The following is a 57671-nucleotide window of genomic DNA, read 5'->3' as shown; positions in this document are numbered from 1 at the left end:
TTTTAGTTTTTGTTGCGGGGGCCTCCATAAGTGTCGTAGATAATTTGGAAGTCTTTTCCAAAATTCTATGTTCCAGTTCATATATACTGGTGGATGTTAAATTGGTGATAGCAATGGCTCGAAGAGAACTATTAAGGCCAGCGAGATATAACATTACCATAAGCAAACTTACTAATAACAAGATATGTTGGTAGGTGTTAGGATTGAAGTTCTGAATGAGGTCAACCACATATTTCGTTGTGAATAATTCTGCAAAAAGGATTGGGGCACTCAGTAAGTTAGTGATAAAATATAAAAGTGAGTTTCTTCTGTCTTTCACATATAATAGTTTTACAACATAGAGAAAGTCAGGCAGGCAGCATCTCTCCTTATAAGTGTATTCCATTCTGTAAACACTTTCATTGTTTAGACGTGGAAACCGATTATAACGTTTAATGTTTATAATTGGAAGAGATATTTTCGAAATGACCAAACGAACAGGAGTGTACATTCATGAAACTTCAATTTAACTTATTCCCGGGCGGATTGCCCAAGGCGCTCACCATGAGCTATGATGACGGACAGAAACACGATATTCGCTTGGCGGAGATTTTTGATCAACATGGGATTAAAGGTACTTTCCATTTAAATAGCGCAATGATAAACGCACCGGGATTCTTATCATCTGCTGATGTTAAACATTCGCTCAGAAACCATGAGGTATCTGCCCATTCCGTTACCCATCCACATCTAGAGCGTCTACCTTTACCTATGGTGATTGATGAGCTGTTCGAAGACCGTAAGCGACTGGAGAAACTAGTGGATTATCCGGTACGAGGCATGTCCTATCCATACGGTACATACTCTCAAGAAATCATTGCTCCTCTACAGTCTGTTGGGATTGAATATAGCCGGACTGTCCATTCTACCAAACAGTTTGATATGCCTTTGAATTTCATGGAGTGGCATCCAACATGTCATCATATAGAAGATCTGCATCACGTATGGGAGCGATTTACAACGGAAGGGCCATCCCAAAAACTGAGACTCTGTTATGTTTGGGGTCATAGTTATGAATTTGCACAGCAGAACAATTGGGAGCTTATCGAATCCTTTTGCCAACAAGCAGGTGGACATTCGGATATTTGGTACGCTACCAATATAGAGATTTATGATTATGTTGCTGCGCTATATTCACTGAAGATGAGTGCTGACAAAACGGTCATCCGTAACAACTCAGCTATTGATGTTTGGGTATCCGTAAATGATCAACCTGTTCATATTAAAGGTGGAAGTACGATGATGATGAAATAATCCAAAATGCAAAAAAGAGCGATTTTAAACATCGCTCTCTTTTTGCATTTTACATAAAAGTGATTGAAATTACTTTTTTTGAAGTGTAAATGTCACTGTTTTTGCTTTTTCCTCAAGGATTGGAGTATAGGTGAATGTCATTACATTCCCTTTGCGACTCTTCAATACTATCATTCTGGTCAATACATATGGATCTCTGCCATCATTTACTCTATCCCATTCCTTACGATCCTCACTAGTAATTAGTTTTTCATAGAGATTAATGATTTCACCGGTGTTGCTATAAACTAAATATAAGTGTGTCGTATCTAATAAACGAACGAGCACAACGTCTTCCGCAGCATACTCCACTATGAAATCTCCGGTTGCTCCGGTTAACTTTTCCATCTCAAATAACTTGCCCAAACCGCCATCCTTAGTAATATATTGAACGTTCTTCCCATCGGTCATATACACCTGAGTGGAAGACACTTGTGGTGCATGGATATAAGCTGAGTTATTGTAATGATAGTCCATTTGCTTGAGAATAGTGCCCGCTTTGACCAATACTGATAGCTGCTATTGAAATCGGTGAACATGGCATAATGATTGTCCGTTAACTGGAGTAAGTCCGTACCATTGCCCACTTTTTCAATCTCAAAAGCGTAGTTGTACGCAGATTCCTTAAAAGGTAGTCGACCAAAAATTACTGGTTTCCCAGTTTCCGTTGCACGGTAATACAAATCGCCGTTTTTTTGAGATATCCAATAGGATCTTCCATCTACAGAAGCAGAAACCAATCTAGCTTCATCTATAATTTGGATAACCCCATCCGTTTTATTAAGCCCCGCTTTACCTCCAAGTACACTGACCGCTGAGACCAATGGAACGTACACCGAGCCTTTTATAATACGTGGGGACTTTGTTAAGGTCACCACTGCCTCATTCACTTTTGACTTTACAGTACCAGCCGTGAAGTTAACCTCACGCTCAGGACGAACCAGTTTGGCCGTTTTGGACGGTTGATCCCAAGATAATGTATACCCCATAGCATCTGCGAGTGATTTCAGGGGTACAAAAGTTGTATTCTCCGTGATCACCTGTTTACTGCTGATTCCGATTTCTTTATAGTTGAATTGAATTTGGTTTTCTGCTTGGGCTGATACCGATCCATACCCCGTACTTAAAATCAAAACAGTCAAGATTCCTAGCGTTACCTTCCATTTGTTCATTTCTTTTCGTCTCCCTTGACTCTATAGTCATATGTAATTAGACGACAGAATTTGGAAAAAGTTTCTTGTTTCCGTTTTACGTATAAAAAAGGCCTGATCCACGGTAGACTACCGCAGTCAGGTCTTCTGTCTTTTATAAAGTAATCTTAACTTCTAGCAAACTCATAAAACGCCAAGGCATCTCCCCATGTCTGGAATCCTGCTTGCGCTAGTTTATCACTGCCTCCGCCTTTTCCATTGTAAGTACTAAGATGCTCTTTGAAAAAAGCTCCACAGGAGATCTCCGCGCTGCCATTCTGTGCAAATACAACCTTATTTTCAGCAGAACTAGCCAATAAAACCGGAACATCGCATTTCGCGGTAAGCTTGTTAGCTAAACTTTGTAAATCTTTCAGCGATTTATCCTCGAACACTTTTGAGATCAGCTTTCCTTCTTGCTGTGCTAAAAGCTCCTGTACGACATAATCATCATTCTTCTCTTTAAGTAGGGTAATTTCAGCTTGCAGCTGCTTTTGTTCATTCTCCCATTTTTCAATGCGATCGATAATTTCATCTTTTCCCGTATTGAATTTGGAAGATAGTGCTCCAACAATTTGCAGACTGCTATTAAACTCCTCCAAAGCACGGTATCCACATTTAAAATAGATCCGCGTATTGCCTTTTTGTTTCTCCGCTTTCAGAAGCTTTATTATACCAATCTCACCTGTTGAAGATACATGCGTACCACCGCAAGCGTTATATTCAACATCTTTAATTTCTACAATCCGGATGTTTTCCGTCACTTTAGGTTGTTTGACCAATTTAAGCTGTGAAGCCTCTTCCCCTGTTACAAAATAGCTCAGGATACTATGGTTCTGGTAAATCTGCCGATTAACCTCCCACTCTATGGAATGAAGTTGTTTAGGCGACAGTTCTGACGCTTCTATATCAATGGTGCAATAATCCTCACCCAAATGAAAGCTTAGAGTCATAAACTGGTACAAATTGAGACAGATGGCTGAGAGCAAGTGTTGTCCACTATGCTGCTGCATATGATCAAATCTTCTCTTCCAATCGATCTGACAAGTGACGGATAAATCATTAGGCAGACGTTCAAGCTTATGCAAGACAAGATCTTCCTCACTGATTACATCAAGTACCGGAATATCCCCAATAGTCCCTAAATCACAAGGTTGCCCACCGCCATGCGGATAAAAAGCGGTCTCCTCCAAAATAACATAGCGTCCATCTTCTCGTTCTATGGTTTCAGTAATACAGGTCTCCCAATCAGTAAGGTATGTAGAATTGTAGTATAGTTTGTTGGTCATGTATGTATCCCTCTCTTTTATACGTTTATGGCACATTAAGCTTATAGTATCATAACGGATTTCAAAGACAAACTGCACAATGAAAAACGCCTTGCGGCGCTTTTGGAAGGAATTCACTTTGTTGTTCTACTTTCAGTTGTCTTCTACCTTGTTCATCAGTAATCCTGTACTCTCATCCAAGAATTCCGCTGTCATACTCTAGAACCTTTACCCCTGTTCAAGGAAAATAACGCCCTAGCCGAGCAAGCGCTTCACAGTGTCATTTGGACTTTCTGGCACCACCGTAGACATGGTTTGATTTTCCACAACGTGGTTCGCGAGCCAAGGACCCACCTGTGGGGGTATGGTTGGTTTAGTGCGAATGATATTGAACTGCTCTTATTAATCAGGACGAGTGGGATCAATTATGGAATAGTGATGATTATCTATGTAAGCATCAAAAGCATCTATGCCTTCTTGTAAAATTATACGCGATTCTTTGGGGGTAATTGGTACTACCCACAAGACATTAATTATTTCTTCACCTATTTTTATTTGTTCTAAATCCTCACTTTCTCCTCTTAGTTCATCAATCAAAAGGGCTTTTGTAGTCCAGTTTTCTGGTGCGAGTGCGCTCTCAGTCATTACTCGTGGTACTTCCGAAGATTGGATATGTTCAATATTATGGGCAATTATGTCACAGAAATATGAGAATATGCGATCAATGTTTTCTTGTCCCAAATCGGGTTTTAAAGCTATCATCCATTCATTCTCAATAGGTTTTCCAGTTTTCCGAATGGAATTAGATAGGCCGACTGTTGCGAATCTTGCAGGATTATTAACGTCAATTGATGGAAAATAATATAACTCAATATATACGCCAATCTCCGGTTTTGTCATTATGACTCTATATTCTGGCATAGACCATTCTTTAATATATAAATTGAGAATAATTGTTCTCCTAATGTCGAATTCCAGAATGATCCCTCGGCATGACTCTTTATTGATTTGCACATCCATCACCTTTTTTCAATATTGGTTTTTTGGTTTAGAATTTGGGCTGGTATCATTGTCCTCCTTCATCGTTCGCGGCCTGCCATTTCAGTAATTGAAAGGGCAAATCTCTCCAATTAAGAAGTTATTAATCTCTTTTCGATGAATGGTGCTTCATGACTGCTTCTTGAGCTTTAAGGACAATATCATCTACTTCGGAAAGCTGACGCTCAATAGAGGCTAGAGCCTTTAGTAAAAATAAGCCAAGACTTTCATCCCCTAAGGATAATTCCAATTCGGCGAAACATTCGATGTCTTGGAGTTTTTCTATATTTTTTTTGCTATTGATTTTTTTAGGGTATTCGATGTATTTATAGAGGGTTAAGACTGCTTCTTCCCCCTTTGTTTTAAAGTTGTGAACAGTTCCTTTGAATAGGGTGTCTTTGAATCCTTCCTTAAGCCTACCTTGTTCATTCAAGGCATCCAGATGAAAGGTTGCTAAATATTTTTCGTTTCTTACGGCATGATCATTAATGCTGTAGGATATATTCTCTTCGTCAAGAATCTTTATTATTTCATCAATTGACTTGAACTTCAGTCTTGCAAATCTCGCCGGAGAAAATTGCTTGCGCAAAGAATCTTCATTATTTGAAAGGTATGCCTTAAAAGAAATTTCAGCATTTCCTTCCAGGAGTTCTTTGAAATAAACAAGATGCCTTTCATCTACCATATCTGCCTCCTGCAACTCTTGAGCTTTTGGGTATATTATGTTTACGAGTTTTTTTTCGACTCAGGATTGGAGATCATATTGAAAAATGTGGCCCAGAGATAGTGTATGATGCCGGAGAACTGATATTTTGAAGCGATTAATCCAGATCTCTAGCCCAGCTGACTAACTCTTCATCGTCGAAGTTATATGGATATTCGTAAATATTAGAGTAATAGTACTCCGATTCTAATAAATCTCTAATTATATTGAAAACCTTATTGGTGGCATGAAATCCATTCCTGATGGGCGCGGTGAAGGCAAGCGAGCCATTATGAAATCCATCTAAAGAACCGGAAAGCTCTCGTTTGACTATAGATTCAGCTGTCTCTATCTTTTCTTTAACAAGCTCCTCTTTGTAAATTTGAATGCAGAAATTTCCACCATGTTTTATTAATTCAAACTCTCCATTGGGATGGAGTTTTATTGTATCTCCTTTCGCAAGCCCTAGAGCCAGCCCAGGAGATGCACATAATTTGAATATTTTATCGCTTATGCATTCTGCAGGAAGCTCTTCAAAGACTGCTTCCTCTGAATTTATGCCGGCAAAAACATTAATTAAGGTTAATTTATGTTCCATACGAATACTCCTCAATACTGTTTCTTTTAATGTATGAGATTTGAGATTACATCCTACATGTATCCGCTATCGCTTGTAATTCAACGGGTCGATAATAAAGGAGGTTCCTCTTTTTTTTGATAAGGGTTACTTCAAGATGCTTTCAAGGCGGCAATGTCATGTACCTTGTTAATAATTGGGGCGTTGCTGGCCCTGCTTTCTCAAATCTAGGAAAGATATTCAAGAAATCATAGCAGGTACTAAAACGCCTCGTCAAGTGCTAGAAGCGGTAGACAAGTCTTCGACGCCGGATGTACTCGGATAACGAGATTCCGGTAATGAACGGAAACCCAACAAATCCGATGTATAGTAACATTAAGCTTACTGTCAGTATATAGATTGTGAATCACCAAGGATTGTGCAAGTAATTCAAAAAAAGAAAAGTTCAAGTGGTATCTCTGCTTGAACTTTAAATGGTTATATTGAGGTGAATCTGGCGTTAAATCAATTCTTTCTCACTATTTCGTAACTCTACTTTCCGCTGTACCAAACCAAATACGCTATACGCATTTTACCAATAAAGCGAACGAACAAAATGCTTATTTTCTGAGCGAGGCATTATATCTATGAGTGTATACAAACCATGTAATGCTTGCTGTTAATAATGCCGACGAAATCAAAGCTGTAAGAATACTATATGTTTGCCAAATAAGTATCGTTGGCCAATCTAATGCACAGCACATTATACACAGGGCAATCGTAGCAATCAGCAAAATAGCTGTTACGATTATTCGCTTTTTTGTAATTGGCTGCCGCTCATTCGTTTTCCTTCTGCGTAATCCTAAGATAAAGAACAGAACAGCCAATAGGCAAAGAATAATTGTGATAGACGATAAAATGATGTCCAAAAGCTGTGTGCCGCTTATTTCATATGACTGCGTTAGATTGCCGTCTAATATATCTTTAACTTTTAGTACCATGCTTCTATTGATATTTGCGCCGTTGGTCAGCAAGCAGACGGCTGTTCGTTCATTTGGCAGTATGGCAACTTCGGTTCCGAAATTGGGATTGCCCCCTGGGTGTTCTATAATCGTTTGGTTGGCGTTTACCGACCAGCCCGCTGCATAATACATTTCGTTGACTGCCGGAACAGACATATCGCCCTGATGTGACTTTTCGATAACCGTATGGAATATTTCGGGTATGTCCTGCACAATACCCATCTGTATGCCCATCCAACGCGCCATATCTTTTGTACAAGAAATGATGTAGCCTGCGGGTTTATTCCCGGAATAATCCGGTGCGTTATATGGAGTTGTCATAAAAAAGGAAGAACGGTAGCCCTGTGCCAACTGTCCGGTGTCTTGAGCATCTTCTTTATAAACATACGTCTGGTGAAGACCTAACGGCTGAAATACCTGTTCCCTCATAAAGTCTTCATAGCTTTGTCCCGACACAATCTCAATAACCAAACCCAATACGTCATAATTAACGGTTCCATAGCTATACTTTTCACCGGTAGGGAACGCCAACTCAGCATCTACCAGCATTTCCACAGTCTTTTGCAGCAAATCTGGTGTATTGCCTTGTGGAATATTTTGAGAATGCCTACTATTTGTTAGGCCGCTAGTATGGTGAAGAAAGTTATTGAGTGTAAGGCTTTGCATATCAACAGGTTTGCCTTGATATTTTAACGTAAACCAAGGTAAATATTTTTGGACAGTGTCAGTCATTGACAGCAGCCCTTGCTCCTCCAACAGCAGAATACCCATGCCGGTAAAAGCTTTACTGACCGAGGCCAACTCATATAGTGTATTTTCACTTGCAGACAACCCACTTTCACGGTCTGCATACCCGGAAGAAAAGTAGAACACTTCATCATCAGCAAGTATTGAGATCGACATTCCCGGCACACCTGATATACGACGGGCATCATCCAGCAACGCCTGTATTGCCGCAGATTGCGTATCTGACAACGACGCATAACTTTGTGTTGCGAATCCTGAGAATAATATAAGTATTGATAATACAAAAACAATAGTCTTTTTCATAAACTCTCCATTCCGAAAAAATATAAACAACGGAGACTAACCAAAATGGCTAGTCTCCTTTCTTTTTTAAAAATTTCGCCCTATTATGATAAAGCTCAGTGTAGGCAAGTTTCATTAATCTTTCCATGTTACCTGCCATCCATATGAATGAAGTTTAAAGTATTTATTAAACTCCGCGACTACGGACTTTGCGTTCTCCTTCGATATTGCATGAAATATAGTTATATCGACTATATTACAGTTTGAAATTTCCTCCAACCCTTTAAGTCTTGATGCATCTACTCCAATCTGCTTTAGACTCATACAATTTTTGAGTATTGTTAAATCTCCAACCGGATAAGTGAATTGCTTTAATTTCTTCAATTCTCCTATAACCTCTATATGTGATTCATCTATTGCACAGCTATCCGTCTCAAAAAACGTTAGATTCTTTAAACCTTTTAAGAATGATAAATGTGGTATAGTCACTTGTTTGAGCTCTAGTTTTATTAACTTACTAAGGTTTGAAATATAAAGCAGGTCGCCAATCTCCATTTCTTCTAAACTTAGTTCCTTCAAATTTTTTATAGTTCCTATTAATTCCATATCAATTGAGTTCATTCTATATAGTCTCAAACTCTTTAATTTCTTTATATCTTTCAGTTTATGTATATCTTTTAATGGAAGTCCTATTAATGTTAGCTGCCTTAGCCCATCTAAAGAAACTAAGTACTCCAAATCAGACTCTTTAAAGGCTTCTGATCCTATCACAAGTTCTGCTAAAGAAGGCAACCGTTTAAGTACATCGAAATTAGTAATTTCATCCGCATGTATGATAAGTTCTTTAAGATTAACCATATGGGTTAAAATATCCAAAGATATTGCTCCGTATTTTTGAGCTTGATCAGCTCTAATAAATACCATTCTCTTTTTTTTCAATGTTTTTGAAGATACAAAACCACTCTCAACATCGTCTTTAAAATACTCTTCCCAAAATCCGCTTACAGGGATAAGGCTGTTCTCTTCGATATCCATTTTAGTCAAAGCCAAAATATCATCCAACAAACTTCCACTTTCACGGGATAATATGATTACATCATCTTCTTCACGAATACCAATACTACTATTTCTGAGGCTCGAATCGATAAATTCAAAGAAATGCCCCAAACTTTCCGCAATAACATATGAAAAACTAGAATTGTGATCTATCGTTATAATTTGCCCATAAACGCCCTTTTCTCCGGGGTCTAAATCAATTGCCAAATATGAGCCTCCACCATCTTCGGCAAAAGGAATCCAGCCTTCTCTGTAGTTCCCATCTTTTATTATATCTGGTTTGCTGGATATAATATCGTATGCTGATTCCAAAAGGGACTTCCAGTTGCTTACTATCGATTCAATGTTCATCCAACCAAGACCAGCCATAACGCCAAAAATCTGCTCTCCTTCTCCATTAGAATTCATGTATAACTTTCTAAAATCTTCTGGAAATTTGCATTTCATCATGCTCTCAAAAAGGTTTATTTCTGATTCCTCAACTGCTGGATTCAGTAATTCCTCTACATTTGGTATATGCGATTTTAATGTCTCGATCAGTAAACACTCTTCTTTTTCATTAACTAATGACATATAGTGGCCCCCATTCTACAGAATTATAATAGTTTCAGTAAACGTCCTTGGTTGATCATCAATCATTTTGTTATGAATCATCTTCAACAGTTCCATCAATAATTAATTCTATCTTACATATGGAGCATCTATTTCCTGATTTAGCAATATCGTATCATGAATTTGTAAATATTGTTGTATTAAGCCATATAAAAAAACTAAGAGTCATCTAAGGGGTTAAACCCTATTTATGATACGTTTTCCCGCGTTTAACTTCAACTATCCTGCCCGTTTGCTGAATAAAGGCAGCCGATCACATTGACTGACCGGCTGCCTTATCGTGTTTATTGAGCTATCGTTACCCGTCAGATCAATAAGAAAGAAAAACAGTATCCTCCTAATGTGATAGGAAAAAGCTTTACTTTGATCGTTGATACAAGGATCAGAAGGTTCAGAAGGTCAACGAATTAACAAGCACAAGTAACGTCTTTTAAATTTCGTATAGCAATAGCATTGAGTCGGAGCGCTTCTACGATTGAATCTCTTACTGCTAACAATTCAAATCTTTCACGACTGCCAATAGGCAATCTGCAAAGCAATGCTTCAATTCTTTTAAGGCTTTCCTTCAGAACCACTCTTTGCTTACGCAAAGCATTCAAAGCTCTTTGAATTCTTCTCTTCTCTGCAGCAGTCATAAACTACCACCTCTTTTCGATTGTGATAGTATATGAAATGCGACAGAGCTCCTATCTGCTTGTACAATACGGAAGGTAAATGATTGATTTTACTGCTTTTTGCTAGCTTCCATGATAGGAACGGACCAATCTACATTGGTGTACAATCGGTTAACTATCGTGCGTATTAATTGAAGCTGATCAGGGATTATAGTAAGACCAGCGGCACGGAACTGAAAAAAATACTTTTTGTTATCTGATTGTGATTCAACAATTTCAATATATCCATCTTTCCATCCAGATCCTCGGGGAGAATAAGCACCTCTTCCTGTAAGAGGCCACTCTTTGCCAGCGACATCCTTAAATATCCACTCACTGTTCATAAACTCATTTCTGAATTTTCCACTAAAGTGTAATGAACCCTCCTTCTCATTGCTATTGGTATTTGGTGGCGATTCCACTGTAAAGTCAAATAACTTCAGCTCATCTCCATCAAAATCAAAGTGAATCGGATGCTCCTTCAACTTCGAAGGCTCAAATTGCACGCTCGAACCATCCTTCTCAGGAACAAAATATCCATCGAACACGAAAGTATATGGTGTATCCTGTGGTAAAGTTGGAAACGTATAGCTCCAATGCATTTGTCCAGGCTTATCACCTGGAATCGAAGAACTTGACATTACGAAACTCTTACTCGGAGATTTTCTAGGATTGACACTCTGAATCTCTTCACCCGCGCTATCCTCAAAATGGAACTTCACCCCTTGCTGCTTCCATAATTCACCTGGAGAACGGTTTAGCGCCTCATCACTCAACTCCGTATCAAATTCAAAACGAACACCTTGTACCATATGAGTTAATTTTTTCAAGGTGACTGTTAAACCATCCGGAGAAGTGTAGCTACCCGTTAGGGGAGTTGAGGTTGTTTGTTCATTCGCTTTTGTCATATCCATCGAAAAACTAAAGTTCCAATCGCCTTGAAGTGCAGGAATATTTCTGTCCTTGCTTCCCAACTCAGTAATATGACCTTCGACTGTAATTTGATCGGTTTGCAGTGGCTCCGAGAAATTAGCGATCATATAGTAAAAATCGTTGGTAAATCCAATATCGTATAATTCTCCTACGATCTTTCCTTGATCATCTTTAACTTCAATCTTATTTCCTTCACCAAAACCCAAGCGATGTCTGTCATGCTTTCCATCCGGTCCGAACAACTTTAGAGCGACAATCACACGAGTAGGATCCGCTACAGCTTCATCTATTTTTATCGTATAGCCTTTATCCTTCACCTTAATATTAGGATGTTCTACTAACCCAAATTCTTGTGCACGTAGAAGGCCAATGTCCACATTATCTTTTACAAAAAGAGAACGTAAAGTCTCTGCCAATGTGGGCACAGAATATAAAATCACGGCACTCAGAACAACAAGTAACAAAGCCGCTCCCATGGCTATTCTTAGTGACTTAAGTATCTTCGGATTCTTTCGCTTCCTGTCAGGTACCGTTACTTTCTCTAGTTCTACGAATTCTATTGAAGCCATAACTTGAGCAGTAAAAGAATCTGGCAGCTTCTCTTCAAACAACGCTTGCGACCACTCCTCTTGTTCTTCTAATAGTGTATGATAGATTAAATTGCAATGGGCACAAGCAGCGATATGATCAACATTTTCAAATGGTCGGGAGGTGGGTGTACTTAGGATGTATTGCTCGATCTCAAATGGACTTAAACACTTCATCGCTCTTCACCTCCTGGTGTGTCATGATATGTTTCAATCGTTGTTTTGCACGATAAAGGTCATTTTGGATCTTACTTAAAGGGACCTCTAAGAGCGTACACATTTCTTCATAGCTTAAATCATTGGTATAACGAAGCAGCAAAGTCGTACGATAATTAGGCGGTAGCTTCTGCATTAACTGATGCAGCTCTGTGCGATGCTCCGATCGAATGAATTCTTCTTCTGGATTATCTGAAAGAGATAGTTCAGCAAGATCATCTGGTAAGCACGCTATAGGACGAGTTTTTTTCCACAAATCCTTCAGTAAATTAGTCGCGATCGTATACAGCCAAGCCGCAAAGTTTTTATCCAAATCATGTGAGGCTAGCTTACGATAAGCTTTTATAAAAGTCTCCTGAGTGATGTCTTGTGCGTCTTGATGATCGGCCCCCATTCCTCTCAAAAGGCCATAGATTTTATTCTTATATCGATTCACAAGATACGAATAGTCTCCCTTATGACCATCCAGAACGCTTAGGATCCATTGCCTTTCTTCCTCTTTTTCAACTCTCGGTATATGTCCCTTCACCCTTAAGCCTCCTTGAAGCACGATACTGTATAGACGATCCCTAACAGAAAAACTCTCACTTCATACAAAAAAAGTAGATCTTCAATTGTATTGAAGACCCACTCTGTTATCTAACCTCGAACATGCCCCATCTGTAGCCCAAATAGGCTCACCCAAGTGCTAGTGATACAAGCCTACTCCAATATATAAGCTCTTCATCCTGCCCGTAAGCCCCAATACATTGAAATCCTAAAGGCATGTTATGAATAGTGGCTGAAGGAATGCTAACAGTTGGCGCTCCTGCGTATGACCAAATAGCCGTCATTCCAGCCCATCCTGTCCGTGTTCCCCACAATGGAGCAGTTCCTGCTTGAGCGGGCGAGACCCAAATATCAATCCCCTCTGTCTTTTGAACATAAAGTAGATCATATCTCAATTTGATTTGTCCTCTACGATATCGCTCCAGTTCTTCCTCTTTGATGGTTTGACCTGATTCAATACCAGCACGCATCGCCGAACCATAGTAATCTTTATATTTTTCAAATCGTACGGCATGCACTTGAGCCATTTCCCCTTGTACTAATCTCAACATTGCATCCCCATAGATGAAACTATCTTCCCATGGCATCTTAACCGTTTTTATGATGAAGCCCGCCTCTTCCAACTTCTTAATCTGGCTCCAAAAAGTATGTTTAGCGTCCTCTTCCAATAAAGTCATGAATACCCCTTCTGGAATACCAAGCACGGGTTTACGGTTAGATTCGAAAGGCCTCCATTCCGAGATGAGTTCTGAAGAGATCCGCTCCATGCTAACCATATCCTGTGTAAAAAATCCCATCGTATCAATTGAAGGGGACATCAACTGAACACCATCCAAAGGGATACGTCCATAGCTTGGCTTAAATCCAACAACACCACAGAAAGAAGCAGGTGCCATAACAGAACGTAAACTTTGTGTGCCTATCGCAAATGGACACATCCCCGTGGCAACTGCCGCTGCAGACCCTGCACTAGAGCCGCCTGGTGTATGATCCAAATGATGAGGATTACGAGTTGGGAGATGCCCGGCATATGCGAACTCTTCGGTCACCGTTTTGCCTGTGAACCATACTCCTTTTTGCCGCAGCTTTTTAATAAAACTACCTTCTGAACGTGTTAATTCCTGTGGAGGAAGATTTGAACCGGCACGAGTGGGCAAGCCGTCTATATGAATTAGATCCTTAACTCCTACTGGAACTCCGTATAATGATGGTTTTGGGAGCTCATGATAGGTTTGTCTTAGCAGCGCTACTTCACTCATGATTCTATCTGTTCTTTTCTCTTCCGATACAAAAGCATGGATGTGAGGCTCCAACTTATCATAACGATCTAAATGCTGATTAAGGAATAGCTCGAGGGATGAGTCAATTGGCTCTAATCCTTGGAACTGTGTTAAAGAAGATATATGGATATACATACCTAACCCCCTCCACAATTTACCGATCTAAGATCACCTGGGCTATGATTGTATTTATTTGGAATAACTTCATGTTAATCGTAGTCCTTTGCTAAGGCAAGAAGTTTAATCACTGCATACAAGGCGCACATAATCACTACAATCCCTGCGAAAATAAGAATTGTCTCCACTTGGACACTATCAGCTAGCGGACCGGTGCGATTCTTTTTGTTCGTCGCATGTGCCGAATGAAGCATGAAAACAGGTTTCTTAGATCGTTCCTTAGATTCTTAAGATCGTTCACCGGTCAATAATAGGATCTTGCAATTATCGAATTGACGAACCCAATACGCATAAACGTCTCTTTTCATATACGAAGTGCAGAAACAGCAGCTAGAGTCTGGAAACATTTTACGGTTCCTAATTCTCTCTTCTAAACTTAATTAACCCCATATAACAATTAAGGGAAGATCAAGTTTTTCGCTTAAGTACTGAAGATATACATCAGTCTGCGGCCAAAAAAATTGTCTATTAGTCGTACCTTCTAAATCTCTATCGACACGCATATGGACAAGCTTGATTTTTCCTTTGGGAGTATGATAATCGTGAAGGCTACAAGCACCGTCGCGTCAATATCTACCCTACCCGATACATTGATATGAACTTCATCATATTCATGTAACGGGAGCATTTCTGAATGCAACACAGCAAGTACTTACTCAGCTGCTCGACTAATATCAACCATATCCACTTTATCTCCTCCAATAGGTACAAAAAAGCCATGGAGACGATAGACAGCAAACAGGTGTCTATCGTCTCCATGACAAAATAAGCCCTATGTTTATGAACTGGGTGTGTCCCAGTACAAATCCAACTCTGTCGTATCACTAACGACAATAGAAAATTTGATTAATCATAACATAATATATTTACCACATTTACAGTTTTTCATCAACAAACTGCAATTTACAACATAAAAATTAATTTTTTAGATTGAGTTTCTAAACTATAATCTTTAAGATCTTTTTAGAATGTCTCAAATATTATTCTCACTTTTCTTTACTTAAAAGATCAGCTAGCTCTACCGCATTCTTATCTTTTAAATTCAGCATCTTTTCGCTATTGCTATTTTTAATCAGAAAGCCATTTTTAGCTTTAAGATCTATATAAAGGCTAAAATCAACAACCTCAGAATCAGCGTAAGTAACAGTCATTCGATAGGATGGTGGCCCCACATCGACAGCCCCGCGTACTTTTTTAACAGTTCTTATAGCATCTTCGAAGATTCGAATGCTTTCACTGTCAGTGTAAGTGATTTCCGTTGTTTCCGATACAAGGCTAACGCTAAGGATCTCTTGCGTTGGTCTGATTAATACAAATATTAAAATCAATAAAATTATCAGTGAAATTGAAATGATGCTAATTTTTTTCATAACTACCTCCTTACTGAAGAAAGATGGAGACTGATCATTCAGTCTCCATAATAAATTTATAACTCATTTGAGTATGCGTTGGCAATTTCATTAAGTAAATTATCCCTAACATTATTATCTCGTGTTATAAAAGTTCCCGGTTTATTTGTAGTTGCAGAATTTACCTCATCCAGAGTAAAGGTTCCTTGTTATAACCCATCAAAAACATCACGGCGAGGATAAGTGTAGCGATCCCAATCACGTCATCCGCTAGCATTATCATTTTTTCACGACTATAACGGTCCAAATAAAGATATGGTTTGAGCCGTTAGAAATAGGGTTATTTTTCTTTTCCAATGATCATTCATGGTTTGCATTAGTATTTAACTCCTTTATTTCTGGTTTCATCTCCTATGTTAAGCACACGATCAACCCATCCCTTATAAAATTGTTCTTCATGAGAAACAAGAATCACAGTTCCGCCAAATTGGATTAGAGCTTTCTGTAAAGCATCTTTCGTTTCAGCATCTAAGTGATTGGTCGGCTCATCCATAATTAAAAAGTTATATTCTGACAGCAGTAATAGGCACAGCTTAACTTTAGATTGCTCTCCGCCGCTGAGTGTACGTATTGACTGTGTTACAAGGTTATCTTTAACAACACACTGCGCTAGATAGCGACGTATTTCCTTTACAGTCAGTTTGGGATCATAAGCTGAAATCACCTGAATAGGTGTCATTGTATCGTCTTCCCAAGTTAAATCTTGCTCGAAATAACCCACTTTAACTTGTTCTGCGAACTGGAACCTACCGGTAATCCCTTGGATCTCTCCAACCAACGTCTTTAGTAAAGTTGATTTCCCGATTCCGTTGAACCCCGTAATCACGAGCTTTTGTCCACCGCGAATGGAGAACTTCAATTTAGGCAACAAAGGCTTATCGTAACCTACTACTAAGTGATCCACTTTAAGCGCTACTTGTGACATGCACGGAAGCTCCTTAAAGCGAATAGACGCTTTGGAGACAAATGTCGGAGCAGCGATTCGTTCCATTCTATCCAGCTGTTTCTGGCGACCACGGGCAATTTTGGAATTAACACCTGCACCGTTTTTTCGAATGAATTGCTCAGTGGTTTCGATTTTTTTCTGCTGTGCAATATATTGCCGGATATGACTCTCTCGTAAATGTTCCTTCTGCTTCACAAAATCTGAGTATTTCCCGTGGTATTTTTTAATCGTTTCGCCCTCAATATCGCAAATACTAGTGGATATTTTATCGAGAAAGGCATAGTTGTGAGACACTACAATGAACGCTTGATTGAATGCAATCAGATACTCAGCGAGCCAGTTAACATGTTCCTTATCCAGATAATTGGTTGGTTCATCGAGTAATAACACATCAGGTTGTTCAAGTAAAAGCTTGGCCAGAATGACTTTCGTCCGTTGCCCCCCGCTTAACTGCTCGATGGGACGGTCGATTCCAATCGCGTTGATCCCTAGACCGGTAACCATCTTACTGATGTTGCTCTCCATTGAATAATAGTCTAGCGCTTCTAATCGTTCCTGGTAGTCTGCTGCCTTTTGTAATAACGTTTCGTTGCCAGTTACAGCGCACTCTTCATAGAGCTCATTTATTTTTCGTTCTAGTTCATATAATTCTGAGAAAGCCTGTCTTAAATAATTATGAACCGTACGGTTTCCATCCATGACAGCATATTGATCGAGATGACCGATTGTAATATTGGGCTGCCACTTTATCATTCCATCATCCGGGATCACTTCGCCTGTCAAAATGCTAATAAACGTACTTTTCCCCGTTCCATTCTGGCCAACCACACCGACATGCTCACCCTTGTACAATTCCATAGAAACATTTTTGTATAGAACCTTATCGCCAAAAGCATGTGATAAATTAGAAACCTCAAGTAAACTCATTTCCTATTCCTCTTTTCTAAAATTAATTAAGAACGCAAAAAAAGCAGAAGACACTGCACCCTTAGGTGCAAGCCTTCTGCTTGTCAGTACACGAATGAACGGCACAAACATATAAATGTCAGTGTAGAAACTGAGCAATATAACACAAAAGGCTGTAGACGAAAATTGTCTACAGCCTCTTAATCATTAACATCGGAAGATAGCGCAATCAAATAAGCATGAATAATCACACTAAAATGACCTAGCTATCTTTCGATGATATAAAAAGCGATTCGCTTTTCGATTAAGCTCCGGACAACGTTTCATCGTTTGTATCCGATTGTTCGGAGCAGCCTCTGGTATATAACTTTACAGTTTCTACATGAATCATGTTAAACCATCCCTTCGTTTGGTAACAGTTTAAAACGCATGCCGTTACTTGTCAACTTAGAACGGGAAATGTTGTTATTTTTTGCGAGGTCGTTTAACATTACTTATTCTAGTCCCTTGAGGAATTGAAATGAACTGGCTCTTCGATACACCAATAAGCTGTGAAGTATAAATACTACTATGTCCGGAGAATAAATAACTCACTACACAAGCGATGAACATGTATACAGCCCCCTCTGACCCGAACAGCTCAATCCCCATTAAAAAGCAAGCGATAGGCGTACTGGTAGCTCCACAGAAGACAGCAATGAATCCGAGAGCTGCCAGAAACGGTCCATATACATGTAAAATTCCAGCCAAAGCATTACCTAATGTGGCTCCAATCGCAAATAGCGGAGTAACCTCACCACCCTGAAATCCTGTTCCTAAGGTAAAGGCGGTAAAGATCAGCTTCCATAAAAAAGCGAAAGGAGAGACATCTCCCTCAAAAGAATCCTTGATTAATGGAATTCCGAGGCCTAAGTAATCACGGGACCCTACAAGGAATACTAACGCTATGATAATCAAACCACCCACTGCACCTTTTATCATAGGATTGCTTATCATGGCGGTGAAGATTCTTTTTAGTAAATGAGTCAGTTCACTGAAAAGCATACTCACGAGACCAAAAATTACAGAGGCCAATACCACTTTTAGAATAATCATTAAACTTAAGGCTGGAAATTCATTCACGACATAGTGAGTATGATGAACGCCCCACAATCGAGTGGTGACCAGATCACCAACAAAGCTAGCCACAAAACATGGAAGTAATGCCTGTTGGCTAATAAGTCCAATGGTTACTACCTCTAGACCAAATAAGGTTCCAGCCAGCGGTGTTCCGAAAATAGAACCGAAGCCCCCGCTAATCCCGCACATTAACAGTATTTTGCGATCTAACGGGCTGATTTTGATTAATTTCCCAAACCACTCCGCGAGGCTTCCTCCCATTTGTACAGCTGTTCCCTCCCGTCCGGCAGATCCACCAAACAAGTGAGTGACCAGTGTTCCTAACAATACTAAGGGTGCCATGCGTAATGGAATGGTCTCTGTACCATCCTGAATTTGTTCTATAATAAGGTTATTTCCTTTAGCGCTGTTTTTTCCGTAACGCATATATAAGAAACTAACAAATACTCCCCCAAGAGGCAGCAAATAAAGTAGCCATGGATGCTCTAAACGTACATCTGTTACATAGTCTAAGCTTTTCAGAAAGAAAGCCGAGGCAGTTCCCGATAAGAGTCCAACCACACTTCCGAGTACAATCCATTTGATAAATGTACTCCAAAGTGCAAAATGACTTCTTTTCTTCACGAATTCATGCCATCGTGCAGACCATTGATTCATAACAGCAACTCCCAAAGTCAGTATAAATTAGTCTCTAGCAACAAAACAGACTCCTACCAGTGAAGCTCACTCTGGTAGGAGTCATTAGTCTGAAGAGACGGTTGTGGCGAACTCCATCGCCTTGTTATATGTTATTCTTAGTCCTCAGAATCTACGTTATGATACACTTGTTGAACATCTTCTAAATCTTCTAAGGCATCAATCAATTTTTCGAATTGAGCTTGTGCATCTTCAGGAAGTGTTACATAGTTCTGTGGCAGCATGTTCAGCTCAGCAACCGTAAACTCAGTGATTCCTGCATTCCTGAACACTTCTTGTACAGCATGGAACTGATCAGGTTCAGCGTACACGATAACCGCTTCATCCTCTTCTAGAACATCACGTACATCAAGTTCTGCATCGAACATCATCTCAATCACTTCATCGGCAGTTTTACCTTCTACACCGATAACAGCCGTTGAGTCAAACATGTAGGCTACAGATCCGCTGACACCCATATTCCCGCCATTCTTACTGAATGTAGAACGGATCAAAGGCGCTGTACGGTTAACGTTATTCGTAAGTGCATCGACGATGATCATCGAACCGTTAGGTCCAAATCCTTCGTAACGAAGCTCTTCATAATTCTCATCACCGCTGCCTTTGGCTTTATCCATTGCGCGGTCAATAATGGCTTTTGGTACATTGTAAGTTTTTGCACGTTCTAATACAACCTTCAAGGCCCGGTTTGCTTCTGGATCGGGTTCACCTTTCTTGGCTGCTACATAAATCTCAACACCAAACTTTGCATAGACGCGACTTGTGTTGGCGTCTTTGGAGGCTTTCTTTTCCTTAATATTATTCCACTTACGACCCATATTGTTCCCGCTCTCTTTCAACATGAATTAAAAACAATTGTTACTTATTATACCCTTGATTAATAGCTCTAGTAAAGTGCGCTGGTAGGTTAATCCTCTAAGCTGTCACAATACACGCATAAAAAAGGCCCCTAAATCAGACAGGAGCCTTCTAAAAACTTATTTTATTTATACCCAAACCTCTTGGGCTGTTTCAATTACGAGACGTATTTTATCCCACTGCTCTTCTTCGGTTAGGATATTTCCTTCCTCGGTGGAAGCAAACCCACATTGAGGACTTAAGCAAAGCTTCTCAATATCTACATATTGTGCCGCTTCTTCAATACTTGCTTTGAGCTGCTCTTTGCTCTCAAGACCACCATGTTTCGTAGTTACTAGTCCCAATACCACAAATTGATCTTTAATAAATCGTAAGGGCTCAAAATCGCCCGCCCGCTCATTATCATACTCCAAGAAAAAAGCATCCACTTTAGTATTCGAAAAAAGTTCTTCGGCCACAGGCTCATAACCACCAGCTGCGAACCATGTGGAACGGAAATTACCTCGGCATACGTGAAGCGCAATCGTCATATCATCTGGACGACTGGCAATGCTCTCGTTAATCAGCCTAACGTAATCCCTAGCCAATTGATCTGGATCTGTACCTCTGCTTCGTAAATGCGCCCGATGTCTACCACTACACAGCGTTCCCCAAGTTGTATCGTCTAATTGGAGGTAACGGCAGCCTGCATCATAGAACGCTTGGATTGCAGTTCGGTAAACAGCAATAATATCTTGGAATAGGGTTTCTTGATCCGGGTAAACTTCATTCCCGTTAAAATCCTCCACAAAGTGAAATAAAGCGGGTGAAGGGATCGTCATTTTCGGAATTCGGTCTCCAGCCATTTGTTTCAAAGCGATAAATTGGTCGATCATTGGATGATCTTCAAAGGCAATCCGGTCCACGATTCGAAAAGATTCCGCGCGCTGAGCCGCTTCCGCTCTTCCTTGATTTAAGTTAATCTTCTCAGTTCCTTTAATCCCTACAAAGAAATCGAGATGCCACCAGGAACGGCGAAATTCTCCGTCTGTGACCGCCAATAAGCCCACTTCTTTTTGCAGATCCAGTAGTTTGGCGATTTCAATATTCTCAATTTCATGAAGCTGACTGCCCGTGATTTCACCATTGTCATATTGGAGGCGGGCTGCTTTTATCTCATCCGTTCGTAAGAAGCTGCCAACGATATCGTAGCGAAAGGGTGGAGCATTTCTCTGGGTGCCAATTACGGGTCTAATCATACCGATCCTCCTACTGCTATAGTAAAAAATGATTTAGATCAAAATAACTTCCTGAAACCAGGTCATTCAAAATCTCGATATACTTAGATGCCATTACACTCGGTCTGCGATCTTTATGCGCTATCCAGCCAACCGTAAATACTTCATTGCTCTCAAAAGGAATCGTCTTCAGTCCATCACCATTTAGATCAGACGCCAGAATTCCTGTGCCTACCGTATAGCAATCCGTACCCATTAATAAATTGGTCAGTGTCGCTCGGTCATTCACCTTAATATTCTTCTCAATTTGTGAAAAGCTTAACATTTCCTCTGAGAAGTGCAGTGAATTGTTCTCCCCCTGTTCAAAAGTAATATAGGGGAATGGCACAATATCATCCTGTGTAATGACGTCCTTATGAGCCAGCGGGTGCCCGGTTCGAACATAAAGATGCGGATCGGTATTAAAAAGTGGTGTGAATTTCAGATTGCCATCACTAAACAGTTTATTCATATGCTTATAGTTACTCTCGTTAATATAAAGAATTCCTAAATCACTGCGCAAGGTACGTACATCTTCGATAATCTCGTAGGTTTGCGTCTCTCTCAAGCTAAAGTTGTATTCTGAGACATCATTGTGCTTCATGAGATTTACAAAGGCGTCAACCACAAAGGCGTAGTGCTGCGTAGAGATGGAAAAATAGATCGGACTACGCTTTTTCCCCGTATAACGATTCTCCATAAGCTCTGTCTGTTCAATAATTTGGCGGGCATAACCCAGGAATTCCATTCCCTCAACGGAAATACTGATTCCACGGTTGGTCCGCTCAAAAATCGTAATCCCCAGTTCACTTTCTAACTCTTTAATGGCATTGGACAGGCTCGGTTGAGAAACAAAGAGCTTCTTTGCCGCCTCATTCATGGAGCCACTATTTGCAATTTCGATAGCGTAGCGGAGTTGTTGCAACGTCACTCCTATTCCCCCTGTTCCAGACCTGTTAGTTCTGTATTCTGTTTCATGCTAGGTGATATCGTAGCATATTTTCATATGGCAATCCAAGATAATCCTTATCTTATTTACGTATTAAGAGTGCTTTAGCGTGTACGCTTCTTAGCAGCATCAATTTTGGAGGGGTCAAGTCCCTTCCAAATATTCGGCATATCGACTTGCTCAGGGTGCTCAAACACAAGAAAAGCCGTAGGTAAATATCGTTCCCCATATTGAGAAGATGGCTTGTTCATAATCTCGTTGTCTTTTACCAGTACGGTAGAAGAACCCCCATCCAAATTGGCAGCAATCACTGCTCCATGCTTAAGAAGGATTTGCTGCACATCGTATAGATTTGCACCAATACTATAAGTAGGTTGTCTTCCATCAATAACAACAAATATAATCGCTCCGTCAGCTCGCTGGCCCATCGCTGTTCTTGGTGCAATTCCCCAACCTTCAGCCGCGTTCTTAATTAATCCTTTTCCATTGACGATTAAACGAGGGCTAAAAGTTACTGCCTCCTGAACACCCATTCTACTAATCTCGTCTAAAGAATAATTTCCAGCAACCATCTTCCCTTGTTTATCAAGACCTACGATTTGCGTGGATTTCTTGCCACCGAGACCGTTGTAATATAACTTACCTTGTGAGATCACAATACCGATAGGTTTAAATCCGTTACCTTTCCAGTTGGGGTCAGCGAATCCACCACCGTTGACTCCAGCGATAGCACCTGTGCGCTTCACCATACTAGTTACTTTCTCACCTGATCCTACCTTATCCGGAATTCCCAAACGAACTTTAGTAGGATCATTAACGATCATGACATATCCGGAATATCCAGTACCTGAGACATTTTCTATCTCGACCAGTGGTTTCTCTTTTACTTCAGGTTCAGGAGTGATGGTATGTGTGTCCTTTTCGACCCCCATCTCTTCAAATTGGGCGCTATATTCAGTCACTCTGTTCTTTAATCCGTCCTCACCAATAATATATTTAGCCATGTAGCGGTGCTGTGTTGTAATCAGTGTATCAGCGATTGAATAGCGCAGATTTTTAGCCGAAGGTGCAAAGTAAAACCAACCGCCTCCAGCAATCAACAAAATTAAGCAGAATAAAAACACTTTGGATAGTGTTCGGAAAAAGCTCCGTTTCTTACGTTTTTTTGTTGGCTTCTTTTTACGTACGGTGGAACGTTGAGGTAATGATGAAGTGCTCACTTCTTTTTCCTCCCTGACTATTACGGAATTTGAAAATAAATGTCTAACTTTATCATAGACGATAAATTCCATGAAAAGTTTCTGTTAAGGGAATTACTAGTTATACGTAAGTTTCTGAGCATACACAAAAATATCGCCGTACGATCCTCATCATACGACGATTGTTAGTTCTCTTTTATAATTTCGCCATTATTTGTGGTCTCTTTATTCGCTGCAATACATAACAAATGAAGAATAGATTTATTCCCAGCAAAATAATCATAATCCCTGCTGACCATTCTAATGGATGCTTTACACCAAATGTAACCAGTAAAGAAGGTACCATCGTCAAGAAGCTTAGTGCTGAAGCAATATGTAATCCTTGTCGTGGCTTTTGCATTACCATGGATAATATTCCAGTTATAAAGATCATGAATATGCAAATCAGAAGATTATCAAAGATTAATATACTTTGTGCTGTTGAGAACCAAATGAGGCTGGTTTCATGCATGAAAACATATTGGATGAAGTTTGCGCTCAGCCAAGTAAACAATGACGACACTACCAGCATTACTAATGAAATCAGGATTGCAATCATACTCTTCCCAATGAACATTGACTCTGTTCGTATTGGCGTTGACAATAAAGATTCAAAGGTCTTATATACTTTTTCTCCTCCAATCGAATATGAGATCATATTTACTGTTATTCGAGGCACACCTAGAGCCATAATGATGATTGGATAATAAAAGTTCAATTTGCCAAAATAAATATAGGCTAGCATCGTAAAGATGGCTGGTGCAACGATTAAGAAAAGCATGCTAAACCGAAATCGCTTTAAAGCTACGAAATATTTCCATTCATGATGAAGAACACTAGACATTTGTGATTTCATCAAAAACACCTACCTTCTTATATGACTCTGCAAGAAAATACGAACGATCCATTTTCTTAACTTTTATAAAGATAAAATAAGAGTTAACCCCTACCAAAACGACTAAAAATACTGCTGATAGTAAATAAGTAGCCACCATCAAATGCTGAGTAAATGAATTAAAAAGAATAACAATATAAATATAAATCGGATAAAAAACTACGCTTAGCTTACTATTCGCCTTCAGGATATCATCAGAAGTAATGGATCGATCTACTCCTATTAAAGTGACGGCTAATAAAATATGAAAAAATAGAATCAACATACCTACCCATTCCCTAAAATTGATTTGAAAAGGCTCATATGTGAAACTCTTCACTAATAGCATTAAAATGAATATGGATAAATAACAAACTCCACTGCTAACGATGCAAAACATACATTTTCCATAAAATAGGCTTCTGCTCTTAATTGGTGAGGATAATAATGTTTCTATCGTTTTCATTTCTTTCTCACCCGCAAAGCTATTGGCTGTCCATTGCTTTAACAGAGTAAGTGGAAATAAGATTGATCCGCTCAACAAAACAGTATCGTTCATTTGAAACACAGGAGCTACGATCCCTATGAGAACTACAGCACATAAATGAAAGATCAGAGCGCCTTTATCTTTAAAATACTCTTTTATCTGCATCCTAAAGACGGTTTCTATTTCATTCATTTGGTTTCTCACCATTTTCTACCTGCATATACAGCTCTTCGAGGTCAAATTCCTTAGTTTCAATATTCTTCACATCTATCTCTAATGTGGCTAACACTTTGATCAACTTCGAAATCGCAATATTTTCTGTTAGTTCAACGATAAGGGTGTTTTGCTGTACCTCGTATTCAATATTTATTTCAAGACTAGACAACGCCTTATGAAGACGTTCCAAATCAGCGGACAAATCTTGGTTGCAGATAATACGGACTTTACTATTGGCTTGCTCTTTTAATGCTGCCATTGTGTTAGTATATACGTTTTTCCCATGTCGCATTATTGTGATCTTATTACAGATCTTTTTTACTTCTTCTAAATTGTGTGTGGTCAAAATAATGGTGGTCCCGTACTTTTGTGCTAAATCATGCAGCATTACTCTTAAATGATCGATGCTTACTGGATCTAGTCCATTCGTGGGCTCATCTAATAAAAGGATTTTAGGTTTGTGAAGTAAGGCTCTAGTTAAAGCAACCTTCTTCTTCATCCCTGTAGAAAAGCCCTTAACAGGCAAATGCTTCTTATCTAGTATTTCAAAATCACTCAATAGCTCGTCTATTCGTTTGTCGTAATCACTACGTTTCATACCATATATTTGAGCAAAATAACTTAAGTTATCATATACACTCAAAGGCTCATATAACCCAACGTCTTCTGATAAAACACCACACATTTTACGAACAGTGTCACCCTCTAGATTAGGATTACAACCAAATACAGATACCTCTCCCTCATCAGGCTCTAAAAGTCCTAATAAGAAACGAAGAGTAGTTGTTTTCCCAGCTCCATTATGTCCCAATAAGGCGTAAACATCTCCCGCCTGAATGGAAAGGCTCAATCCATTAATAGCATTTACACGCCCGAATGTCTTTTTTACATCTTTCAGTTCAATTTTCCGCATCGCACATTCCTCCCTATGAAACACAAAATAAGTATAGCAGACTATACATTGATTGTATAGTTAACTATACTTATTTTGATTGTGATAAATTTTTTTATTGATATAATAAGAAAGTACGACGTAGTCGTTTTAAGTTTTCATCATGAAAGCAATTTTCGATATTAATTATTACATGGGAGCATGACATGAAAACAAGAATAAGAGAATTGCGAAAAGAGCGAAAAATATCTCAAGAGGAATTAGCAAAAGCGGTTCGTGTCACTCGTTTAACCATTATTTCAATTGAGAATGAAAAATACACAGCTTCTTTAATCCTTGCTTATAAAATAGCTAAGTATTTTGGATTAACGATTGAGGAAGTATTTGATTTCTCTGAGGTGGAGGAAAATGATGAATCAAAAATATAAAGCGAGGATTCAAAAACGTTTACGTACCAAAATAATTATCGCTGTTATTGGTGGACTTGCTGTAATAGGTACCTATATTATTAAATTGCTCACTACCACGGCGGATTTTGCTTCTATTGATGCGTATATCACAGGATTTTTCTTTGGTATTGAAGGCGTCTGTGTAATGAACATAATACAGCTTAGAAAGCTGCTTAAAGACGAAAATGCGCTTGAAGAAATGGTGATTTACGAAGAAGATGAAAGAAATCAAAGTATTAAATTAAAAGGTTACAACTCCACTATAAATTTAATGATTTGGTTGCTTTCATTTGGAAGTATTATCTCATCTTTCTTCAACCAGGTTATCTTTTTCACATTGGCAAGTGTTCTTGTGGTCCTGTTAGTCGTGTCTTCATTATTCAGATGGTTTTATACTAGAAACTGAGTGGGGTACATAAGCTCCCTCCTTCCAATTAAAATAGCTGTCTCAGTAGTAGAATTTCTACTTGTGAGACAGCTCCTTTGCACCTCTTATTAATTGCATGATTTATTTAGTGTCTACCCGCTCCACCACCACTGCTGGCGCTACCTCCACCACCTGATGATCCACCACCGCCGGAATAACCTCCTCCACCGGAAGAGCCACTATCATTGTTAGAGTAGCTGTTGCTGGAAGAGCTAGAAGAGCTAGAAGAATGTCTACCTGCACCTCCGCCACTACTCGAACCTCCGCCCCCACGATTCTCGTTACTTGAGGAATATCGTCCTGCTCCTCCACCTCTAGTAGAGCCGCCTCCACCGCTGTTTCCCCAGAAGCTTGACTGTGAGTTATTTGATGGTGTGTTTCTATGATGATGATGGTGATTATTATAGTGATTATTATAACGTCTGTGCCAACGTCTACCATAACCGTAATCCGCTTGACCGTACCAATTCCCATACCGCCGAATATTTCTTGGGCTATAAGGATTAAATGGCAAACCGTACATTTCAATATATTTATTGCGTCGTGAAAGACCATATCCGAACAATATGAGCGGAGCAAATATCAATAAGTATATTAGGAGACCTTTGCCTACACTAACACTAGCCTCCTTTGCTGAAGTGGTTGTTGAGGAAGAATTGGCGACTGTAGTGCCTCCACTGTTTCCCGTCGCTCCAACGGATTGATCCGCTCTAGCCAATAAGAAGCTGTACAAAGCATTAGAAGTTGCCGTAGCTCCCGTTCCGTAATCTTTTTTCACAAATTGGGGCTCAAGTACAGTATCCAAAATATTGCTGATTGCATCATTAGTTAGAACCTTGTCGATGTCCTTCCCTTGCAGAACATGATAGTTGTCTCCACCTATGTCTAGCACGAGCATAACATCCTTAGGGCCAGCAGCAACGGAGGCAAACTTCATGTAGGTATAATCCTGAAGTGTTTTATCTCCTGCGTTCTTTACAGTAACCACATAAATTCCGCTGCCAGTTGTAGTTTTATATCTGTTGCTAGATTCATTCAAATAATCCTTTGTTACTTTTTTGAGTACACCGGCATTATCTGATACATAGTTTTTAGTGCCGACATTTTCCACCCAGGTCCCACCCATGGCTTGAATAAAAGCGCCATAAGTTTTACGTGCACCGTTACTATAAGTTTTAGCTGCAAAATCCGGCTCAAGATATTGAGAGAGAATATCTTTAATCTTACTGTTAGGCAACGTGTCCTCAATACCCTTACCTTGTACCGCCCAGTAGTCATCATCTTTTATAGAAAGCAGTAGCAAAAGCCCGTTATTCTTATCCGCAGAGCCTACGCCCCAGCTATTGAATAGCGAAGTTGCATACTCTTCCATCGAAACTCCATTTGTAGAATCGACTGTCACCACTACGACTTGAGCACCCGTATCCTGATGTAATCGAATTCCATAGTTCACCATGTAATTCTCAGCTTTCTCGTCGATCACATTCGCAAAATCATTCACATAAAATGACCCAGTATGCTTAGGTACAGCTGTCTTGGCTGAAGTTAAAACCGGAAGAAGCAAAACACTTAACATCAGGGTGGCAAGTGTGGTAAGAAGCATCTTTCTAAAAATTCTGTAGTTCATATGTACCTCCTGCTCTATCATAATCTCTTTTATTTATCGGTTACGCTCAGTTTACACAATAGTTCCATTTTGTTCTATTCAATAAACCACACATCCAGATGTTACATAAAGCCCCGGCCGCCAAATTCACATAAAGAAATTAGCACTTTCAGGTTTAGATATAGCTATAATAATGAAAATAATAATAATTAGGTTAATCAATATGCTTATGAAAAATTCTGATAATTTATTTTGATCTCTACGGAATAATAATCGATTTATCTGAAATCCTAATGATATCCCTTCACCTATTAAGTTGATCGGTAAATCTATAAACGAATAAAGAGCTATTACAAAGAGTAATTTCCAAAGTAAATGCCCAGCAAAAAAAGAGAAGATTACGATGCCAATATGTATTAAAGGCCACATTAAAATGATTGTACTGAACATGGATGTCCCTTCGATTAAAAATCCAAGCATTATTCCCACACCAATCAACAAAAAAAGAAAACTCAAAGAGGACCCAAAGGGTACAGCCGCGTGGCTGAATACCTTTCCATCGAATTGATCAATAATATCAATACCATATATAAAGCAAGCGATTGTTAAAATGATCAGAAGAATGAACTGAGAAACTTTAATCCCAATTAATCTATTCATGTTTTTCTCCTCTATTTTCCTAATCTAGCGCAATATAATCTACTTCTTAATTCTACTAATCCATATGTACTTATTTTACTATCGTGAAATCTTTCTCACTCTCATGAATAGGCAGATCACTCATAGTTACTTTCTTCACAGATGCCCGTTTCAATGATTTCATGCAATGGACTAGAAATGAGATTCGCTGCTCTTCTCCTTGTACTTCTACCTCTACACTTCCGTCGTTTAAATTTTGTACCCTACCCGTTAATTTCATTCTTTCAGCAATCGTATATATTTCCAAACGGAATCCTACGTTTTGAACTCTACCCGAGAAAACTATTTGTTTTCTAACGACAGGACTTGAAGGAAAATCCAGTAACTGAATACGATTTGCATGCCAAATCACATAATTATTTCTAACTTTTTTGAACACATTCACACGTTTCATACTCCTTTTTTAGAACTACTACGATTTATGCTATATTGTACCATAGCCATTGGTAAAATAAGGGGCTGAATTGATCACTCTTTAATTACTAAATACACAAAAAGACTCAGCATTCCGCTGAGCCTCCAAATTTGTATCAACTTCAAGTCATAGGTTGGTTCAAGCTATTCATTAAAATCAAACAGAGTAGTTGTTAAATAACGTTCACCAGTATCAGGCAAAATCACCACAATCGTCTTCCCTTTATTTTCTGGACGTTTAGCAATTTCTGTAGCTGTATATACCGCGGCGCCAGACGAGATCCCTACAAGTAATCCCTCGGTCTTGGCAATTTCACGCGCTACATTAAATGCGTCTTTATTCTTCACCTGAAAAATCTCATCAACAACCTCTTTATTGTAAATCTCCGGAATGAAGTTAGCCCCAATCCCTTGAATTCCATGCGCACTAGGCCGGCCACCAGATAATACCGGTGAATCAAACGGTTCGATAGCGACGATCTGTACAGAAGGGTTCTTAGCCTTCAAAGCTTCCCCAACCCCTGATATGGTGCCTCCAGAACCAACACCCGCAATAAAAATATCTACATTTCCATCTGTATCCCGCCAAATTTCCTCTGCAGTTGTCGTTCTGTGAATTTCAGGGTTAGCTGGGTTGCTGAATTGTTGTGGAATGAATGCATGTGGAATTTCCGCTGCCAATTCCTCCGCCTTTTTCAGAGCACCGCTCATCCCTTCAGCTCCAGGTGTTAATACAAGCTTAGCACCAAGTGCAGCCATCACCTTACGGCGTTCAATACTGAACGTATCCGGAAGTACGATAATCAACGGGTACCCAAGGCTGGTCGCAGCCATTGCAAGGCCAATGCCGGTATTGCCACTTGTTGGCTCAATAATTACAGAATCTTTGTGAATTAAGCCTTTATCCTCAGCATCTTTGATCATCGCATAACCTATACGATCCTTGACGCTACCTCCAGGATTAAAAGACTCTAACTTGGCAAGGATTTTTGCTTCAACGTTCTGAGATTTACTATATTTCGAAATTTCCAATAACGGTGTATTACCAATCAAATCTGTTACGCTTTTATATATATTAGCCATAATAATCTCCTCATTTCATATTCCCCCATCAACTTACTTAGTATTAAGTCTAACAGGATTTAGAGGATTTTCAACCTGTCGTACTACGCTTAACCGAAACACTAGACTCTCGCACAATTAAACGCGGATCAAGCTGTACTCTTTGGTAGTCGCCCGTAATATTATCCTGAATGCGTTGCAACAGAAGCTGAGTAGCCAAACGGGCGACTTCATTTCCCATGATCGAGACCGAACTAATCTGCGGACTTGTAATGGTTGTCCATGCGTTATTATCCACCCCTACCACTGCCACATCCTCAGGAACACGAACGCCTAACTCTTTAAATCGGTTTACGATCCCTATAGCGACCATGTCATTTACAGCATATATTGCATCTGGCATATGGGTCAGGCTATAGAAATAATCTGCAGCTTGTACCCCCGTTTGCAAGGAGAAATCCTCTCCAAAATAAACCAAAGAAATATCCACTTGATTTAACGCCTGCTGATAGGCAAGATAACGATCTTCAATGAGATCCTTCTGAGCTCCTGCGTAAGCAATTCTAGTTCGGCCAATATTGCTTAGATGTTCCATGATTAGCTGGCCCTCAAAACATGACAGGCTTACGACATCCGCTTTCACATTCTCTGTAATGCGTTTCCCGTAGTTAATGATGGAGACAGGAACACTCGATTTATTAATTAGCTCTACCATAGTCTTGGGATAAGCAAGAGGCATGATAATGAGTCCATCAACATGTAATTTCTTGATCTCACGAATCGTTTCGAGCTCTGTCCGCGGATTTCCGGAAGTATTAATCTGAATGACTCGATATCCGTCCTGTTTAGCTGCTTGCTCCACGGACCAGGCGATATCTGGAATAATGGCATTTCGAATGTCGGGAACGGCCAGAGCGATTTGCTTCGTTTGGCGAATCTTCAGACTTTGTGCAGAGGTATTAGGTGTAAAACCCATCTCCTCAATCACTTGCAGTACTAATGCCTTAGTCTTGGAACTAATTCCCTCCGAATTATTAATCGCTCTTGAAACAGTAGCAATACCTACTCCCGCTCGTTTCGCTACATCCTCTATGGTTACTTTGTTTTTATTAGCCAAGTTGATAGTCCCCTCATTTTCGGAATCGTTTCCGTAATCATAGCTATTATTAAATCTATCCGTCTCATTCAAGCCGTTTTTGCAATGTATTTATTATAACATATATGGACTTATAAAAGCACTTATAGCAAGTACCACACAGTCTATATATGCCTGCTACCTCTAAGTTTAGGTGAAATTTTTCACTAATTTTCGATATTAATATTTTAGTATTTAAATTTGACAATATGAAAATTATGTGACATATTTGTTCTCGGAAACGTTTCCTCTTTTCCAGGAGCAAAACACTATTTATTATCAATTAATTAATCTAGGAGATGAATGATATGCAAGCATTAAGATGGCATAACGTCAAAGATCTACGGTTAGAAACGATTGAAGAACCAGCAGCACTTGAAGGAAAAGTGAAAATCAAAATAGAATGGTGCGGGATTTGTGGCAGCGATCTTCACGAATATGTAGCCGGTCCTATTTTCATTCCCCAAGGTACAGATCATCCCCTTACTGGTGAAAAAGCGCCAGTCGTAATGGGACATGAATTCTCTGGACAAATCGTTGAAGTAGGTCAAGGCGTTAGCAAGTTTAATGTTGGTGATCGAGTTGTCGTTGAACCAGTTTTTGCATGTGGTGAATGTGTAGCTTGTCGACAAGGCAAATACAATCTTTGTGAAAAAATGGGCTTCCTAGGTTTGGCTGGAGGCGGCGGTGGATTCTCAGAATACGTTGCAGTAGACCAACATATGGTGCACAAAATTCCTGACAGCTTGTCCTATGAGCAAGGCGCTCTAGTAGAACCTTCTGCAGTTGCTCTGCATGCTGTTCGTTCCAGTCAATTGAAGGTCGGAGATAAAGCTGTAGTATTTGGCGCTGGCCCTATCGGTTTGCTTGTGATTGAAGCTTTGAAAGCTTCCGGTGCAGCTGAAATTTATGTTGTTGAACTCTCAGAAGAACGTAAGAGCAAAGCTGAGGAACTTGGTGGTATTGTAATCGATCCTAAACAATATGATGTGGTTGAAGAAATTCAAAAACGTACCGATGGCGGCGTGGATGTTGCTTTTGAAGTCACAGGTGTCCCTCCCGTTCTAACACAAGCTATCAATTCCACTAAATTAAGTGGTCAAATCATGATCGTTAGTATTTTTGAAAAAGATGCTACGATTACTCCAAACAACATCGTACTTAAAGAACGTAATTTAACTGGTATCATCGGATACCGTGATGTATTCCCAGCAGTAATTAGTCTCATGGAACAAGGTTACTTCCCTGCGGACAAACTGGTAACTAAAAGAATCAAATTGAACGAAGTGATTGAACATGGATTCGAGGCGCTTTTGAAGGAAAAAAATCAAGTGAAAATTCTTGTAAGTCCTAAACAATAACCATAAACAGCCAAGTGGCTGATCTATAGAGCAAGAGTCCTTCTCCATAAGAGAGGGACTCTTGGCTTCTTTTATATAATTATGAGTACTTCTCATTTAATAAATAGTGCAGATTCTCTTTTACCGATGGCCATTCGTTATCCAAAATACTAAAGACAACATTATCATGAATCGAACCATCAGATCTAATTCTATGCTGGCGTAGAACCCCTTCTTTTACAGCCCCTAATCGTTCTACCGCTCTTTGCGACCTCAAGTTAGTCTTCACCACTGTAAACTCTACACGAATCAGCTTTAGCTCTTCAAAACAATAGTGAAGCAGTAATGACTTAGCCTCGGTGTTCACACTCGTTCTCCAATATTCAGGTGAGATCCACGTACATCCGATTTCAGCATTGCGATGAACCAAATCCGGATGCATGATTCGAGTGGTACCGACGATTTGTCCAGTAGCTTTTTCAATGATGACGAAGGGAATTTGCGATTCATTGTTTTGATTTGCGAATGCGGTTGTGATTAAATCCTGTACCTGCTCGTCCGACGTTATTTTTCGCCAAGTAAATTCCCAGATGTTTGGATTTCTTAATACTCTCGCTAGCCCTTCTACATGGCTGTCATCCATTGGAATCAGCTTGACTGTACTGCCCTCCAAGATTGAATTACGAGGTTGGATCATTTCGCACACCGCTCTCTTAATGATATATGTTGGATGATATCCGCAATTTCTTCTACACGATAAGCGATATGATCTGCCCCAGCATTCTCCAGTTCTTCTTTAGGTCCATAACCAAACGTCACACCAATAGATTCTACTCCACAACCTATAGCACCGATAATATCATGCTCTCGGTCCCCAATCATCACAGCTTCCTCCGGAAGAATAGCATTCTGATCGAGTACGTACTGTATCACATCTTTCTTTTTAGAACGGGTGCCATCTAGATTACTACCACCGATATGCTCAAAATAATGATCTAGTTTATAATGCTCAAGAATTTGTTCTGCAAAAACAGTAGGCTTGGAGGTAGCTACATACAATGAAAATCCTTTATTCTTGAGGTCTTCCAGCAATTGCGGTATACCATCAATCACCATATTCTCAAGCATTCCAACGGTGCTGTAACGCTCACGGTAGAATACAACTGCTTGTTGCGCTTGTTCCTCTGAGAACTGATGCAGCTCGATAAATGAATCATAAAGAGGTGGGCCTATGTAAGGAAGAAGTTTATCCAAATGCTCGATCTGAATATCAAATTTGTTCAATGCGTATTCTACGCTTTTTGTTATGCCTTCTTTAGGGTCCGTTAATGTACCATCCAAATCAAATAAAATACTTTGTAGTCCTCTTCCCACTGCTGTCTTGCTCCCCTCAATTGATATTAATGGATGTATTTATAATACCTTCGTTTCTACATACTTTCCACATACTTCTCGAATACGATCAGTACGAAAGTTATTTTTATATATCGGAGGAGTATTTTATGAACATGACCCATTATATGTCTTTGCTAGCGGATAATCAGCCTTGGAACTTGATTTTATTTATGGCGATCCCTGTGATTTTTGCTGAGACGATCACCGTTACAGAGTTTATTATTTTGTTCACCAAAAATCTAAAAGGCTCTTTACGGACCTTTAACAAATTCTGTAGCATTCTGGCGGGGTTGTACTTCACAGGGGTATTCCTCTACTTGTTTCCTACCGCATTCATCCCTTTGTCAGTGAATGGTGAGTGGCACACATGGGTTGACGTGGTAGCCGTAGGCTTCTATTTGAGCGGAGTGCTTTTCTTATTACCGCTAGCTTTGTTAGATCTTGGTCTGATCGCTCGTAAACGAACAGATGAACAGAAAATGAAGCTTCATTTTATACTCATCAGTGGATTCTTGGTTGTAGCACATATCGCGATGATATTCGGGATGATCAATCCGGAAATTGTGGGCAGCATGGGTGGAATGGGCGACATGATGCACTAACTTAACATATAAAAAAAGCAGATCAAGGCTAAGCCCTTGGTCTGCTTTTCTAATGTGATGCGAAGGTTATCCCGCACTTTGAACAGAAATTACACTACGCTTCTTGCGCAATAAAAACATAAGTGGTAATCCAAACAACACGATGATAGAGCCGACTACGAATACATCATTCACACCCATAGTGAACGATAATAATCTTATCGAATCTGCATTACCTGCACCTGAACTGATCAATTCTTTAGAGTGCAGTAAGGATCTTGTGGACAAAATAGAAGTGAACACCGCAATCCCAAGTGAGCTTAACACATTCCGAACCCAGTTGTTGATCGATGTGGCATGACCTGACCATTCGACTGGAATTTCCTCCATAGACGCCGTGCTACTCGGAACGTTAGCTAATCCAATACCTAAATTCCGAACAACCATTGCCCACATAATGAAGCTGTAAGAAACATTTGTATGCAGCCGGCTCATCATGAATAAACCGATGAAAATAAATAAAATACCAGCAGAAATTAACTTCACAGGCCCAAACTTTGGATACATCTTACCCACGATTGGACTAAGTAAAGCCAGCAGAATCGAAGATGGCAATAAGATAAGCCCCGTTTTAAGTGTTGTTGCTCCTTCTACCGTTTGTAAGAACAATGGAGTTAAGTAAGTTCCAGCATACATTGCTATCGTCACCAAACTATAGATACTAAGCATGGCAGTAAAGCGCCGATTTCGAAAGACACGCAGATTCAGCAATGGTACTTCCGCCTTCAGCTCGTGCAAGACGAAGAAAACTAAAAGTACGATCCCCATAAGTATTAAGGATAGGGTCTTCCATGAGCTCCATCCCCAGCTATTGCCTTGGCTAAATGCGGTTAATAAAGATAAGCTGCCCAGTACAACAGTTAGGAAGCCAGGAATATCAAATGATTTCGGAACATTCATTCGATAGTATGGAATTAACGTTACGGTTAGAATAACAGCAATGATCCCAATGGGAATGTTAATTAAAAATAACCAGTGCCAGCTAGCATACTGAAGTAACCATCCGCTAAATGTCGGACCTATGGCTGGGGCTACCATCGCGGATAGCGACCATAGGCTCACGGCGAAAGGTCTGCGTTCAGCTGGAATCACTTGGAATATAATCGTCATCGTACAGGCCATAATCAGCCCGCTGCAAGACCCCTGAAGCATTCGAAATACAATCAAAGAGGTTGGATTCCAAGCTATTGCACAGAGTAAGGAGAACATGGTGAATCCCATCAAAGCGAATAGATACAGTCGCTTATAGCTAAATCTGCCTCCCAGATATCCGGCAAGTGGTGCAGTTACTCCCGTTGCTAGCATAAAACCTGTAACCATCCATTGCATAGTGTTCAGGTTCGAATGGAAATGATTCATTAAAAGAGGAACAGCTATGTTGATGGTCGTTGTACTTAAGACAGAGACGAAGTTTCCGAAGAATATGGCAATCATTATAGGCCAAAAATGAATTTTACTTTCTTGTTTAACGTCCATGCTACCCCTCCTCATCTTTTTTATATGTCTACTTTTACATATATAATTCAACTTAAATAATGTTATAATCGTATGGATAATATGTCAATGATGACATATCGCCAAAAATCACAATGAAAACGGATTTATAATAACTGGAGGGCTTCATAGTAATGAATACACTGTCTTATGGACTTCTTGCTTTACTAAGTGCTAACTCGTTGTCTGGATATGAATTAACACAGAATATAAAACCGTTATGGCGAGCAGGACATAGTCAAATCTACCCTCTTCTTATGAGCATGGAGCAGCAAGGTTACATTTCATATCAGCTCATTGAGCAATCGGATAAGCCGGATAAAAAGGAATACTCCATTACGGAAGCAGGAATTGAGCAATTGCGGAATTGGGTGGAAACTCCAGCTGAGCCTCCAGTCCTACGGGACGAGCTACATTTTAAGCTGTATAGTCTATGGCTCTCCAAACCCGAGGAGGCAAAAGAACTTCTACAAAAACGAGCGGAGTTTTGTAAAAGTGAGCTAGAACGATACAAGGTCTTGCTGAAAGCTAACGAAGTCTTACGTGATGAACGAAGTGAGAGTCGTGAATTAAAAGCAACCACTTTTGGACGCTACTTACTCATTCAGAAACGAGTGCTGGATATGGAGAGCTCTATACAATTTTGCGAGTGGGCACTTGAAGAGCTTGAGCCAGCAAAATAGCGTTAGCTGACAACAATTAAAAAGAGACTTCGCGTACATACGCAAAGTCTCTTTTGGCTCTTACTTTTCGGATTTTGTTAATCTAGGCAGCCGTACCTCGCATCGGGTTCCAACTCCAGGCTGACTTGTAATTCGAATCTTACCGCCGTGTAATTCTACAAGCTTTTTAACAATGGATAGTCCAAGACCTGTACCACCATATTGCCTGGATCGTGATTTCTCAACTCTGTAGAAGCGTTCAAAGACATAGGGCAGTTCTTCCTCAGGAATACCTATTCCGGTATCCTCTACAATAAATAAAACGGTATCTCCGTCGACATCCTCATCTACATGGACGGTAATCTCACCTTCATCCGTATAACGGATCGCATTCTCCAGAAGATTCATCATAATCTGTTCCATACGCTTTTCATCTCCACGAACCCTATACGAAACTCCATGATACATAATCTTCAGCTGAAGTCCCTTTTCTTTGGCTTTCAATTCCACTCTGCGTACCGCTTGTTCTGCCATGTGCTTAAGATCTATCCAGTCCAGCGTAAGTGAGATTTTACCTTCTTCCATCTTTGCCAGTTCAAATAAATCTTCTACCAGATGCTCAAGCCGATGCGCTTCCTCGTGAATAATATGCAAATACAGATCTCGTTCCCCTTCGGTCTCATAAAGCCCATCCTTTACGACCTTAGTATACCCCTTCAAATAAGTGATGGGTGTTCGTAGTTCATGAGAAATGTTGGCTAAAAATTCCTGACGCGTGTCCCTATATCTTTGCAGATCTATAGCAAGGTCGTTAATAGCTCCTGCCAAAAATCCGATTTCATCGTTACTCCGTATGGAAAGTCTCGTTTCCAATTCACCGGCAGCAATTTTTCTAGTCGCCTTCTGCATCTTGATCAGCGGCCTGGATAACAACAAACTAATTATTCCCGTGATCCCTAGTGCCAATATAAAGGCCCCAATTCCTGCGAGCAACAATAGATTACGGATAGAAGCCAAGGATTGCTTCATATTCTCTGTAGAGGACATTACATATAGTGCAGACTGGATGGTTTGACCATTTGAAATTGGTTTCCCAGTGATGAAATATCTGTGTCCAGTAGGATCTGTATACTCAAAATTCACACTTTTTCCGGCAAATATCCGACTAATATCCGAAGCATTTATGAATGAACGATCTGCGCGGTCATGAACACCCGAATGGAGAATGACACTACCGTCTTTTGAAATATTAAATATACTCACGTCCGAAAACTCTGCAAAAGTACTCATCATCTGCTCGTTAGAACTATCCGGTGATTCAGCCATTCCGATAAAATGCGAGGTTAGCTCCTCAGTTTCTTTTTGCATCTCGTTGTAATAAAAGCTGGTAAACATTCGGTCTATCGTTATCCCAAGAATAAACAAAACAACTAAAAAAACAGACATAATAACTGACCCGAGCTTCAGTCCGATCATATTATTCTTCATAGATGATTACCTGGGATCTCAAATTTATAGCCTAACCCCCATACCGTTTGAACAGGATTATAAGACAGACCCGCCTTATGTAATTTCTCGCGAATATTCTTAATATGTGTGTCGATGACACGGTTCTCACCCTCATAATCATTGCCCCATAAACGCTCCACTAGTTCTTCTCTCGTAAAGACACGGTGCGCATTTTGTGCCAAGGCCGTTAGCAGATCAAATTCCTTGAGTGTAAACTCAACTGCTGTATCCAGAATATGTACCTCACGAGCATCCGGGTAAATCGCAAGCTCAGGGTAGCTCAGAACCTTTTTCAGAGGTTGTTGGGTCGATGTAAGCATTGAACGCCGTACCAAAGAGTAAATTCTTGCGACTAATTCCTCTGGCTCGAACGGTTTGGTGAGATAGTCATCCGCGCCTATGCCGAGACCACGAACCTTGTCCTTAGTTTCCGATCGAGCTGTTAGCATTAGAACGGGGACAGAGCTTACCTCTCTAACGGCTTTACAGACCTGCCAGCCATCCATATCTGGCATCATCACATCCAGCAGGATTAGATCAAAGTTCTGTTGATTCAGCAAAGTGAGTGCCTCATGCCCCGTTGACGCTTCTCTAGTCGTTATTCCTTCTCTTGTTAAATAAATCCGAATTAAATTCCGCATGTTCCATTCATCGTCAACGATCAGTACCTGAAGCTTATTCAAGTTGTTCACCTCTTCGTGGCCTAGTGACCGGAATGTGGATTGCCTCCTGCCGCCGGTGAGATTTCCAGCATATCATCGATTTCGCTTTGGACACTTCCTTTTATTGCGTTGATGTCCCCAGTTAACCAAGCATGATTATAGGGGCCTTCTGCTGGTGAATCTTGAAATTTAGGTTGAAGGGTCATCATATATTCCATCACGGAATCTGGCAACCCGTCTTTTTCCGTAAAGATAAGCGGTGCATGTTTCCCTAAATGCGAAAAAGGTGCAGCGGCGATCGCCAGCATCGTTGAATCGGTAGTCAACAAAGACAAGTTATGTCCAGGTGTCGTTATGCCCCAGCCGAAACTGTTGCTGGCGTCCTTAAAAGTAGCAAAAGCAATGGCATTCTCATACATGTCTTTTCCAGCTATACGGGTTACTGTGCCGAATTCCTGTAATTGCTTTTCTACTGCTGTAGATACAACTTTTTCAGGTCCTAAGATATAAATCGTAGCCGAACCTCCACGCTCTTTCAAAGCATTAACGGTAGGATCTGGAATTTCATCTTTTGTTACATAGAGAAGCGGCTCTGGCATATGGGCGATCCAATTCACTGCAGGCAGTGTGTACTCAGGACTATCCATAGAACCTACAATGACTGCCTTTGGAAGATCACCGGAAGCTTTTGCATAATAAGTATCAATAGCTTGTGCTACAGCTGCCGGCTCGTCCCCTTCAATTCGGTCTACTTTCAGATCCATTGTCTTTAATTGTTCTTCGACATTGGAAGCCATGGGTCCGACGAGCACTACTTGTACACCATTATTACCTTCTGCACCTAAAGGATTCAATCGCTTAAGCTCTGCTAACGTTGCCTCAGGGACACCCTCTTTAGTTGTAAAAAGAATAGGGCCATTATTCGGATGATGGATCAAATCCGCACTAACCGCGGCAATCTGCCAATTGCTTACATCCGTTAATACTACACTTGAAGGTCTGTTGTTCTTCGTCTGTGCAGTCCATAGGGTTTGTGAAACGATAACTGCTGCCGCAGTCGGGTCAGAAGTGTTTATACGAGTTGTGTTTTTTGATGCGATCCATGGTTGATCCACTGACGATATAGAAGCTTGCTTATCTGATCCAGATGGGGCATTATTGCCCGATTGACAGCCAGCTAACACTGCACTTAGAAGCAATGTTACAGCAACTATGGGTATGATTTTTTTCATCTTAAACCCTCCATTTTAATTTCTCGCTTAATTTAGAGTAGTTTAGTCTATAAATGTGTAGAAAGTATGTAGAATTTAAAATATATAAAATTTGTATATGATGCAAAAAGAGCACCTGTAAGCCATGAACGACTTAGGATGCTCTTTTACTTTAGAAATTCCGTTTCTACAATTACCAGTGTTTAGCGATAAAGGTATCCCGTCCGGATTGCTCACGATCCTCTTTATAATGCTTGGGATTCTTGTGATGATAGTCCTGATGATATTCTTCCGCTCGATAAAAGGTTGGCGCTGGAAGGATTTCCGTCACAACGGGTCCTGAGAATCTGCCACTCACAGCAACTTGCTCCTTCGAGGCAAGGGCTGCTAAACGTTGTTCTTCGTTATAGTAAAAGATGGCTGTCCGGTATTGTGTTCCTCTATCCTGAAATTGTCCACCATCATCCGTGGGATCAATCTGAGGCCAATATAATTCAAGCAGCTTCTCGTATGAAAAAAGCGCTGGATCAAACGTAATTTGTACCACCTCGTAATGTCCTGTTGTTCCTGTTTTGACTTCTTCGTAAGTTGGGTTCTCGGTTAATCCTCCAGCATATCCCGATACAATCCCTTGGATACCTGGTAACTCCTCGAACGGTGTAACCATGCACCAAAAGCAACCACCTGCAAACATTGCTTGTTCCATATGTTCAAGTCTCTCCCTATCCATCATCATCTAGTAAATAACATATGCTATGACGATAATGCTTCTAGGTTATAATGTCAAAGGAAATCATTCATTTACATTCGAATTCGATGCTTTAAGGCGTTATAATATAACAAACAACGGAATTAGAAAGGAACAACCTATGAATAAAAATCGTTTGGGTCAGTCCGATTTATATGTAAGTGAAGTAGGACTCGGCTGCATGTCCTTAGGTACGGATGAGGCTAAAGCCATTTCCATCGTCCATGAAGCGCTCGATCAAGGCATTAACTTTTTAGATACAGCCGATCTGTATGATGAGGGTCGTAATGAAGAGATCATTGGTAAGGCGATTCGCCACCGCCGCGGTGAGGTAATATTGAGCACAAAAGTGGGTAACCGCAGAATTCCAGGTCAAGAAGGCTGGAGCTGGGATCCATCAAAATCCTATATTAAATCCGCAGTCAAAGACAGCCTAAGACGCCTCCAAACGGATTATATCGATCTGTATCAGCTGCATGGCGGAACGATCGATGATCCGATGGATGAGACCATTGAAGCCTTTGAAGAACTTAAGCAAGAGGGTCTAATCCGATATTATGGGATCTCTTCTATTCGACCTAATGTCATTAGAGAATATGTAAAAAAATCAAACATAATCAGTGTAATGAGCCAATACAGTATTTTAGATCGACGTCCTGAGGAAGAAATCCTCCCTCTGCTGGCCGAGCATGGGATCAGTCTAATAGCTCGGGGTCCTTTGGCGGGTGGCATCCTTTCGGAGAATGGCCGCAGCAAGGCAGCGAAGAAGTACTTAGATTACAGTAGTGAGGAGATTTTGAAGTTGCATGATCAGCTTGTGCACGCAACGAGTCACACTCGCCCCCTAGCACAAACTGCGCTTCATTATTCGCTTGGTCATCCGTCTGTAGCGGTTATTATTCCTGGAGCGAGTAGTATGGAGCAGTTGAAGAATAATGTAACGGCTGCTAAGTCAGCCCCACTGTCTTCGGAGGAAATCGAAATGATCCGCGGGTTGAGTAAAGCGAACCGCTACACACTACATTTGTAAAGTAGTCTGTCATTTATAAAATTAAGAGCGCCAGTTAAGAAACTGGCGCTCTTTTTTATTTTCTTTTACCGATGTATAACAAATGGGATGAGATGCCCAAGATTGAGGGATCATTTGCTTTGGATATGAGAAAGTTAATCAAGCTCTCTTCCCCCTCTTGGTGAGTCCAATACTGTTGCTGCTCTGCAGATAACATGGCTGCAATACTTGATGAACCAATTAAATCTATCGACTCAAATCCATTCCTTTCCATGAAAGGCTGAATCTCATCAATGTTAAAATAATAAGCACCTGTAAATCGGCCCTTGTCACTATGATTAAAGATTCCGCTCTCATAGAATTCATTGATGGTGTTCATATTATCGTTCGGTTTCCACTGCTGCGGGGATTGTAACGAATTAATGGTCATTCTCATTCGACTTTGAAAAGCCACGAATACTAAGCCATCTTGCTTGGTCACGCGGTGCAACTCTTTTACTGCTAAAATTCGTTCCTCTTCCTTCTGCAAATGATACAAAGGACCGAGCATCAATGAAACATCATAATTCTCATTAGGTATTCCTTCTAAATCAATAGCATTTAAGTTATGAAACCCGTCAAATCGCTCAGTTAATTCTAGTTCAGCTGCCTTTTCCGTTGCTACTTCAACTAATTTAGGTGTGATATCTGAAAGGGTTACTGTATATCCGAGCTTAGCCAGTTCGATCGCGTATTTACCGGGTCCCGCGCCATTATCCAGCACCTTCCCAGCTGATGGCATATATTTCTTGATATAATGGAGATTAATAATGAACTCTAAGGGTTCTCTATCCAGCCTGCCCCACTCATCAAAGCTAGAGTAATAATCAATAATATTGCTCATCAACATAACACCTGCCTTCTTTTGAAATATATTATCTTCGATATGTCGAAATTTTTCTATAGTTCTTTCTTACATTTTACCATTAAAAAGTTTATCGACGGTTTATTGATCATGTCCTTGTGCGGCTCATCAATTTCAGAGAACTCAACTAGCCCATAGGTTTCAAACTCTTGTGTAATGGATTCAGCATCATAAAAAAATATTTTTACGCCATAATCTGTCTCGTAGTAATTTTTATCCAATAGAATACCTTTTCCAAACATAGGAGCTTTTTTCGAAACTGTTGTAAAAATCATATAACCACCTGGCTTTAACTGGTTGTAGCAATCCTTAATGAACTTTTCTCTTTCACTTTTATTCAACAGATGAATAAGACCATGGCAAAATATTCCCTCATAGAGGTTATTATCATACGGCATGTCATTCACTGAACCATGAAAAATGCTAATATCAATTCCATTTTGCCTCGCCAAATCAATTGCTGTTTGAGAAATCTCAATACCCGTTACATTTATCCCACTCTCTATAAAAACCTTTGCATTTCTGCCATATCCAATCCCTGGTACCAATATGTCTTTAACATTCCTCTCAAGGAAAAAGTCCTTAGTGGCGATCGCAGAGTCTGTAGGTTCAAATCCCCACATCGTTTGTTTTTCTATAAAGCTTGATTCCCAGAATTCCGTCATATTTCATTCTCCTTTATATTAAAGTCATTACGGACTTATATTATCTTTAATTATATTCAAAAAAGAACGGATCTTTACTCCGTCTTCATTGTTTTCGCCAAATCTGCAATTTTCTTGTTCTCCAAGTACTGCTCCATCTGTCTTTCCGCGTCAATAACAACCTGTTGAATCAGGCACTCGCTACCGTGATCCAAGCTACATTCGAACAAAGATGCAGTCCCTTCGATCGCATGGATAATATCCAGAAAAGAGATCTCTTCGGACTTCCGTCTGAGACGATACCCTCCGTTTGCACCGGGTGCAGATTGAATCAATCCAGCCTTGACTAGCTTGGTCATCATTTTGGACAGATAGGTTTGTGAAACACCCAGCTTCTCAGCAAGTAATTGAACGCCTACAGGCTTATCGGACGCCGCCGTCACCAGATAAAGCATTGCATGAAGCGCATAGTCTGTCGCTTGGGAATATTTCATTCAGCACCTCCATTAACGACTTTGAAAATCCATAATAACTCTAATCGTTAAAAAAGACAAGCATGTGCAATCAGCTGCTTTCTTCTATACTCTGGAAAGAAATTCAGATCTATATAATTTCCTTTACTACTGGTTCCGATGTTGAAATAATATCAACGACATGGTCAATACAACAGATCCCATAGTGCTTATATGGTTTTGGAAAATCCTTTGATGCGAATATTCCATTAGAAATAAAATCAAGATACCTTGATTTCTTATAAATCCTAAATGTTTTTCCGTCAAATTCCTCGTAATCATCCCAAGAAGTAAAGAATTCATTTCTAATCGAATATGCAATATAGGAGTGAAAATCAACTTGTATTATGGGAGAGCTTTTCTCACCATCCATAAGAGGCTCAGCTATATCACTAGCTTTGCTTTTACAAAAAGATAACCTTAGTTGATTTACCTCTGGCTCTATTAGACCAAAGAAAAACACATCCTGCAATTCTTTTAAATCTGTATATTCCATCTCATCTCCCCCTCATCACTAATTTGTTCTTACTCCATGTACTACTATTTCCTTTGAAGACAATACTCTACTCTTTCGCGTTACGGTTAGCTTTAACATGTTTAAGCTGAGCAACTATAATGACACTAATAATGACCAGAAGGAACCATGAACTGATCTTACTGACACTAACCACATGCCATACCTGATTCTGATCAGGATATTTCCAAGCATTAAAGAATGTAGCGATATTCTCAGCTAACCAGATAAAAAAACCTACTAAGAAAAAAGCCAGTGTCAAGGGCATCCGATAAGTAGTGTTTCGTACCCGATAAATGATCCAAGTCTTCCAAAAAACAATGAGTACAAGCCCCTTTAGCCACCAGCGAAAATCAGGAATGAAGTGATGCGTGAAAAAGTTCAGATAGATAGCTGCTCCGAGCGATCCAGCAGCAGCAATTCCCGGCCAGCCCGTCATATCCATTTTCAGTCTACGCCAAATTTGACACATATAGCTCGCGACGCTCGCGTACATAAACCCGCTATACAGTGGCACTCCAAACACCTTGGTTAGCCCGGGTTCAGGGTATGACCATGACCCCATTCTTATCTTATAAATTTCCAACAGCAAACCAATAATGTGAAATACACAGATGACTTTAATTTCATCTAACGTCTCTAATCCAGTACGGTACATAAGGTATTGAACGGTAAGCAATATAATAAGAATGGCATCATATCGGTAAATGTAAGGCAGATCTATTACGTTAGAGAGAGCTAAAGTCCCAAAGATCGCAATAGGAAATATGCAACTCATCGCCTGATGATAGCCAAAATGCAGAAACTGCGTTGTTGATTTCAATGATGCTCTCTCCTTTCCAGGCAATGCTGTTCTTTTCAATCTGCGGAGTCGATTACTCATTACGATTTAAGCATCCTCGTCCATTAGGTATTCTAAAATATCTCCAGGCTGACATTCTAAAGCTTTACAAATCGCATCAAATGTTGATAGTCGAATCGCTTTTGCTTTTCCATTTTTCAATATAGAAAGATTGGCCATTGTTATTCCAACCCTTTCTGTAAGCTCTGTAACACTCATTTTTCTTTTAGCTAACATCACGTCAATATTCACTATAATCGCCATTATTTTCACCTCAGACTGTTAAGTCATTTTCTGATTTAATTTCTATGGCATTTTTCAAGAGCTTTTGAAGAACAGCAGCAAAGACCGCAATCACAATTGGAGCACAAGTCATGACAAGTCCAAGTACGATTAGACCTGGTGCATCGGCTTCCTGTGCCATTTCGTAAATAAGTGGCATACCTGCCGCATATAAGATACTGATGATGATTGCACAGTAAATTATATTTTTTAAAGCCTTAATGGATAGTTCTGAGAACGCTTTGTTCTTGTCAATATAGCTTAGAAGTCTTAACGCCTGATATAAAGCTACGAAATAGGCTATCACTGTTACATACACCCCTATAAGAACGGGATAAACCAAATACACCGGATAATCTCCAGCTGCCTTGTTAGGTATCGTAGGTAACCAAAAAATACACAAAGCAAGAACCGGAAGTCCAATAAGAATTACAACTATCTTTAAAAAGAGTGTTTCACGTTTCATAAACTGCACCTCACAAAGTTAATAATCTGGATTCAATTTATCACATAATTTATCGTTATTCAATATATATTGATTGTATTACAATTATTTTTTATCATTAATATATCCCCCTATTATTTTCCACCTCCAATTATTGCACATCAAAAAGGCCCCCTTCTCATAAAGATTGAGAAAAGAGCCCTGCCTCTACTATTCATTTATTTCTTAAGTCTCCTCGTCACTTTTGTATTCTAAAATATCTCCAGGCTGACAATCTAAAGCTTTGCAGATCGCCTCTAATGTTGATAATCGAACCGCTTTCGCCTTTCCATTTTTCAATATAGATAGGTTAGCCATTGTTATTCCAACCCGCTCCGAAAGCTCGGTTACGCTCATTTTTCTTTTAGCCAGCATCACGTCAATATTAATAATAATCGCCATTGTTTTCTCCTCAGACCGTTAAGTCATTTTCTGATTTTATATCAATAGCTTCCTTCAAAAGCTTTTGGAGCACCGCAGCAAACACTGCAATCACCATGGAAGCAAAAATCACAACCACCCCAATGACAATGAACCCCGGGGCATCATCTCTCTCCGCGACGAGATAGAAAAGTGGCAATCCCACTACATAAATTCCACTGATTGCAATTGCACAGTTCCTGATATTTTTTAATACCTTTACAGATAATTCTGAGAAAGCGTTGTTGTTGTCAATATACCCTAACAGTTTGATCGCTTGATACAATGCAAAGTAAAAAGGTATCGCCGATGCATACAAATCAATGTACAAGAGATATTTAATATAGGTTTGATCAGGGTATAATTCTGCTGCATAATTCGAAATCGCAGGCACAAAAATTATACACAAGGCAAGAACTGGAAGTCCAATAAGAACAACAGCTATCCTTAAAAAAAGCGTTGATCCAAGTTTCATAAAACACACCTCACAAAGTTATTTTCAAAATTGAATCTAACATATAGTTTATCGTTTTACAATATATTTTAATCGAAAAATAGTGTTTAATGACTGTTTTATATTTCACGACTAAAAAGGCCGAGCTAATTGACTATTAAAAGTCATTAGCCCGGCCTTTGTCACCTTTTTATATCTCTTTATATCTCTTTATGTCTCTTTATATCTCATTTTCTATTCTAAAAATTATGCTAGAACTGACCGAGATCGATAAAATTCAAATCCATGTTAGCTTCATCTTCAGCCTGATTTGCGGCCTCTGTTGATATTACTTTTCCTTCGTACTCAAGGTTACCGCTTGTCAAATTGAATACATATAGACGATTACCTTTGAAATTCTTATAACCCATAATATAGAGATGGTCTTGTTTAAAAGCATAGGTAATGTTTTCACTTAAATCTATATTTGTATTCTTCAGAGTAGTCTCATATTCTTTACTCACGAGATCGTAAGAAATAACAGTGAATCCTATATTTTCCTTACTCGATACAGCTTTTTTCAGGAAATAAATTTTCTGTCCATAGGCGTACATAATATTATTCAATAACATTTCATGCCCTTGGAACGTGAGCGGCGAGATTTGCCCTGTCTTGACATCCACTTGATATGCCTTTCTATGATTATCTCTACTAATCCTTAAAATCCATTGCTCAGTGTGCTCCAGATTTTGATTGGCTAGCCATGCATATTGAGTATCCCCATCTGCCGCTACAGATTTACCGCCTGGTAACGCGAGCGGCTCATTCTTAATCTCTTTTGTGGTTAGATTGACACGGAGGATCTGCGGTTCAGATACATAACCTTTGGCACTGTGATTCATAAACACCATAGCAACAAGCTGCTGATCAATAAGCTGTACATTTTGTACATACATATCTGAAATATCATGATCTACATTGATATCGGATGTGATTTCAAGCGTATTGTTCTTCTGCTTGTTGAGTACAGAAATACTAAGCTTTGCATTTCTCTTCGCTGATAAATCATTTGATCGCTTCGCATCTACTGTCGCCTTAACATAAGCAAGCATTTCCTCATTCTCATAGAAACCAGATGTGTTTGTCTTACCGCGCATGAACTGACGATGCTCTTCAATCCACTGATCCAATTGCGTTTTCATTGGTCTTCGATTTAAGCTTTGGCTAATCGCCGACTTTTCATCTGGATAATCTGTACCATTTGTCGTGATATAAGCTCGTTTGATGCCAAAAGTACTATCCTTAATCATGTAGTTTCCGTATACAGCTATACCTTCAACGAGGGAAGCATCCCCTTGAACCGTCGTCAGCTTATAATTAGGTGGTGTCTCTTGTGAAGCTTGTACATAATACGTCCCGATTGTAACAACCGCGAACACTACAAGAACGGCGGTAACCATATATTTTCTCATTCCTTAACCTCCATACCCCTTCAATTATACCGATATTTTCTTACGCAATAGATACAAGCTGTACCAAAGCGAACCTCCAACAATGATCACTATTAATCCGAGACAAGCGCCTATGATTTCACCTGGATAGAAGTAGCTATCGTAACTGCTATAACCCATAAGAAATGGTATTGAGGCTAGTCCAGCCAGCACCGCTAAATATAGTACGATAAAGCCAATCCCTTTCAGTCTGTAGCTCCGCTCGATTAGAATCACTGTGAACAAGACGATCAAGCCAATAATGCCCAGTCCATAGTATAGTACAAACTCAGAAAAGTAGGGCGGAACCAGAACTTTAAGCACAGTAGGATACTTCAAAAAATCAAATACCGAGATGTTCCGATATAATTCAGCAGGAAGAATCGACTGTGCTATCAAACGCTCCAGTGGAACAAGGATAATTTGCAGGGCGACAAGTCCAATTGCGAATAGCAAGATCGTAACCAGCTTGGCAAAATACAAATTTGCCCGATTGGATGGCAACGTGAGCAGGCGATATACTACCGTATTTTTACCTCTCCAGTCACGGTACCAGATGAAGCAGCTATATATTAGCAACACTGTGATGCTCAAAAATATGGGTCCGAAATATAGAAGTCCATTATAGCGAGCATACATCATACTGTTTAGCTGAATATATCCAGTCACATTGTGATATTGCTCAAGGGTCCATTGATTCACTCTCATTACCTCATTCGCAGAATCCAGCCAATGATTAGCACCGAGGGTGACTGCTACAAGTTGCAAGGCGACTGTCAGCACCAGGAGTCCAAAATATATTTTGGCAAATCGGTTCATTTCAAAATTCAATAGCTTCACAAAAGCTCTCATTTCATGTACACCTCTCTCATTACGTCCGTAATGGACTTACCTTCCTGCTCGCGAACTTCTTCACAGTAGAATTCACGTTCTACCTTCCCATGCTGTAGCAAGACCACTTTATCAATTAAATGCTCAATATCGTTAATTTCATGAGTTGTAATAATCACACCACGATCCTCGATCAATTCACTCGTGAACACATCAGTAATTTGCTCGCGGCTGAACATATCAATCCCCGAGAACGGTTCGTCCATTAGGATGTAATCACAATCCAAGGCAAGTCCGAGCAACAAATTTAACTTTGCAGCCATCCCCTTCGACAATGAAGACACGCGATCTTTTGAGCTCAACTGGAAGAACTTAAGCAATTCCTCTGCACGTTCAGCGTTCCAATTCCGATAAAAGTCAGCCATAAAGCTGAAGCAATCAGCTATTCGCATATTGGAGGGCATCGTTAACGAATCTGGAATAAAAGTCATTTTCTCATACATCGCAGGTGTTAGTGATGCATTATCGATTAAGACTTCACCTTTGTATGGTGTCAGTCCCATGATGGACTTCAGCACCGTTGACTTTCCGGCACCATTGATTCCGATCAGGCAGGTGATCTCTCCCTTGGCAGCAGTGAAGCTAACGCCATTTAGTACCTTCTTGAATCCGTAATTCTTCACCATCTGATTCACTTGGATCATCTTGTGTCACCACCCTCTGGAGATCGCTCCGATGTATATTTTGTCTTTATGATGTCTACCAGTTCTTCAACTGGAATTTGAATATTCCGAATGGAACCGATGAATATATCCACTGCACTTTCGATTAATTCAGCACGAATCGAGCTTAGTATTTGCTGATCCTGTGTAATTCGACTTGGGGAATTTCCTTCTGTTACGATCAAACCCTGTTCCTCCATTTCCTTATATGCCTTCTGTGCCGTGTTCGCATTAATCTTCATTACTGATGCCAGCTCACGCCGTGAAGGAATCTTGTCTCCTGCTCCGATTTGCCCTGTAGCAATCTGTTCTTTAAAGTAACGGACAACTTGAATATATACCGGTTCTCGAATATTAAAGCTGACACCTGATTTTTGTTCTTCTGTCATACAACCAACTCCATATACTAAGTGTGTGTACTAAGTGGTTCATACATCTTATTTATGTACTATACGTGTAATACACTTTTGTGTCAATAGTTCAGATTTGAGCTTAGACTTGGCATACACATGCAAGGGTTATGGGTTTATTTGCAGTAAATCTCATAAATATATTGACGTTATTAAAGTAAAAAACACAAGGATATACATAAAATAAAGGCGAATTCTTACTCGAAATGGAGTGAGAATTCGCCTTTATCTATTTGTTATTCAGCAACCTTTTTATCGAGCTCATGCTTCTAATTTTAAAAAACGATAGTTATTTCTTATGTAGTTAAATCCTGAATAGATAGTTATGACTAGTGAAATATAGATTAGGATTTGATCGATAGGTATTTTCGTAAAAAGGGTGAATGGATGGTTTGTAAACATAACTGCAGTAATTGCTACAACTTGCGATACCATTTTAATTTTTCCGTATCGATCAGCTTGCAACACTATTTTCTGAGTGACAGCAACAAGTCTAATCCCTGTAATGATCACTTCCCTCGCTACAATAACTAAAGCAACCCATGCGTATAACATCTGCTGACTTACCAGTAGAATCAACGCAGCAGAAATGAGCAACTTATCCGCTAATGGATCAAGTAACTTTCCAAGGTTCGTAACTTGATTATACTTCCTAGCAATATATCCATCTAGTTTATCTGTTGCTGAAGCGAGTAAAAAAACAATAGCTGCATAATAAATCCCCTCTGGCCAATCAGGATATTTTGAGAAAAGCACTATAAAGATGGGGATTAATAATATTCTGGCGATTGTTACTTTATTTGCAAGATTCATAATTCCCTCCTGAATTCATTTTCAAGAATATAACCTTCATTGGAATTATTTATAATGATATCAAAGTTTCGATGAAAAGGATGCATAAATAACTCATATTGAATTCTACGGTCTTCATGAGATTTTCTTAAATATTTGATGTCTGTTCCTCTTTCAGAGACATCACGCATACTCCTTCTCATCAATTCAGTGTCTCCATCCGTATATAAGTACACCTTCAGATCAAACAAATTCGGGTCTGCAAAAGCAACGCTCATGCCCTCTACAATATTCACTCTGTTTTGTGAAGCTATCATTGCACTCTTTAAATAATTGGTGTCTATTGTATAAAAATCTAAACCATCTCGCATCATTCGGATGTCTCTCTCTAGAGCAGATATATTATGAGCAGAAGGATGACAAGCTGTCATTTTATTACGATGACGTTCATTGTTATAATCATAATCGATTACAGTGTACTTTCTAAGATGAGAGCCGATAATATAGGGATCAGTATTCATATAATTCACTTTCTCATGACCCAGAAGCTTTAAAAGATTATGGGCAAATGTTGTCTTTCCAGATGCACCATGACCCGAAATCCCAATAGTAACTCTTTTTTCCTCACTGCTTATCAAATTGGCTATTTCATTTAATATTTTATCCATAGTTAGTTTCCTCCATCTTGTCGTTATATGTATGCTCCTCCATTCTAGAGACTTGTTATACCAAAAATAATCTTAAACGCGTTATAACTTTTCTTACTTTTTTTAAAACCTTGCTTTAAGTCTAGGATTACTACAGTTTTACCAATCCAAATCCTGATATATAGAGAATGGAACCTTACCGGTTTCATAATTCCTTTTTCTTCAAATTCACTTCCATCCTCTAACTCCGTTTCGGTTCTAATAAACCATGTATTGCCTAGACCAAATTCAATATATTTCATATATCTAGCACACTCTCCTCCCAAGAGATTAGATGAGCCCATTCATATTATCATACTAATTAGGATTAATCTGGTAAATAACAATTATTGTTAAACTACCTTAACTGATAAAAGAACAGGCTGCCGAATATTTGCGGCAGCCTGTTGTGATTGTGTTATGATTTTATTTCTCTTAGATAAAACTCATATAATTGATCAATCGATGAACTTGAAAAGATAGACGCAGCTTGTTCAATTTTCTCACGTTTCCAATCAAACCAACGCATTTCCTTTAACTTTTCGATTTCACGATCTGTAAATCGTTTTCTAATCTCTTTAGCAGGATTGCCACCTACTATTGTATATGGTGGAACGTCTTTTACAACAACCGAGCCTGCCGCAACAATAGCACCTTCACCTATTTTCACACCTGGCATAATCATTGCATTCATCCCAATCCAAGCATCACTTTCTATGATCGTATCACCTTTAGGTTCGTAAGAGGTTTCAATCTGGTCCACAAAAGGATACACGGTAATCCATTCAGGATGATGATTGTGATTTCCACCCATTAAAATAATTACACCACTTGCAATACAAACATAATTTCCTATAATCAATTTATCTAAATGCCACCCAAAATCTTCGATCGGGTTAAATAACTTTCTTGACGTTTCGTCTCCCCAAAGATATCTGACGCACCCGTCTTCAAAATGATGATTATCGTAATACCCAGAGTAGTACGAGTAATCCCCTACCTCAATCATTGGGTTGGTAACAATATCATTTAAATACTTCGTTTCTGACCAGTGGTTAAACAGCTGTTGTTTCATTCTTTTCCCTCGCTTCTAAGTAATCTATAGCATTTATACTTAGAAGCTTGATACAGTAGCGACATTCTTAAACCGTTTCAAACGACGAACCATCGTCCTCATCCTTTTCCTAATTGATGGGGTCATTGTAACAAATGAATGATTTGTTCGTCAAATCAACCTTACGGTTTCTCTTCTACCATACTGATAATCTTGTTCTGAAGTCATTCTCATTCGTAATGTACTGAACATCATCATATCCATTTGAAATTACGTTATGACACAGTGCTTCAAGCATCCCCTGGTCTTTACAATAAACCGTAGCATATTCACAATCGACGACTAAAAGTACAAGCTGGCAATCACTATTTAAGAACTCCTCATAGGTCTGAACATCAATTACATCCTTCTCTCGTAGAAAAGCCTTGAAGTTCGCAAAGATGATATAGTATTCGTTATTCTCCAAAAGTTCTTTCAGAACGCTGCCGTCCATTCCATAAATTTCTTCATGGAACATGACCTCTCCTAATGTATCGTTTTGAATAAAATAAGACTCCTCGCCACCTATATACCAATTGAATGTTTCGGTATTAAATGGCTTTAAAAGATCTCCAAGTACTTTCCCGTAATCATTTGGAATCTTAAAAGTGATTCCTCGTTTCATATATATCCCACTTTTCTGTTCAATTTCCCTAAACAAAAAACCTATGAATGAAATCCATAGGCTTTCTTGAAGAAAATCTCTGTCAATTATCATACTTTCGAGCAATTGATCATTGCTTAACTATGCACTCGCTCTTTTCCACCTAGACCCAATGTAGTTGCCGTTAATGTGTGCACTTCATGCAAAAGCTCTGGATTTTCCAGTAGTGACAGGCCATAAGAAGGAATCATTTCTTTAATTTTCGGTTCCCACTCTTTTATATGCTGAGGGAAACATTTATTAAGTACTTCAAGCATCACATGAACAGCCGTAGAAGCACCTGGGGAAGCCCCAAGCAATGCTGCAATCGAACCATCTGCGGCGCTAATTACCTCTGTACCGAATTGAAGGATTCCTTTGCCATCCTCTGTATCTTTGATTACCTGTACGCGTTGGCCTGCTACAACTAGATCCCAATCCTCTATTTTGGCATTCGGGATAAACTCTCGTAATTCCTCCATGCGTTTTTCTTTCGATAACAACACTTGCTCGATCAGGTATTTGGTCAAAGACATGTTCTTTGCACCTGCCGACAGCATCGTTAGGAGATTATCGGGTTTTACGGAAGTGATCAAATCAAACATTGAACCGGTTTTTAAAAATTTTGGTGAGAAGCCAGCAAACGGTCCAAATAACAACGATTTTTTGTTGTCAATAAATCTAGTGTCCAGATGCGGAACAGACATTGGAGGCGCTCCAACCTTAGCTTTACCGTATACTTTTGCATGATGCTGGGCTATAACTTCTGGTTTATTACACACCATAAATATTCCACTTACCGGGAATCCTCCAATATGTTTCCCTTCAGGAATACCGGATTTTTGCAGGATATGCAAGCTTCCTCCCCCGCCACCAACAAAGACAAATTTTGCAGTATGGTGTTCAATAGTACCGCTGTCGTTCTTCACTCTCAAGTCCCACGACCCATCGCCAGTACGTTTGATTCCATCTACACTATGTTTATAATGGAGATCTACATTCTTACTCTTTAAGTGATCAAATAACATACGCGTTAAAGCGCCAAAGTTAACATCTGTGCCTGAGTCGATTTTTGTTGCTGCTATAGGTTCATTCGATGGACGATTTTGTATAATAAGCGGTATCCATTCCATTAATTTGCTAGAGTCATCGGAAAATTCCATTCCTTGGAACAAAGGATTTTTTGACAGCGCTTCAAATCTTCTCTTCAAAAAAGCTACATTCTTCTCCCCTAGTACCAAACTCATATGGGGCAAGGGCATGATAAAGTCCTGAGGGTTATGTATCAACTTACGTTTTACCAAATAAGACCAAAATTGCATTGAAAGTTGAAACTGTTCATTAATTTGGATGGCTTTACTTATATCTACAGTTCCGTCGGATTTTTCGACAGTGTAGTTAAGCTCGCAGAGCGCCGCATGTCCAGTTCCTGCATTATTCCATTCATTAGAGCTTTCCTCACCTGCATTTTCGAGCTTTTCAAACACTTTAATCTTCCAATCCGGCACTAATTCTTTTAAAAGTGTTCCTAAAGTCGCACTCATGATTCCAGCACCAATTAAAATGACGTCTGTTTCAGTTGCACTTTTGCCCATTATTACCATCCTTATCCCCTGAATTTTGCAGAAAGGATGTGGGCGCTCCTTCTTAGGCGTCACACCTTTTCTGTCTCAATTATACCCTTATCCGAGTGTATTACAATTATTTATAAATTTAATATCTACTATTATATGAAAAAAATAAATTATTTAAAAGCTTGCAAAAAAGAGAGAAATAAGTCCTCCAGGTTAAGGAGCTTATGCTACAGCCATAAACCCGCTTCTTGCAAGGATTAATAACAGTTAAGCATTATAAATAAAATAAATGAACATACTGCCCGCAGCAGCAAGATCAACAATTGCCCATAAGAAGCTTTTTCGAATTAGCATGAGTAAAGCAGCAATTACACCAACAAAACAAGCAAAAAGCATAATAAAAAAGGTGGTGAATAATCCACCAGAAAGAAACATCAGTACGTATAATATGACAAAGATAAAAACAATGGTCTGCACAATGGAAATTAGCTTGGTGTTCGTTCTAATGTTCTGTAGTATTTTCTCCATATTGTATGCACCCTCCAGATATCTTGCTGTTAATAACCTATACTTACTTTAGATTATTCCACTAAGGAGAATTAATCAAATCCATCTTCCTCTGCAAGTCGTAGTCTTCTTAGTGTTTAACCAAATGCGGGAAGTCCCTAAACACGAAAAAGCTGCCTCATTCGTAGATAAATCTACATATGGAACAGCCTTCGCTATATTTATGACTTATTTGTTCCTCTGCGATGAGCTATAAATACGCTTCACCAGTTCCAGCGCCTTTATCCCCTCAGGACCATCCAGCCAAAACTTTGATCCACTGAAAATATGGTCATAGAAGTCCTCAATTAGTCTCTTATGCCCAGTCCCCCAATACGATTTGCCTTCCGCAGGACTGAAAATAGGCTCACAAACCAAGGTTTCCTTCCCATCTTTCCAAAGATATAAGTGCTCTCGACGGAGGTTAAGCGTCCCCTCTTCAAAAACTAGCTCCAACTCCACCGGAGAGTTCTCAAGATAGGTATTCGTGCCATAAAACAGCCCGCGAACACTATTGGCAAAGTCGATACAAGCATGGGCAGTATCTTCTACTTCAATGACGCCATCAAGCACATCCGTGGTAATACTGCCTTTCACGGATTTAATCTCACCCCCATACCACTGTAGTAAATCCAAGGTATGAATGGTCTGATTAATTAGAACACCTCCGCCTTCCGTGGACCACCTTCCTCTCCAATTGCTATCTTTGTAGTAACTTTCGTTTCGATGCCAGGTTACGACACCTTTCATACAAAGCAGTTTCCCTAAACCACCAGAATCTATAGTCTTCTTAATATAAACGGAAGCATCATTATAACGATTCTGGAACACCACACCAAGCTGGCCGGAGCTCACTTGCGCTGCTTTCAGCATGCGCATGGCTGAAGGAAGGTCCACGGCGATTGGCTTTTCAGTTAACACGTGCTTCCCCGCACGTAATAGCTCTTCAGCCATTTCTGCATGAAGATGATGAGGTGTACAGAGATGAACAACATCAATACGATTATCATTTAATATTTCTCTATAATCATCAGTGGCATCGCAGGCATATTCTATTCCCGCTCGTGTAGCTTTATCAGCATCAATATCTGCAACTAGAAGTAGATTTACATCTTTTATTGCTGATATTGCTTTAGTATGGAGAGGAAATATCGCCCCGCAGCCAATAATCGCTACTCCAAGTTTGTTCATCTTTACCACCTCCATTCATTATTCCATTCGCTATTTCAGTTGATTAGGAGTTAGATTCATCGCTTGGGCTTGAGCCTTCAAACATAGTTCAGCAGCTTTGAAGACATGTGCTTGAGTCATGGACAGCTCCGTCCGGTTCAGACAATCGA

At 39.7% G+C, this 57671-nt stretch carries 63 protein-coding genes, 1 pseudogene and 1 riboswitch (1 of these 65 cut by a window edge); of the genes and pseudogenes, 7 read left to right on the top strand and 57 right to left on the bottom strand.

Annotation, left to right across the window (positions count from 1 at the left end; all coding sequences use genetic code 11):
- The first annotated feature begins 492 nt into the window (after positions 1–492).
- Positions 493–1293 (top strand): polysaccharide deacetylase family protein, encoded by an 801-nt coding sequence (locus MKY19_RS13985; protein ID WP_339803685.1) that lies wholly within the window; start codon positions 493–495, stop codon positions 1291–1293.
- A 69-nt stretch (positions 1294–1362) separates the two neighbouring features.
- On the opposite strand, the gene MKY19_RS13980 is transcribed toward MKY19_RS13985, so the two are convergent.
- The 23 genes and pseudogenes from MKY19_RS13980 to MKY19_RS13870 all read right to left on the bottom strand — a co-directional run bounded on the left by MKY19_RS13980 (position 1363) and on the right by MKY19_RS13870 (position 26068).
- On the bottom strand, positions 1363–1743 hold the full coding sequence (locus MKY19_RS13980; RefSeq protein ID WP_339803683.1) for a hypothetical protein: 381 nt from the start codon (positions 1741–1743) through the stop codon (positions 1363–1365).
- Positions 1740–2504, bottom strand: coding sequence for a copper amine oxidase N-terminal domain-containing protein (locus MKY19_RS13975; RefSeq protein ID WP_339803681.1), 765 nt, complete (start codon positions 2502–2504; stop codon positions 1740–1742). The genes MKY19_RS13980 and MKY19_RS13975 overlap by 4 nt, the downstream gene beginning before the upstream one ends.
- A 146-nt stretch (positions 2505–2650) precedes the next feature.
- Positions 2651–3811 carry a DHHA1 domain-containing protein gene (locus MKY19_RS13970; RefSeq protein WP_339803679.1) on the bottom strand — a complete coding sequence of 387 codons (1161 nt, stop codon included), beginning with the start codon at positions 3809–3811 and terminating at the stop codon, positions 2651–2653.
- A gap of 234 nt (positions 3812–4045) precedes the next feature.
- Positions 4046–4138 (bottom strand): annotated as a pseudogene (locus tag MKY19_RS13965) (SDR family NAD(P)-dependent oxidoreductase); the annotation flags it as partial.
- Positions 4139–4192: 54 nt separating this feature from the next.
- Complete coding sequence (locus MKY19_RS13960; RefSeq protein ID WP_339803676.1) at positions 4193–4810, bottom strand: suppressor of fused domain protein; 618 nt, start codon at positions 4808–4810, stop codon at positions 4193–4195.
- 121 nt (positions 4811–4931) lie between these two features.
- On the bottom strand, positions 4932–5513 hold the full coding sequence (locus MKY19_RS13955) for a hypothetical protein (protein ID WP_339803674.1): 582 nt from the start codon (positions 5511–5513) through the stop codon (positions 4932–4934).
- Positions 5514–5649: 136 nt separating this feature from the next.
- A complete protein-coding gene (locus MKY19_RS13950) occupies positions 5650–6129 on the bottom strand; it encodes a DUF4265 domain-containing protein (RefSeq protein WP_339803671.1) in 480 nt (159 codons plus the stop codon).
- 578 nt (positions 6130–6707) lie between these two features.
- Positions 6708–8159, bottom strand: a complete 1452-nt coding sequence (locus tag MKY19_RS13945) for a serine hydrolase domain-containing protein (protein WP_339803668.1) — start codon at positions 8157–8159, stop codon at positions 6708–6710.
- Between the two features lie 114 nt (positions 8160–8273).
- Complete coding sequence (locus MKY19_RS13940; RefSeq protein ID WP_339803665.1) at positions 8274–9767, bottom strand: SMI1/KNR4 family protein; 1494 nt, start codon at positions 9765–9767, stop codon at positions 8274–8276.
- A 446-nt stretch (positions 9768–10213) separates the two neighbouring features.
- Positions 10214–10441 carry a hypothetical protein gene (locus tag MKY19_RS13935; RefSeq protein ID WP_042187971.1) on the bottom strand — a complete coding sequence of 76 codons (228 nt, stop codon included), beginning with the start codon at positions 10439–10441 and terminating at the stop codon, positions 10214–10216.
- 89 nt (positions 10442–10530) lie between these two features.
- Positions 10531–12156, bottom strand: coding sequence for a DUF4179 domain-containing protein (locus MKY19_RS13930; RefSeq protein WP_339803661.1), 1626 nt, complete (start codon positions 12154–12156; stop codon positions 10531–10533).
- Entirely contained in the window at positions 12134–12724 is a 591-nt protein-coding gene (locus tag MKY19_RS13925; protein WP_339803658.1) for a sigma-70 family RNA polymerase sigma factor, read from the bottom strand. Before MKY19_RS13925 ends, MKY19_RS13930 begins: the two co-directional genes overlap by 23 nt.
- Before the next feature lie 148 nt (positions 12725–12872).
- Positions 12873–14159, bottom strand: a complete 1287-nt coding sequence (locus MKY19_RS13920) for an amidase (RefSeq protein WP_339271111.1) — start codon at positions 14157–14159, stop codon at positions 12873–12875.
- A gap of 1028 nt (positions 14160–15187) precedes the next feature.
- On the bottom strand, positions 15188–15571 hold the full coding sequence (locus tag MKY19_RS13915) for a hypothetical protein (RefSeq protein WP_339247963.1): 384 nt from the start codon (positions 15569–15571) through the stop codon (positions 15188–15190).
- A gap of 355 nt (positions 15572–15926) precedes the next feature.
- Positions 15927–17483 carry an ABC-F family ATP-binding cassette domain-containing protein gene (locus MKY19_RS13910; protein WP_339803656.1) on the bottom strand — a complete coding sequence of 519 codons (1557 nt, stop codon included), beginning with the start codon at positions 17481–17483 and terminating at the stop codon, positions 15927–15929.
- Positions 17484–17927: 444 nt separating this feature from the next.
- Positions 17928–19238 (bottom strand): voltage-gated chloride channel family protein, encoded by a 1311-nt coding sequence (locus MKY19_RS13905; protein WP_339803653.1) that lies wholly within the window; start codon positions 19236–19238, stop codon positions 17928–17930.
- Positions 19239–19306: 68 nt separating this feature from the next.
- A riboswitch (Fluoride riboswitch) is annotated at positions 19307–19368 on the bottom strand.
- A 7-nt stretch (positions 19369–19375) separates the two neighbouring features.
- On the bottom strand, positions 19376–20095 hold the full coding sequence (locus MKY19_RS13900; protein ID WP_042187963.1) for a YebC/PmpR family DNA-binding transcriptional regulator: 720 nt from the start codon (positions 20093–20095) through the stop codon (positions 19376–19378).
- A gap of 168 nt (positions 20096–20263) precedes the next feature.
- Positions 20264–21373, bottom strand: a complete 1110-nt coding sequence (locus MKY19_RS13895) for a 5-methyltetrahydropteroyltriglutamate--homocysteine S-methyltransferase (protein WP_339803650.1) — start codon at positions 21371–21373, stop codon at positions 20264–20266.
- A gap of 16 nt (positions 21374–21389) precedes the next feature.
- Positions 21390–22322 carry a LysR family transcriptional regulator gene (locus tag MKY19_RS13890; protein WP_042187960.1) on the bottom strand — a complete coding sequence of 311 codons (933 nt, stop codon included), beginning with the start codon at positions 22320–22322 and terminating at the stop codon, positions 21390–21392.
- Between the two features lie 122 nt (positions 22323–22444).
- Positions 22445–23560 (bottom strand): phosphodiester glycosidase family protein, encoded by a 1116-nt coding sequence (locus MKY19_RS13885; RefSeq protein WP_076285807.1) that lies wholly within the window; start codon positions 23558–23560, stop codon positions 22445–22447.
- A 175-nt stretch (positions 23561–23735) separates the two neighbouring features.
- Positions 23736–24437, bottom strand: coding sequence for a hypothetical protein (locus MKY19_RS13880; RefSeq protein WP_339247948.1), 702 nt, complete (start codon positions 24435–24437; stop codon positions 23736–23738).
- Positions 24415–25131: a hypothetical protein gene (locus tag MKY19_RS13875; protein ID WP_339271101.1), complete on the bottom strand. Its 717-nt coding sequence runs from the start codon at positions 25129–25131 to the stop codon at positions 24415–24417. The genes MKY19_RS13880 and MKY19_RS13875 overlap by 23 nt, the downstream gene beginning before the upstream one ends.
- Positions 25124–26068 (bottom strand): ABC transporter ATP-binding protein, encoded by a 945-nt coding sequence (locus MKY19_RS13870; RefSeq protein WP_339803648.1) that lies wholly within the window; start codon positions 26066–26068, stop codon positions 25124–25126. Before MKY19_RS13870 ends, MKY19_RS13875 begins: the two co-directional genes overlap by 8 nt.
- A 185-nt stretch (positions 26069–26253) precedes the next feature.
- Here MKY19_RS13870 and MKY19_RS13865 point away from each other — a divergent pair, with 185 nt between their 5' ends.
- Together MKY19_RS13865 and MKY19_RS13860 are read left to right on the top strand one after the other, a co-directional pair.
- Positions 26254–26475 carry a helix-turn-helix transcriptional regulator gene (locus MKY19_RS13865; protein WP_042127498.1) on the top strand — a complete coding sequence of 74 codons (222 nt, stop codon included), beginning with the start codon at positions 26254–26256 and terminating at the stop codon, positions 26473–26475.
- On the top strand, positions 26456–26902 hold the full coding sequence (locus MKY19_RS13860) for a hypothetical protein (protein WP_339803645.1): 447 nt from the start codon (positions 26456–26458) through the stop codon (positions 26900–26902). Before MKY19_RS13865 ends, MKY19_RS13860 begins: the two co-directional genes overlap by 20 nt.
- A 106-nt stretch (positions 26903–27008) precedes the next feature.
- Here the strand turns inward: MKY19_RS13860 and MKY19_RS13855 are convergent, their stop codons facing one another.
- From MKY19_RS13855 to MKY19_RS13835, 5 genes are all read right to left on the bottom strand, one after another.
- Positions 27009–28550 carry a TPM domain-containing protein gene (locus tag MKY19_RS13855; protein WP_339803642.1) on the bottom strand — a complete coding sequence of 514 codons (1542 nt, stop codon included), beginning with the start codon at positions 28548–28550 and terminating at the stop codon, positions 27009–27011.
- A 126-nt stretch (positions 28551–28676) separates the two neighbouring features.
- Positions 28677–29189, bottom strand: a complete 513-nt coding sequence (locus tag MKY19_RS13850; RefSeq protein ID WP_339803639.1) for a hypothetical protein — start codon at positions 29187–29189, stop codon at positions 28677–28679.
- A 70-nt stretch (positions 29190–29259) separates the two neighbouring features.
- Positions 29260–29622, bottom strand: coding sequence for an acylphosphatase (locus MKY19_RS13845; RefSeq protein WP_339803636.1), 363 nt, complete (start codon positions 29620–29622; stop codon positions 29260–29262).
- A 164-nt stretch (positions 29623–29786) separates the two neighbouring features.
- Positions 29787–30725 carry a cysteine synthase A gene (cysK, locus tag MKY19_RS13840; protein WP_339803634.1) on the bottom strand — a complete coding sequence of 313 codons (939 nt, stop codon included), beginning with the start codon at positions 30723–30725 and terminating at the stop codon, positions 29787–29789.
- A gap of 70 nt (positions 30726–30795) precedes the next feature.
- Complete coding sequence (locus MKY19_RS13835; RefSeq protein ID WP_339803631.1) at positions 30796–31821, bottom strand: LacI family DNA-binding transcriptional regulator; 1026 nt, start codon at positions 31819–31821, stop codon at positions 30796–30798.
- Positions 31822–32147: 326 nt separating this feature from the next.
- Between MKY19_RS13835 and MKY19_RS13830 the strand changes: the two genes are divergently transcribed.
- A complete protein-coding gene (locus tag MKY19_RS13830) occupies positions 32148–33200 on the top strand; it encodes a 2,3-butanediol dehydrogenase (RefSeq protein ID WP_339803628.1) in 1053 nt (350 codons plus the stop codon).
- 79 nt (positions 33201–33279) lie between these two features.
- Here the strand turns inward: MKY19_RS13830 and MKY19_RS13825 are convergent, their stop codons facing one another.
- Together MKY19_RS13825 and MKY19_RS13820 are read right to left on the bottom strand one after the other, a co-directional pair.
- On the bottom strand, positions 33280–33876 hold the full coding sequence (locus MKY19_RS13825) for a GNAT family N-acetyltransferase (protein ID WP_339803626.1): 597 nt from the start codon (positions 33874–33876) through the stop codon (positions 33280–33282).
- Positions 33873–34553 carry an HAD family hydrolase gene (locus tag MKY19_RS13820; protein WP_042187950.1) on the bottom strand — a complete coding sequence of 227 codons (681 nt, stop codon included), beginning with the start codon at positions 34551–34553 and terminating at the stop codon, positions 33873–33875. Before MKY19_RS13820 ends, MKY19_RS13825 begins: the two co-directional genes overlap by 4 nt.
- Before the next feature lie 128 nt (positions 34554–34681).
- Here MKY19_RS13820 and MKY19_RS13815 point away from each other — a divergent pair, with 128 nt between their 5' ends.
- Positions 34682–35176, top strand: a complete 495-nt coding sequence (locus MKY19_RS13815; protein ID WP_076298958.1) for a DUF6803 family protein — start codon at positions 34682–34684, stop codon at positions 35174–35176.
- Positions 35177–35242: 66 nt separating this feature from the next.
- Here MKY19_RS13815 and MKY19_RS13810 read toward each other — a convergent pair whose 3' ends face one another.
- On the bottom strand, positions 35243–36691 hold the full coding sequence (locus MKY19_RS13810) for a DHA2 family efflux MFS transporter permease subunit (protein WP_339803623.1): 1449 nt from the start codon (positions 36689–36691) through the stop codon (positions 35243–35245).
- Between the two features lie 152 nt (positions 36692–36843).
- Here MKY19_RS13810 and MKY19_RS13805 point away from each other — a divergent pair, with 152 nt between their 5' ends.
- Positions 36844–37392 (top strand): PadR family transcriptional regulator, encoded by a 549-nt coding sequence (locus MKY19_RS13805; protein ID WP_339803620.1) that lies wholly within the window; start codon positions 36844–36846, stop codon positions 37390–37392.
- A gap of 60 nt (positions 37393–37452) precedes the next feature.
- Here the strand turns inward: MKY19_RS13805 and MKY19_RS13800 are convergent, their stop codons facing one another.
- From MKY19_RS13800 to msrA, 4 genes are all read right to left on the bottom strand, one after another.
- Positions 37453–38859: a HAMP domain-containing sensor histidine kinase gene (locus MKY19_RS13800; RefSeq protein ID WP_339803617.1), complete on the bottom strand. Its 1407-nt coding sequence runs from the start codon at positions 38857–38859 to the stop codon at positions 37453–37455.
- Complete coding sequence (locus MKY19_RS13795) at positions 38856–39563, bottom strand: response regulator transcription factor (RefSeq protein ID WP_339803615.1); 708 nt, start codon at positions 39561–39563, stop codon at positions 38856–38858. Before MKY19_RS13795 ends, MKY19_RS13800 begins: the two co-directional genes overlap by 4 nt.
- Before the next feature lie 20 nt (positions 39564–39583).
- The gene (locus tag MKY19_RS13790; protein ID WP_339803612.1) at positions 39584–40774 is read right to left on the bottom strand and encodes a cell wall-binding repeat-containing protein; all 1191 of its coding nucleotides are present in this window, start codon (positions 40772–40774) and stop codon (positions 39584–39586) included.
- Between the two features lie 172 nt (positions 40775–40946).
- Positions 40947–41459: a peptide-methionine (S)-S-oxide reductase MsrA gene (msrA, locus tag MKY19_RS13785; protein ID WP_076194248.1), complete on the bottom strand. Its 513-nt coding sequence runs from the start codon at positions 41457–41459 to the stop codon at positions 40947–40949.
- A gap of 163 nt (positions 41460–41622) precedes the next feature.
- Between msrA and MKY19_RS13780 the strand changes: the two genes are divergently transcribed.
- Complete coding sequence (locus MKY19_RS13780; RefSeq protein WP_339803609.1) at positions 41623–42531, top strand: aldo/keto reductase; 909 nt, start codon at positions 41623–41625, stop codon at positions 42529–42531.
- A gap of 55 nt (positions 42532–42586) precedes the next feature.
- Here the strand turns inward: MKY19_RS13780 and MKY19_RS13775 are convergent, their stop codons facing one another.
- From MKY19_RS13775 to MKY19_RS13670, 22 genes are all read right to left on the bottom strand, one after another.
- Positions 42587–43393, bottom strand: coding sequence for a class I SAM-dependent methyltransferase (locus MKY19_RS13775; RefSeq protein WP_339803607.1), 807 nt, complete (start codon positions 43391–43393; stop codon positions 42587–42589).
- Positions 43394–43449: 56 nt separating this feature from the next.
- A complete protein-coding gene (locus MKY19_RS13770) occupies positions 43450–44079 on the bottom strand; it encodes a class I SAM-dependent methyltransferase (RefSeq protein WP_339271078.1) in 630 nt (209 codons plus the stop codon).
- 74 nt (positions 44080–44153) lie between these two features.
- Positions 44154–44552 carry an Rrf2 family transcriptional regulator gene (locus MKY19_RS13765; protein ID WP_042127470.1) on the bottom strand — a complete coding sequence of 133 codons (399 nt, stop codon included), beginning with the start codon at positions 44550–44552 and terminating at the stop codon, positions 44154–44156.
- Positions 44553–44661: 109 nt separating this feature from the next.
- A complete protein-coding gene (locus MKY19_RS13760) occupies positions 44662–45066 on the bottom strand; it encodes a hypothetical protein (RefSeq protein WP_339803604.1) in 405 nt (134 codons plus the stop codon).
- Between the two features lie 67 nt (positions 45067–45133).
- Complete coding sequence (locus tag MKY19_RS13755; protein WP_339271074.1) at positions 45134–45907, bottom strand: DUF817 domain-containing protein; 774 nt, start codon at positions 45905–45907, stop codon at positions 45134–45136.
- A 66-nt stretch (positions 45908–45973) separates the two neighbouring features.
- The gene (locus MKY19_RS13750) at positions 45974–46189 is read right to left on the bottom strand and encodes a helix-turn-helix transcriptional regulator (RefSeq protein WP_042187934.1); all 216 of its coding nucleotides are present in this window, start codon (positions 46187–46189) and stop codon (positions 45974–45976) included.
- A gap of 10 nt (positions 46190–46199) precedes the next feature.
- Complete coding sequence (locus tag MKY19_RS13745) at positions 46200–46673, bottom strand: DUF2975 domain-containing protein (protein WP_339271072.1); 474 nt, start codon at positions 46671–46673, stop codon at positions 46200–46202.
- Between the two features lie 204 nt (positions 46674–46877).
- Positions 46878–47093 (bottom strand): helix-turn-helix transcriptional regulator, encoded by a 216-nt coding sequence (locus MKY19_RS13740; RefSeq protein ID WP_042127458.1) that lies wholly within the window; start codon positions 47091–47093, stop codon positions 46878–46880.
- Positions 47094–47103: 10 nt separating this feature from the next.
- Positions 47104–47586: a DUF2975 domain-containing protein gene (locus MKY19_RS13735; RefSeq protein ID WP_076298949.1), complete on the bottom strand. Its 483-nt coding sequence runs from the start codon at positions 47584–47586 to the stop codon at positions 47104–47106.
- Between the two features lie 230 nt (positions 47587–47816).
- Positions 47817–49016, bottom strand: coding sequence for a hypothetical protein (locus MKY19_RS13730; RefSeq protein WP_339803597.1), 1200 nt, complete (start codon positions 49014–49016; stop codon positions 47817–47819).
- 24 nt (positions 49017–49040) lie between these two features.
- Positions 49041–49886, bottom strand: coding sequence for a hypothetical protein (locus MKY19_RS13725; RefSeq protein WP_339803595.1), 846 nt, complete (start codon positions 49884–49886; stop codon positions 49041–49043).
- Positions 49883–50569 (bottom strand): ABC transporter ATP-binding protein, encoded by a 687-nt coding sequence (locus tag MKY19_RS13720; protein WP_339803592.1) that lies wholly within the window; start codon positions 50567–50569, stop codon positions 49883–49885. Before MKY19_RS13720 ends, MKY19_RS13725 begins: the two co-directional genes overlap by 4 nt.
- Positions 50566–50976: a GntR family transcriptional regulator gene (locus MKY19_RS13715; protein ID WP_042187923.1), complete on the bottom strand. Its 411-nt coding sequence runs from the start codon at positions 50974–50976 to the stop codon at positions 50566–50568. The genes MKY19_RS13720 and MKY19_RS13715 overlap by 4 nt, the downstream gene beginning before the upstream one ends.
- A gap of 282 nt (positions 50977–51258) precedes the next feature.
- On the bottom strand, positions 51259–51810 hold the full coding sequence (pgsA, locus tag MKY19_RS13710; RefSeq protein ID WP_339803589.1) for a CDP-diacylglycerol--glycerol-3-phosphate 3-phosphatidyltransferase: 552 nt from the start codon (positions 51808–51810) through the stop codon (positions 51259–51261).
- Positions 51807–52457 (bottom strand): phosphoribulokinase, encoded by a 651-nt coding sequence (locus tag MKY19_RS13705; RefSeq protein WP_339803586.1) that lies wholly within the window; start codon positions 52455–52457, stop codon positions 51807–51809. The genes pgsA and MKY19_RS13705 overlap by 4 nt, the downstream gene beginning before the upstream one ends.
- Before the next feature lie 44 nt (positions 52458–52501).
- The gene (locus tag MKY19_RS13700; RefSeq protein ID WP_339803583.1) at positions 52502–52738 is read right to left on the bottom strand and encodes a DUF3977 family protein; all 237 of its coding nucleotides are present in this window, start codon (positions 52736–52738) and stop codon (positions 52502–52504) included.
- A 155-nt stretch (positions 52739–52893) separates the two neighbouring features.
- The gene (locus tag MKY19_RS13695) at positions 52894–53550 is read right to left on the bottom strand and encodes a CatB-related O-acetyltransferase (RefSeq protein WP_339803580.1); all 657 of its coding nucleotides are present in this window, start codon (positions 53548–53550) and stop codon (positions 52894–52896) included.
- Between the two features lie 175 nt (positions 53551–53725).
- Entirely contained in the window at positions 53726–54193 is a 468-nt protein-coding gene (locus MKY19_RS13690; RefSeq protein ID WP_339803577.1) for a DUF2691 family protein, read from the bottom strand.
- Between the two features lie 116 nt (positions 54194–54309).
- Positions 54310–55806 carry a malate:quinone oxidoreductase gene (locus MKY19_RS13685; protein ID WP_339803573.1) on the bottom strand — a complete coding sequence of 499 codons (1497 nt, stop codon included), beginning with the start codon at positions 55804–55806 and terminating at the stop codon, positions 54310–54312.
- Positions 55807–56052: 246 nt separating this feature from the next.
- A complete protein-coding gene (locus tag MKY19_RS13680) occupies positions 56053–56313 on the bottom strand; it encodes a hypothetical protein (protein ID WP_339803570.1) in 261 nt (86 codons plus the stop codon).
- A gap of 207 nt (positions 56314–56520) precedes the next feature.
- Positions 56521–57522, bottom strand: coding sequence for a Gfo/Idh/MocA family oxidoreductase (locus MKY19_RS13675; protein ID WP_339803567.1), 1002 nt, complete (start codon positions 57520–57522; stop codon positions 56521–56523).
- 30 nt (positions 57523–57552) lie between these two features.
- Positions 57553–57671, bottom strand: the 3' end of a protein-coding gene (locus MKY19_RS13670; protein WP_339803564.1) for a Gfo/Idh/MocA family oxidoreductase. It continues 970 nt past the right edge of the window; only the last 119 of its 1089 coding nucleotides appear in the window; the start codon falls outside the window, past its right edge — the gene reads right to left on this strand; the stop codon is at positions 57553–57555.

The sequence above is a fragment of the Paenibacillus sp. FSL R5-0744 genome (assembly GCF_037972555.1).
Taxonomy (GTDB): Bacteria; Bacillota; Bacilli; order Paenibacillales; family Paenibacillaceae; genus Paenibacillus_AQ.
Note: the sequence above shows the minus strand (reverse complement) of the source record. Positions and strands in the feature narration are given on the sequence as shown.

Bases quoted from the DNA above. Each gene is read 5' to 3' on its own strand.
- MKY19_RS13955 (WP_339803674.1), bottom strand. From the start codon at position 5,513: ATGGTAGATGAAAGGCATCTTGTTTATTTCAAAGAACTCCTGGAAGGA.
- MKY19_RS13825 (WP_339803626.1), bottom strand. From the start codon at position 33,876: ATGATCCAACCTCGTAATTCAATCTTGGAGGGCAGTACAGTCAAGCTG.
- MKY19_RS13815 (WP_076298958.1), top strand. From the start codon at position 34,682: ATGAACATGACCCATTATATGTCTTTGCTAGCGGATAATCAGCCTTGG.
- MKY19_RS13855 (WP_339803642.1), bottom strand. From the start codon at position 28,550: ATGAACTACAGAATTTTTAGAAAGATGCTTCTTACCACACTTGCCACC.
- MKY19_RS13695 (WP_339803580.1), bottom strand. From the start codon at position 53,550: ATGAAACAACAGCTGTTTAACCACTGGTCAGAAACGAAGTATTTAAAT.
- MKY19_RS13870 (WP_339803648.1), bottom strand. From the start codon at position 26,068: ATGCGGAAAATTGAACTGAAAGATGTAAAAAAGACATTCGGGCGTGTA.
- MKY19_RS13810 (WP_339803623.1), bottom strand. From the start codon at position 36,691: ATGGACGTTAAACAAGAAAGTAAAATTCATTTTTGGCCTATAATGATT.
- MKY19_RS13715 (WP_042187923.1), bottom strand. From the start codon at position 50,976: ATGACAGAAGAACAAAAATCAGGTGTCAGCTTTAATATTCGAGAACCG.
- MKY19_RS13895 (WP_339803650.1), bottom strand. From the start codon at position 21,373: ATGATTAGACCCGTAATTGGCACCCAGAGAAATGCTCCACCCTTTCGC.
- MKY19_RS13915 (WP_339247963.1), bottom strand. From the start codon at position 15,571: ATGAAAAAAATTAGCATCATTTCAATTTCACTGATAATTTTATTGATT.
- MKY19_RS13950 (WP_339803671.1), bottom strand. From the start codon at position 6,129: ATGGAACATAAATTAACCTTAATTAATGTTTTTGCCGGCATAAATTCA.
- MKY19_RS13770 (WP_339271078.1), bottom strand. From the start codon at position 44,079: ATGACGGAATTCTGGGAATCAAGCTTTATAGAAAAACAAACGATGTGG.
- MKY19_RS13875 (WP_339271101.1), bottom strand. From the start codon at position 25,131: ATGAATGAAATAGAAACCGTCTTTAGGATGCAGATAAAAGAGTATTTT.
- MKY19_RS13760 (WP_339803604.1), bottom strand. From the start codon at position 45,066: ATGGAATATACAGATTTAAAAGAATTGCAGGATGTGTTTTTCTTTGGT.
- MKY19_RS13780 (WP_339803609.1), top strand. From the start codon at position 41,623: ATGAATAAAAATCGTTTGGGTCAGTCCGATTTATATGTAAGTGAAGTA.
- MKY19_RS13675 (WP_339803567.1), bottom strand. From the start codon at position 57,522: ATGAACAAACTTGGAGTAGCGATTATTGGCTGCGGGGCGATATTTCCT.
- MKY19_RS13690 (WP_339803577.1), bottom strand. From the start codon at position 54,193: ATGAAACGAGGAATCACTTTTAAGATTCCAAATGATTACGGGAAAGTA.
- MKY19_RS13800 (WP_339803617.1), bottom strand. From the start codon at position 38,859: ATGAAGAATAATATGATCGGACTGAAGCTCGGGTCAGTTATTATGTCT.
- cysK (WP_339803634.1), bottom strand. From the start codon at position 30,725: ATGGCTAATATATATAAAAGCGTAACAGATTTGATTGGTAATACACCG.
- MKY19_RS13745 (WP_339271072.1), bottom strand. From the start codon at position 46,673: ATGAAACGTGAAACACTCTTTTTAAAGATAGTTGTAATTCTTATTGGA.
- MKY19_RS13685 (WP_339803573.1), bottom strand. From the start codon at position 55,806: ATGGGCAAAAGTGCAACTGAAACAGACGTCATTTTAATTGGTGCTGGA.
- MKY19_RS13905 (WP_339803653.1), bottom strand. From the start codon at position 19,238: ATGAATCAATGGTCTGCACGATGGCATGAATTCGTGAAGAAAAGAAGT.
- MKY19_RS13725 (WP_339803595.1), bottom strand. From the start codon at position 49,886: ATGAGAGCTTTTGTGAAGCTATTGAATTTTGAAATGAACCGATTTGCC.
- MKY19_RS13910 (WP_339803656.1), bottom strand. From the start codon at position 17,483: ATGAGTTTACTTGAGGTTTCTAATTTATCACATGCTTTTGGCGATAAG.
- MKY19_RS13975 (WP_339803681.1), bottom strand. From the start codon at position 2,504: ATGAACAAATGGAAGGTAACGCTAGGAATCTTGACTGTTTTGATTTTA.
- MKY19_RS13830 (WP_339803628.1), top strand. From the start codon at position 32,148: ATGCAAGCATTAAGATGGCATAACGTCAAAGATCTACGGTTAGAAACG.
- MKY19_RS13945 (WP_339803668.1), bottom strand. From the start codon at position 8,159: ATGAAAAAGACTATTGTTTTTGTATTATCAATACTTATATTATTCTCA.
- MKY19_RS13900 (WP_042187963.1), bottom strand. From the start codon at position 20,095: ATGGGTCGTAAGTGGAATAATATTAAGGAAAAGAAAGCCTCCAAAGAC.
- MKY19_RS13790 (WP_339803612.1), bottom strand. From the start codon at position 40,774: ATGAAAAAAATCATACCCATAGTTGCTGTAACATTGCTTCTAAGTGCA.
- MKY19_RS13930 (WP_339803661.1), bottom strand. From the start codon at position 12,156: ATGAAGTGTTTAAGTCCATTTGAGATCGAGCAATACATCCTAAGTACA.
- MKY19_RS13740 (WP_042127458.1), bottom strand. From the start codon at position 47,093: ATGGCGATTATTATTAATATTGACGTGATGCTGGCTAAAAGAAAAATG.
- MKY19_RS13775 (WP_339803607.1), bottom strand. From the start codon at position 43,393: ATGAGCAATATTATTGATTATTACTCTAGCTTTGATGAGTGGGGCAGG.
- msrA (WP_076194248.1), bottom strand. From the start codon at position 41,459: ATGGAACAAGCAATGTTTGCAGGTGGTTGCTTTTGGTGCATGGTTACA.
- MKY19_RS13705 (WP_339803586.1), bottom strand. From the start codon at position 52,457: ATGGATAAAATATTAAATGAAATAGCCAATTTGATAAGCAGTGAGGAA.
- MKY19_RS13750 (WP_042187934.1), bottom strand. From the start codon at position 46,189: ATGGCGATTATAGTGAATATTGACGTGATGTTAGCTAAAAGAAAAATG.
- MKY19_RS13720 (WP_339803592.1), bottom strand. From the start codon at position 50,569: ATGATCCAAGTGAATCAGATGGTGAAGAATTACGGATTCAAGAAGGTA.
- MKY19_RS13845 (WP_339803636.1), bottom strand. From the start codon at position 29,622: ATGAAACGTGTGAATGTGTTCAAAAAAGTTAGAAATAATTATGTGATT.
- MKY19_RS13935 (WP_042187971.1), bottom strand. From the start codon at position 10,441: ATGACTGCTGCAGAGAAGAGAAGAATTCAAAGAGCTTTGAATGCTTTG.
- MKY19_RS13735 (WP_076298949.1), bottom strand. From the start codon at position 47,586: ATGAAACTTGGATCAACGCTTTTTTTAAGGATAGCTGTTGTTCTTATT.
- pgsA (WP_339803589.1), bottom strand. From the start codon at position 51,810: ATGAATCTTGCAAATAAAGTAACAATCGCCAGAATATTATTAATCCCC.
- MKY19_RS13765 (WP_042127470.1), bottom strand. From the start codon at position 44,552: ATGAAATATTCCCAAGCGACAGACTATGCGCTTCATGCAATGCTTTAT.
- MKY19_RS13865 (WP_042127498.1), top strand. From the start codon at position 26,254: ATGAAAACAAGAATAAGAGAATTGCGAAAAGAGCGAAAAATATCTCAA.
- MKY19_RS13860 (WP_339803645.1), top strand. From the start codon at position 26,456: ATGATGAATCAAAAATATAAAGCGAGGATTCAAAAACGTTTACGTACC.
- MKY19_RS13980 (WP_339803683.1), bottom strand. From the start codon at position 1,743: ATGACCGATGGGAAGAACGTTCAATATATTACTAAGGATGGCGGTTTG.
- MKY19_RS13970 (WP_339803679.1), bottom strand. From the start codon at position 3,811: ATGACCAACAAACTATACTACAATTCTACATACCTTACTGATTGGGAG.
- MKY19_RS13680 (WP_339803570.1), bottom strand. From the start codon at position 56,313: ATGGAGAAAATACTACAGAACATTAGAACGAACACCAAGCTAATTTCC.
- MKY19_RS13805 (WP_339803620.1), top strand. From the start codon at position 36,844: ATGAATACACTGTCTTATGGACTTCTTGCTTTACTAAGTGCTAACTCG.
- MKY19_RS13850 (WP_339803639.1), bottom strand. From the start codon at position 29,189: ATGAATAGATTAATTGGGATTAAAGTTTCTCAGTTCATTCTTCTGATC.
- MKY19_RS13940 (WP_339803665.1), bottom strand. From the start codon at position 9,767: ATGTCATTAGTTAATGAAAAAGAAGAGTGTTTACTGATCGAGACATTA.
- MKY19_RS13985 (WP_339803685.1), top strand. From the start codon at position 493: ATGAAACTTCAATTTAACTTATTCCCGGGCGGATTGCCCAAGGCGCTC.
- MKY19_RS13730 (WP_339803597.1), bottom strand. From the start codon at position 49,016: ATGAGAAAATATATGGTTACCGCCGTTCTTGTAGTGTTCGCGGTTGTT.
- MKY19_RS13960 (WP_339803676.1), bottom strand. From the start codon at position 4,810: ATGGATGTGCAAATCAATAAAGAGTCATGCCGAGGGATCATTCTGGAA.
- MKY19_RS13700 (WP_339803583.1), bottom strand. From the start codon at position 52,738: ATGAAATATATTGAATTTGGTCTAGGCAATACATGGTTTATTAGAACC.
- MKY19_RS13920 (WP_339271111.1), bottom strand. From the start codon at position 14,159: ATGTATATCCATATATCTTCTTTAACACAGTTCCAAGGATTAGAGCCA.